The organism is Pseudomonas sp. HLS-6 TE3448 (assembly GCF_053629555.1).
In genome coordinates, this window is record NZ_JBRJIO010000001.1 from 2,516,293 (window position 1) to 2,572,488 (window position 56,196).

The window sequence follows — 56,196 nt, forward strand, 5'->3', positions numbered from 1 at the left end:
ACGGCCTTTGCCGATATCGTGGTACAGCCCGGCCAGGTAGATCAGTTCAGGCTTGGGCAGGCGGCCCATGAGCTTGCTGGCCAGCGGGAATTTTTCCGATACAGGCGTGTACTGCAATTTTCGCAGGTGCTTGATCAGGTTCAGCGTGTGCGCATCGACCGTATAGATGTGGAACAGGTCGTGCTGCATCTGCCCAATGATCAGGCCGAACTCCGGCAGGTAGCGACCGAGGATGCCGTAACGGTTCATGCGGCGCAGGTTACGGTGAATACCGATCTCACACTTGAACAGCTCGATGAACAGGCTGGTGTTGCGGATGTCGTGGCGAAATTCGCTGTCGATCAGGTGGCGATGCTGGCGCAGCAAGCGGATGGTGTCGGCGCGTACGCCCTTGATCTCCGGGTGCTGGGCCATCAGCACGAAGATTTCCAGCATGGCGAATGGTGTGCGCTTGAACACATTCGGGCGCACCGCTTCGATGTAGCCGTCGTGCAACTGGAAGCGCGGATTCAGCGGCTGAGTGCTGCTGCAGCTGTCATCGGCGAGGATCACTTCCTCGAAGTGCTGGATGATCAGATCGCTCAGCTCGGCGATGCTCATGACCACCCGGTAATACTGCTGCATGAACTGTTCGATGGCGCGCTTGGGGTTCTCGTCGGTGAAACCCAGCAGCGCGGCAATGCTGCGCTGGTGATCGAACAGCAGGCGGTCTTCGGCGCGCCCTGCAAGCATGTGCAAGGCATAGCGGACCTTCCACAGGAACTCCTGGGAAGAAGCCAGCAGCTCGTTTTCGCTTTCCAGCAGGAAGCCTTCATCTGCCAGGGCGTGCAGGTTGAGCGTGCCGTACTGGCGGCGCGCAACCCAAAGTACGGTCTGGATGTCGCGCAGGCCGCCAGGGGAGCCTTTGACATTGGGCTCCAGGTTGTACTCGGTGTCGTTGTACTTGTGGTGCCGAGCTTTCTGCTCGGCGCGCTTGGCCAGGAAGAACTCCCGGCTTGGCCACATGTGCGCCGTGCTGGTGACTTCGAGCATGCGCTGGCGCAGGCGCTCGGGGCCGGCAATGGTGCGGCTTTCCATCAGGTTGGTAATCACCGTCAGGTCGGCGCGGGCCTGTTCGGCGCACTCGTCGACCGAGCGCACGCTCTGGCCGACTTCAAGTCCGATATCCCACAGCAGGGTCAGGAAGCGCTCAATCGAGTCGCGGAACACTTCATGGTCGGCGCTGTCGAGCAAAATCAGCAGGTCGATGTCCGAGTAGGGGTGCAGTTCGCCGCGACCATAGCCGCCGACCGCAACCAGGGCGATATCGGCCTCGTCACTCCACTCGAAGTGGTTCCAGGCCTGCTGCAGGATATTGTCGACGAACCAGGCGCGGTCTTCGATCAGTCGGCGGATCTCGCGGCCATCGCGAAAGCGCTGATCCAGCACCTCTCGAGCCTGGCGGATGGCCTTCTTGAAGGCGGCGATGGGGCTTGCCTTGAGAGCCAGTTCCGCCTGGAACTGGCCTCGGTCGAACAGCTCGGGATCCACCTGGGGCATCGAATCAAGTTCCTACAGTAGGGCGGGTTCAGGCCGAAGTGCGGGGGATGGTGTCGTCTTTGCGCAGGGTGAAGATCTCATACCCGGTGGCCGTTACGACCAGGGTGTGTTCCCACTGCGCAGAGAGCTTGCGGTCCTTGGTGATGGCTGTCCAGCCGTCGCCCAGTACCTTGGTGTCGGCACGCCCCTGGTTGATCATCGGTTCAATGGTGAAGGTCATGCCTTCCTGAAGTTCCATGCCGGTGCCGGCACGCCCATAGTGCAGGATCTGTGGTTCTTCATGGAATACCTTGCCGATACCGTGGCCGCAGAATTCGCGAACCACCGAGAAACCGTTCTTCTCGGCATGCTTCTGGATCACTTCACCGATATCACCGAGGCGGCAGCCAGGCTTGACCAGCTCGATGGCCTTGTACATGCATTCCTGAGTGACCTTGGACAGCCGCTCGGCCCAGACCGGCACGGTGCCGACGTGGAACATGCGGCTGGTGTCGCCATGGTAGCCGTCCTTGATGACGGTGACGTCGATGTTCAGGGTATCGCCATCTTTCAGCGGCTTCTCATTCGGAATGCCGTGGCAGACCACGTGGTTGATCGAGGTGCAGATCGACTTCGGGTAACCCTTGTAGTTGAGCGGTGCAGGGATGGCCTGCTGGACATTGACGATGTAGTCGTGGCAGATGCGGTCCAGCTCTTCAGTGGTCACGCCGGGTTTGACGTACTCTTCGATCATCTCCAGAACGTCGGCGGCCAGGCGGCCGGCGATGCGCATCTTTTCGATGTCTTCGGCGGTTTTGATGGTGACGGTCATTGCAGGCTCTCTACAGCGCGGTGTCGCGCGAATAAACGGATAAAGGCAGGATTCTAACAGAGCGACGTAGCCAGCAGGCGCCAGCAGCGTGTTTGCTGCCACTATTAGGGCGCATAATGGCGTGATTGCGCAGGCGGTGCAAAAGTCGCCCGGTTGCGTTGGTATTTCGGGTTTCGCTGCGCGCGCTTCTGTGGTATAAAATGCGCCGCTTTCCGGGGATAGCCCCGAAAGCACTAACCCACACACGTGTCGACACGATGGCCTGGGTGCCTTCGATCTTAGGATCGCTGGTTGGTCATTGGGATGCGTGGAGGCCCAACCCGACTTATCAAGGAACTATCATGTCCCAAGTCAACATGCGCGATATGCTGAAGGCCGGTGTGCACTTCGGTCACCAAACCCGTTACTGGAACCCGAAAATGGGCAAGTACATTTTCGGCGCGCGCAACAAGATTCACATCATCAACCTTGAAAAAACCCTGCCAATGTTCAACGAAGCACTGACTTTCGTTGAGCGCCTGGCTCAGGGCAAAAACAAGATTCTGTTCGTCGGCACCAAGCGTTCCGCTGGCAAGATCGTTGCTGAACAAGCAGCTCGTTGCGGCTCGCCGTACGTCGATCACCGCTGGTTGGGCGGCATGCTGACCAACTACAAGACCATCCGTGCTTCCATCAAGCGTCTGCGCGAGCTGGAAACTCAGGCTGAAGACGGCACTTTCACCAAGCTGACCAAGAAAGAAGCCCTGATGCGCTCCCGTGATCTGGAAAAACTGGATCGCAGCCTGGGCGGTATCAAGGACATGGGCGGCCTGCCTGATGCACTGTTCGTCATCGACGTTGATCACGAGCGCATCGCGATCACCGAAGCCAACAAGCTGGGCATCCCTGTTATCGGCGTTGTCGATACCAACAGCAGCCCAGAAGGTGTTGACTACATCATCCCAGGTAACGACGACGCCATCCGCGCCATCGAACTGTACATGGCTTCCATGGCAGACGCCGTTATCCGTGGCCGTAACAACGTCGCTGGCGGTACCGAAGAGTACGTCCAAGACGCTCCAGCTGCTTCGGTAGAGGGCTGAGTCGGTAACGCTTTGCGTTGACTCAGTGCGCAAAAAGGGGGCTAGGCCCCCTTTTTGCCACCTTGAAATCCGCTTGTCAGCATTGTCGTTGCATCATCTTTGTCTGTGTGTGCAGTTGGCAGTGGATTTCCACAGAATTGAACGCCCGTTCCGATCGGGTGGAATGGTTGAAAACCTATCCAAGAGGATTTTGAAATGGCAGCAATTACTGCAGCGCTGGTAAAAGAACTGCGCGAGCGTACTGGCGAAGGCATGATGGACTGCAAGAAAGCCTTGGAAAAGGCTGGCGGCGACATCGAAAAAGCCATTGATGACATGCGTGCTTCGGGCGCCATCAAGGCTGCCAAGAAGGCTGGCAACGTTGCCGCCGAAGGCGCCATCGCCATCAAGGCTGACGACAAGTCCGCCGTCCTGCTGGAAGTGAACTCGCAGACCGACTTCCTGGCTCTGCAAGATGACTTCAAAAACTTCGTTGCCGAAAGCGTTGAACAGGCTTTCGCTGAAAAGCTGACCGATGCCGCTCCGCTGATCGCTTCGCGTGAAGCTGCTCGTGAAGCCCTGGTTGCCAAGTGCGGCGAAAACGTCAACATCCGTCGCCTGGTGCGCGTTGAGGGTGACGTTGTCGGTACCTACCTGCACGGTAACAAGATCGGTGTTGCTGTTGTCCTGAAGGGCGGCGACGTCCAGCTGGCCAAAGAAATCGCCATGCACGTTGCTGCCAGCAACCCTGAGTTCCTGCTGCCATCGCAGGTTTCTCCTGAGGCCATCGAGCGTGAGAAGAACGTCTTCATGACCCTCAACGAAGACAAGATGAAGGGCAAGCCAGCTGAAATCGTCGAGAAGATGATTGCTGGTCGTATCACCAAGTTCCTGGCTGAAGCCAGCCTGGTCGAGCAAGCCTTCGTGATGAACCCAGAAGTCACCGTTGGTGCTCTGGCCAAGAAAGCTGGCGCTGAAATCGTTTCCTTCACCTACTTCAAGGTCGGCGAAGGCATCGAGAAGCCAGTTGACAACTTCGCTGAAGAAGTTGCCGCTCAGCTGGCTGCTGCCAAGCAATAAGACGGATTCATCTGTCTGCCCCAAAGAGGCTGCCCGCTCACGCGCGCAGCCTCTTTGTCAAAGCGGGGGTGGTTTACGAGACCTGTTCCCGCAGGCGCTGTAGCAGCGCCACGCTAGAGTTAGAGCCGGCTGAAAACAGCCCGCCAAGAATTTTATACAAACGCCGCAGGAGAGATTCGCAATGGCTCAGCAGGTGAGTGGTCGTCAACCTCGCTATAAACGCATTTTGCTCAAACTTAGCGGCGAGGCCCTGATGGGCTCGGAAGAGTTCGGCATCGACCCGAAAGTCCTGGATCGCATGGCCCTTGAAGTCGGTCAGCTGGTTGGCATCGGTGTTCAGGTTGGCCTGGTCATTGGTGGCGGTAACCTGTTCCGCGGCGCCGCCCTGAGTGCTGCGGGCATGGATCGCGTTACTGGCGACCACATGGGGATGCTGGCTACCGTGATGAACGCCCTGGCCATGCGTGATGCGCTTGAGCGCTCGAACATCCCGGCAATCGTCATGTCGGCTATCTCCATGGTCGGTGTGACTGATCACTACGACCGCCGCAAAGGTGTGCGTCATCTCAATTCCGGCGATGTGGTGATCTTTGCCGCCGGTACCGGTAACCCGTTCTTTACCACCGATTCGGCCGCGTGCCTGCGCGCCATCGAAATCGATGCCGATGTGGTATTGAAGGCGACCAAGGTCGATGGCGTGTACACTGCCGATCCATTCAAGGATCCGCATGCTGAGAAGTTTGACCGTCTGACGTACGATGAAGTGTTGGATCGCAAACTCGGCGTGATGGACCTCACCGCAATCTGCCTGTGCCGTGATCACAAGATGCCATTGCGGGTATTTAACATGAACAAGCCTGGCGCTCTGCTGAATATCGTAGTGGGCGGCGCTGAAGGAACTCTGATCGAGGAAGGCGAAGAATGATCAACGAAATCAAGAAAGACGCTGAAAGCCGCATGGGCAAGTCCCTGGAATCGCTGGCTCGTAACCTGGCTTCCATTCGTACTGGCCGTGCGCACCCAAGCATTCTCGATAGCGTCAAGGTGCCGGCCTATGGCAGCGACATGCCATTGAATCAGGTCGCCGGTATCAGCGTGGAAGATGCGCGTACCCTGAAAATCGTTGCGCACGACAAGACGCTGATCGCTGCCATTGAAAAGGCGATCATGACCTCTGATCTGGGCCTGAACCCAAGCAGTGCCGGCACCACCATCCGTGTGCCAATGCCTGCCCTGACGGAAGAAACCCGTAAGGGTTACACCAAGCAGGCGCGTGGCGTTGCCGAAGATGCCAAGGTCGCCGTGCGTAACGTGCGTCGTGATGCCCTGGCAGACCTGAAGAAGCTGTCCAAGGACAAAGAGATCAGCGAAGACGAAGAACGTCGTGCGGCCGATGAGTTGCAGAAGCTGACCGACAAGTTCGTCGCGGAAGTCGACAAGGCGCTGGAAGCCAAGGAAAAGGATCTGATGGCTGTTTGAGGCCGGGACTTTTTCATGGAAAAGAGCAAGCAGGGTGTGTCCCCGTCGGTGCCGCGCCATGTCGCGATCATCATGGACGGAAACAATCGCTGGGCGAAGAAACGTCTGCTGCCCGGCGTTGCCGGGCACAAGGCTGGTGTTGATGCCGTCCGTGCGGTGATCGAGGTGTGCGCCGAAGCCAAGGTCGAGGTACTGACCCTGTTCGCGTTCTCCAGTGAGAACTGGCAGCGGCCGGCTGATGAGGTCGGTGCGTTGATGGAGCTGTTCTTCTCGGCCTTGCGCCGCGAAGCCAAGCGCCTGAACGAGAACAACATCAGCCTTCGGATCATTGGCGATCGGTCGCGCTTTCATCCGGAGCTGCAGGCTGCCATGCGTGAGGCTGAAGCGCTGACTGCGGGCAGTGGTCGCTTTATCCTGCAAATCGCTGCCAACTACGGTGGCCAGTGGGATATCGCCCAGGCTGCCCAGCGCTTGGCGCGGGAAGTTCAGGCGGGGCATTTGCGCCCGGAGGACATCACGCCGGAGCTGCTGCAACCCTGCCTGGCTACCGGTGATCTGCCGTTGCCTGATCTGTGTATTCGCACAGGGGGGGAGCACCGTATCAGCAACTTCCTGCTTTGGCAGTTGGCCTATTCCGAGTTGTATTTCTCCGACCTGTTCTGGCCGGACTTCAAACACGAAGCCATGCGCAAGGCGCTGGCCGATTTTGCTTCGCGTCAGCGCCGCTTTGGTAGAACCAGCGAGCAGGTCGAAGCAGGAGCCCGTGCTTAATGCTTAAACAACGCATCATCACTGCGCTGATCCTGTTGCCGATCGCTCTGGGTGGTTTCTTTCTGCTCGAAGGTGGCGATTTCGCCTTGTTCATTGGTGGAGTTGTGACCCTGGGCGCTTGGGAATGGGCGCGTTTGTCGGGGCTGGTCGCCCAGGCATTGCGTATCGCTTACGCCGCCGTGGTAGCCGGTTTGCTGATGCTGCTGCACCTGGTGCCGGATCTGGCCCCTTGGGTGCTCGGTGCGTCGGTGTTGTGGTGGGGGGTGGCAACCTGGCTGGTCTTGACCTATCCCGCGAGTAGCGAGTTGTGGGCCAGTGCCGCCTGCAAGCTGCTGATCGGTTTATTGATCCTTCTGCCGGCATGGCAGGGGCTTATCCTGCTCAAGCATTGGCCGCTCGGTAACGGGTTGATCATGTCGGTCATGGTGCTGGTGTGGGCTGCCGATATTGGGGCCTACTTCTCCGGTAAGGCCTTTGGCAAGCGTAAGCTGGCACCGCAGGTCAGCCCAGGCAAGAGCTGGGAAGGCGTTTATGGTGGTGTAGCGCTGAGCCTGGCCATTACCGTGGCGGTCGGCGTGAATCGTGGCTGGTCGGCCACTGAGTTGCTGTTGGGGGTGCTTGGCGCGGCATTGGTTGTTGCTGTTTCGGTCGTGGGTGACTTGACCGAGAGCATGTTCAAGCGCCGTGCAGGGATCAAGGACAGCAGCAATCTGCTGCCAGGTCATGGCGGTGTGCTGGATCGTATCGACAGCCTGACGGCTGCCATTCCGCTATTTGCTGTGCTGCTTTGGGCAGCTAACTGGGGCGCGATGTGAGCGGTCTGCAACGTATTACCGTGCTTGGGGCCACTGGCTCCATCGGCCTCAGCACGCTTGATGTAATTGCTCGTCATCCCGAGCGATACCAGGTGTTCGCATTGACCGGTTACTCGCGCTTGAGCGAGTTGCTCGCACTTTGCATTCGCCATGCCCCGTCCTATGCCGTGGTGCCAAGCGTCGAAGCCGCGCAGCAGTTGCGTGCCGACCTGCGCGCAGCCGGCTCGGCTACCGAAGTGCTGGTTGGCGAAGCGGGTTTGTGCCAGGTTGCGGCTGCCTCTGAAGTGGATACCGTCATGGCGGCCATTGTCGGTGCGGCGGGTTTGCGTCCTACCTTGGCAGCTGTCGAAGCTGGCAAGAAAGTGTTGTTGGCCAACAAGGAGGCGCTGGTCATGTCCGGCGCACTCTTCATGCAGGCTGTGCGTCAGAGTGGCGCAGTGTTGTTGCCGATCGACAGCGAGCATAATGCGATATTCCAGTGCCTGCCGGGCGATTTCTCCCGCGGCCTGCCTCAGGTTGGCGTACGGCGAATCCTGTTGACTGCGTCAGGTGGCCCGTTCCGGCAAACCCCGCAAAGCGAACTGGCTGACGTGACGCCAGAGCAGGCGTGTGCGCACCCGAACTGGTCGATGGGGCGGAAAATCTCTGTCGACTCGGCAAGCATGATGAACAAGGGGCTGGAATTGATCGAGGCCTGTTGGCTGTTCGATGCCCGGCCGGCCCAGATTGAGGTGGTCGTTCACCCACAAAGCGTAATCCACTCTCTGGTCGATTATGTGGATGGCTCTGTGCTGGCGCAGTTGGGCAATCCCGATATGCGTACACCGATTGCCAATGCGCTGGCCTGGCCTGAGCGGATTGACTCAGGGGTTGCACCACTGGATCTGTTTGCGATTGCCCGGTTGGATTTTCAGGCGCCGGATGAGCAGCGTTTCCCTTGCCTGCGCCTGTCGCGTCAGGCTGCTGACGCTGGGGGTAGTGCCCCGGCGCTGCTCAACGCAGCCAATGAGGTGGCGGTGGCTGCATTTCTTGAGCGGCGCATCCGCTTCCCGGAGATCGCGAGTATGATCGAAGATGTACTCGATCATGAGTCGGTGGTAGCGGTCGATACGCTTGAAGCCGTGTTTGCGGCTGATCACCAGGCGCGCCTTTTGGCCGGTCAGTGGTTGAGCCGTCACGGACGCTGATGCGCCGCGCTTCATGGCGCAGCGTCAGCGTCCGATGAACGTCATTCGGAGAGAGACATGAGTGCGCTCTATATGATTATCGGCACCCTGGTTGCATTGGGTGTGCTGGTCACCTTTCACGAGTTCGGTCACTTCTGGGTGGCGCGCCGCTGCGGCGTCAAGGTTTTGCGTTTTTCAGTGGGTTTCGGTCTGCCACTGTTTCGCTGGCATGATCGGCACGGCACTGAGTTTGTGGTCGCGGCGATCCCGTTGGGTGGCTACGTCAAGATGCTCGATGAGCGAGAGGGTGAGGTGCCGCCCGATCAGCTGGATCAGTCGTTCAATCGAAAGTCGGTGCGCCAGCGCATCGCTATCGTCGCAGCCGGCCCAATTGCCAATTTTTTGCTCGCCATTCTGTTTTTCTGGGTGCTGGCCATGTTGGGCAGCCAGCAGGTGCGCCCGGTCATTGGTGCAGTCGAGGCCGATAGTATTGCTGCGGCTGCCGGTCTGGGCGCCGGTCAGGAAGTCATTGCCGTAGACGGCGAGTCGATCAACGGTTGGGCTGCGGTCAATCTCCAGTTGATCCGTCGCCTTGGTGAGACCGGTTCGCTGCAGGTGACGGTCAGGGAAGAGGGCAGCAATGCTGAGAGCACCCATGTGCTCAAGCTCGATAAGTGGCTAAAGGGTGCTGATGAGCCGGACCCGATCAATTCCCTGGGGATTCGTCCGTGGCGTCCTGCGTTGCCGCCAGTGTTGGCCGAGCTCGACCCTAAAGGCCCCGCTCAGGCTGCGGGCCTGAAACCCGGTGATCGTCTGCTGGCACTCGATGGTCAGGCGGTGAATGAGTGGCAGCAGGTGGTCGACAAGGTGCGCAGTCGTGCCGGCGGTCGCGTAACGCTGAGCGTTGAGCGCGATGGTGCCACGCTGGAGTTGCCGGTGAACCTGGCCACGCGTGGCGAAGGCAAGGCTGCCAGTGGTTATCTTGGTGCTGGGGTGAAGGCAGTCGAATGGCCGCCAAGCATGCTGCGCGAGGTGCGTTACGGGCCGCTTGCAGCGGTTGGCGAAGGGCTTTCTCGCACGTGGAACATGAGTGTTCTGACCCTGGATTCGCTCAAGAAAATGCTGTTCGGCGAGCTCTCGGTAAAAAACTTGAGCGGACCGATAACCATTGCTAAAGTGGCGGGCGCTTCGGCCCAGTCCGGTGTAGGTGATTTCCTTAATTTCCTCGCCTATCTGAGCATTAGCCTGGGGGTTCTGAATTTGCTGCCTATTCCAGTGTTGGATGGGGGGCATTTGCTGTTTTACCTGATCGAGTGGGCGCGTGGTCGCCCGCTCTCTGATCGGGTGCAAGGTTGGGGAATCCAGATCGGTATCAGTTTGGTAGTCGGGGTGATGTTGCTCGCCCTGATCAACGATTTGGGTCGTCTGTAACGCTTCGCTCAATTGCGAACCCGCCGTCTTTCGCGGAGGGTCGTTTATTGCCAGTTGGAATAAGAAAGGACTTCATGAAACGTCTGCTGCTAACTGCGGTTCTCGCCGTACTGATGATCGCTGAAGTTCACGCCGAGTCCTTCACCATCTCCGATATCCGTGTCAATGGCCTGCAGCGGGTTTCCGCTGGCAGCGTGTTTGGCGCATTGCCGTTGAACGTCGGTGACGACGCCGATGACCGCCGTCTGGTGGAGTCCACCCGTGCGTTGTTCAAAACCGGCTTCTTTCAGGACATCCAACTGGGGCGTGAAGGCAACGTTTTGATCATCAATGTGGTCGAGCGTCCTTCGGTTTCGAGTATCGAGATCGATGGTAACAAGGCCATCAGTACCGAGGACCTGCTCAAGGGCTTGAAACAGTCCGGGCTGTCCGAAGGTGAAATCTTCCAGCGCGCAACCCTCGAAGGTGTGCGTAACGAGTTGCAGCGTCAGTATGTTGCCCAGGGTCGTTATTCGGCTGAGGTTGACACTGAGGTTGTACCGCAGCCGCGTAACCGCGTAGCACTGAAGATCAAGATCAACGAAGGCACCGTTGCGGCGATTCAGCACATCAACGTGGTTGGTAATACCGTCTTCTCCGATGAAGAGCTGGCCAGCCTGTTCGAGCTCAAGACCACCAACTGGCTGTCGTTCTTCAAGAACGATGACAAGTACGCTCGCGAAAAACTCTCGGGTGACCTGGAGCGTCTGCGCTCCTACTACCTGGACCGCGGCTATATCAACATGGATATTGCCTCCACCCAGGTATCCATCACCCCAGACAAGAAACACGTCTATATCACGGTGAACGTCAACGAAGGCGAGAAGTACACCGTGCGTGACGTCAAGCTGTCCGGCGACCTGAAGGTGCCGGAAGACCAGGTCAAGGCACTGCTGCTGGTGCAACCAGGGCAGGTGTTTTCGCGTAAGGTGATGACCACCACCTCCGAACTGATCACCCGTCGTCTGGGTAACGAAGGCTACACCTTCGCCAACGTTAACGGCGTACCCCAGCCGCATGACGATGACAAGACTGTCGACATCACCTTTGTAGTCGACCCGGGCAAGCGTGCTTACGTCAACCGCATCAACTTCCGTGGTAATACCAAGTCCGAGGATGAGGTACTGCGTCGTGAAATGCGCCAGATGGAAGGCGGTTGGGCATCGACCTACCTGATTGATCAATCCAAGACGCGTCTGGAACGTTTGGGCTTTTTCAAGGAAGTGAACGTTGAAACCCCGGCAGTTCCGGGTACCGATGACCAGGTAGACGTCAACTACAGTGTAGAAGAGCAGGCTTCCGGTTCGATTACCGCCAGCGTTGGTTTCGCTCAGAGTGCCGGCCTGATCCTTGGCGGTTCGATCAGCCAGAACAACTTCCTCGGTACCGGTAACAAGGTTTCCATTGGCCTGACCCGTAGTGAGTACCAGAGTCGTTACAACTTCAGCTTTGTAGACCCTTACTGGACTGCCGATGGCGTCAGCCTGGGCTACAACGCGTTCTATCGCACCACTGACTACCAGGATCTGGATGTCGACGTTGCCAGCTATGCCGTGGACAGTCTCGGTGCCGGTGTCAGCGTTGGTTACCCGATCAGTGAAACTTCGCGTTTGACCTTCGGCCTGACTGCACAGCAGGATGAGATCAAGACTGGTCGTTACACCGTTGACGAGATCTTCGATTTCGTCAAACAGGAGGGCGACAAGTACCTGAACTTCAAGGCATCCGCAGGTTGGTCCGAATCGACCCTGAACAAGGGCGTGCTGGCTACCCGTGGCCACTCACAAAGCCTGGTGCTCGAGGCGACCACGCCAGGTAGCGACCTGTCGTTCTTCAAGCTGGACTACCGTGGCCAGATGTTCAAGCCGATCACCAACGACTACACACTGCGGCTGCATACCGAGCTCGGCTACGGAGACGGCTTCGGTTCTACCGAGGGCCTGCCGTTCTACGAGAACTACTATGCAGGTGGCTTCAACTCGGTTCGTGGCTTCAAGGACAGCAGTCTTGGCCCGCGCAGTACGCCAAGTACCGGCAAGAACCCAGGCACGATTGCTGACCCGGATCAGGATCCCTTGCCGTTCGGTGGTAACGTCCTTGTACAGGGTGGTGTCGAGTTGCTGTTCCCTCTACCGTTCGTCAAGGATCAGCGCTCCCTGCGCACCTCGGTTTTCTGGGATGTGGGTAACGTGTTTGACACGCAATGCGGTTCTCAACCGGACTGTGAAAAGGTTGGCCTTTCCGGGCTGGCCAGTTCCGTTGGTTTGGGCGTGACCTGGATCACGGCGCTTGGCCCGCTGAGCTTCAGTCTGGCGATGCCGGTCAAAGAGCCGGACAGCGCCGATACCCAGGTGTTCCAATTCTCTCTGGGCCAGACCTTCTAAGGGTCTGATCCTTGTAACGACAACGGATTCTGTAGGAGTGCATCGTGCGTAAGTTGACTCAACTGGCTGTTCTGGCCGCAGCCCTGGTTGCGACCCCGGCGTTCGCCGAAATGAAAATCGCCGTGCTGAACTATCAGATGGCATTGCTGGAGTCGGATGCGGCGAAGAAGTACGCCGTTGATGCCGAGAAGAAATTCGGCCCTCAGTTGACCAAGCTGAAAAATCTGGAGAGCAGCGCCAAGGGTATCCAGGACCGCCTGGTCAAGGGTGGCGACAAGATGCCTCAAGGTGAGCGTGAGCGCCTGGAGCTTGAGTTCAAGCAGAAAGCACGTGACTTCCAGTTCCAGTCCAAGGAGTTGAACGAGGCCAAGGCAGTCGCTGATCGTGACATGCTCAAGCAACTGAAACCTAAGCTGGATGGTGCTGTTGAGGAAGTCATCAAGAAAGGTGCTTTCGACCTGGTGCTTGAGCGCGGCGCGGTAATCGATGTCAAACCTCAATACGACATCACCCGCCAAGTCATCGAGCGCATGAACCAGTCCCGCTGATATGGCATTCAGTATGAAGCTGGGGCAACTGGCAGAGTTTCTCGGGGCGACGCTCAGTGGCCCCGCTGAGCTTGAAATCGTCGGTCTGGCAACCTTGCAGGATGCCGGTCCGGGGCAGTTGAGCTTCCTGGCCAACCCTCAGTACCGCAAGTACCTGGGTGAGAGCCATGCCGCTGCGCTGTTGCTCAAGGCAAGCGATGCTGAAGGTTTTGCCGGTCACGCACTGATCGTGCCTGACCCTTATCTTGCGTATGCGCGCATTTCCCACCTGTTTGATCCCAAACCAAAGGCTGTGGCGGGAGTTCATCCCAGCGCCGTGGTGGCTGCGGACGCTCAGGTGGATGCGAGCGCCAGTATTGGAGCCTTCGCTGTTATCGAAAGCGGTGCGCAGATCGGCCCGGGTGTGACCGTTGGCGCACAGTGTTATATCGGTGCACGTTGCGTGATTGGCGAGGGTGGTTGGCTCGCACCCAAGGTGACCCTGTATCATGACGTGCGCATTGGCAAGCGTGTCGTGATTCAGTCGGGTGCCGTGTTGGGTGGCGAAGGTTTCGGCTTTGCCAACGAGAAGGGTGTCTGGCAGAAAATCGCGCAGATTGGTGGTGTGACAATCGGCGATGATGTCGAGATTGGTGTCAACACCGCTATTGATCGTGGTGCCTTGGCCGATACCTGTATTGGCAATGGCGTCAAACTCGACAACCAGATCCAGATTGCGCACAACGTTCAGATCGGCGATCACACGGCCATGGCGGCTTGTGTCGGCATTTCCGGCAGTACCAAGATCGGCAAGCATTGCACGATCGCAGGCGGCGTCGGCATGGTCGGTCATATCGATGTCTGCGATGGTGTGTTCGTTTCCGGTATGACGATGGTCACCCGCTCAATCACTGAGCCGGGCGCCTACTCCTCCGGTACGGCCATGCAGCCGTTGGCAGAGTGGCGCAAGAGCGCGGCGCGAATTCGCCAGTTGGATGAGATGGCAAAGCGCCTCGTCCAGGTGGAAAAGCGCGTCGACACCGTGACCTCGGACGGCAAAGCTTCATCAGAAGGCTGATACCATTTCCTGATCAGGCGTGCTCAACTGCTGGATAGCCGCCTTGATTTGCAAAAGGAGCGTTAAACCAAGGTTTACGCTCCCTATCTTTACTACAGGCTTCCCCCCGAAATGATGGACATCAACGAGATTCGCGAATACCTGCCTCACCGTTACCCGTTCCTGTTGGTGGACCGGGTAGTGGACTTGGACGTAGAGGCTCAGCGCATTCGTGCCTACAAGAATGTCAGCATCAACGAGCCTTTCTTCAATGGTCACTTCCCGGCGCACCCGATCATGCCGGGCGTATTGATCATCGAGGCCATGGCCCAGGCAGCCGGTATCCTCGGCTTCAAGATGCTCGACGTCAAACCTGCGGACGGTACCCTGTATTACTTCGTGGGGTCCGACAAGCTGCGCTTCCGTCAGCCGGTTCTGCCGGGCGATCAGCTGATTCTTGAAGCCAAGTTCATCAGTTGCAAGCGCCAGATCTGGAAGTTCGATTGCCAGGCTTCGGTGGACGGCAAGCCTGTCTGCTCGGCTGAGATCATCTGCGCGGAACGTAAACTATGAGTTTGATTGACCCTCGGGCAATCATCGACCCTTCGGCCAAGCTGGCCGAAGGCGTTGAGGTCGGCCCCTGGTCGATTATCGGCGCAAATGTCGAGATCGGGGAGGGGACCGTTGTCGGTCCGCATGTGATTATCAAAGGGCCAACCCGTATTGGTCGGCATAATCGCATCTATCAGTTTTCCTCTGTTGGCGAAGATACCCCTGATCTGAAATACAAGGGCGAACCTACCCGTCTGGTCATTGGCGATCACAATGTGATTCGCGAGGGTGTGACGATCCATCGCGGCACCGTACAAGACCGTTCGGAGACCACGCTGGGTGATCACAACCTGATCATGGCCTATGCTCACATCGGTCACGACAGCGTAATTGGCAACCATTGCATTCTGGTTAACAACACTGCATTGGCCGGCCATGTGCATGTCGATGATTGGGCGATACTCTCCGGCTTCACGCTGGTTCACCAGTTCTGCCATATCGGTGCTCACAGCTTCTCCGGTATGGGTACGGCAATTGGCAAGGATGTACCGGCTTTTGTGACGGTGTTTGGCAACCCTGCTGAAGCACGCAGCATGAACTTCGAGGGCATGCGCCGTCGTGGTTTCAGTGACGACGCCATCCATGCGCTACGCCGCGCTTACAAGGTGGTCTATCGTCAAGGACTGACGGTCGAGCAGGCCATCGTCGAGCTCGCCGAGTCGGCCAGCCAATTCCCTGAAGTCGACCTGTTCCTCACGTCGATCAAGAACTCCACTCGCGGCATCACCCGCTGACCATGGCGCAGCTTTGTGTAGCGCTGGTGGCCGGTGAGGCCAGTGGCGATATCCTGGGTGCGGGCCTGATGCGCGCATTGAAGACCCGTCACCCGGATATTCGCTTCATCGGCGTAGGCGGCCCATTGATGCAGGCCGAGGGCCTGGATTCGTATTTCCCGATGGAACGCTTGGCTGTCATGGGCCTGGTTGAGGTGCTTGGGCGCCTGCGCGAACTGCTCAAGCGGCGCAAGGCGCTGATCCAGACACTGATCGCCGAAAAGCCCGATGTGTTCATCGGTATCGATGCCCCGGACTTTACGCTCAATATCGAACTGAAGCTGCGCCAGGTCGGAATCAAGACGGTGCATTACGTCAGCCCGTCCGTTTGGGCCTGGCGTCAGAAGCGTGTGTTGAAGATTCGCGAAGGTTGCGACCTTATGCTCACCCTGTTGCCCTTCGAGGCGAAGTTCTACGAAGAGCAGGGCGTTCCGGTGCGTTTCGTCGGTCATCCGTTGGCCGATACTATCGATCTTGAGTGCGACCGCAGTGCTGCTCGCGCTCAGTTGGGGTTGCCGGATGGGCCGCTGGTGGCCTTGATGCCGGGTAGCCGTGGTGGTGAGGTAGGCCGTCTGGGCGCGTTGTTCCTGGATGCCGCGCAACGCCTGAGGGAGCGTGTCCCGGATGTGCGCTTCGTTTCCCCTTGCGCCAACGCGCTGCGTCGTGAACAGCTCGAGCAAATGCTGGTTGGTCGTGATCTGCCGGTAACCTTGCTCGACGGTCAGTCGCATCAGGCCTTGGCGGCCTGTGATGCCGTGTTGATTGCTTCCGGTACCGCCACCCTTGAAGCGCTACTGTTCAAGCGGCCAATGGTCGTTGCCTATCGCCTGGCGCCGTTGACCTACTGGATTCTCAAGCGTCTGGTGAAAAGCCCGTACGTCTCGCTGCCTAACTTGCTGGCCCAGCGCCTGTTGGTGCCGGAACTGTTGCAGGATGCAGCGACGCCCGAGGCGCTGGCAGAGACGTTGCTGCCGTTGCTTGCCGATGGCCGTGGACAGACCGACAGCTTTGATCAGATTCACCGTACGCTGCGCCGTGACGCCTCCAATCAGGCGGCTGAAGCGGTGCTGGCCTTGCTGGAAAAACGATAAATGCAAATGGGACTGGACTTCAATCTGGTCGAGGACCTTGTCGCCGGTGTTGACGAGGTCGGTCGTGGGCCTCTGTGTGGCGCGGTGGTCACCGCTGCGGTGATCCTGGACCCGAAGCGGCCGATTCTTGGCCTGAATGACTCGAAAAAACTCACCGAAGCTCGTCGTGAAAAGCTCTTCGACGAAATCTGTGAAAAGGCGCTCAGCTTTTGCATTGCCCGGGCCGAGGTCGAAGAAATTGATCAACTGAACATCCTGCATGCCACCATGTTGGCCATGCAGCGTGCGGTAGAGGGGTTGCATATCACCCCGAAACTGGCGTTGATCGACGGTAACCGCTGCCCCAAGCTCGATGTACCGGCGGCGCCGGTGGTCAAGGGTGATAGCCAGGTGCCTGCAATTGCGGCGGCCTCGATCCTGGCCAAGGTCACGCGCGACCGCGAGATGGCAGCCTTCGAGAAAGTCTACCCCGGCTACGGCATTGGCGGGCATAAGGGCTACCCGACACCTGTGCATCTTGAAGCACTGGCCCGGCTGGGCCCGACCCCCATTCATCGGCGCTCATTCGCGCCGGTGCGTGCCGCCTTCGAGGCCCGCGAGATACAGGCTGGCGGTTTCCCGGATATCTGACCGCTTGACCATTCATTTTTGGCCAGTGTTCTGCACTGGCTGATGTTTCGCTCAAGGCCCGGTACAATCCGGGCCTTGTTGTTTTGCGCTGCTATAGGATCATCATGTCGGCTTCCTTCGTTCATCTTCGCCTGCACACCGAATACTCGCTGGTCGATGGCCTGGTGCGCATCAAGCCGCTGGTCAAGGCGTTGGCCGGGATGAACATGCCGGCAGTCGCGGTCACTGACCAGAGCAACATGTGTTCGCTGGTCAAGTTCTACAAGGCAGCCATGGGCGCGGGCGTCAAGCCGATCTGTGGCGCCGACCTGTGGCTGGCAAGCGCGGACCCGGATGCGCCTCTGGCACGCATCTGCTTTTTGGCGATGGATGCCCAGGGTTATCGCAACCTCACCGAGTTGATTTCCCGCGGTTGGATGGACGGGCAGCGCAATGGTCTGGTTATCATCGAGCGTGACTGGATTGCCCAGGCCAGCGAAGGTCTGATTGCCCTCTCTGCGGCCCGCGAAGGCGATATCGGCATGGCATTGCTCGCGGGTAATCCCGACGAGGCAGAACGCCTGCTGCGTGACTGGATGGCAATGTTCCCGGAGCGCTTCTATGTGGAAGTGCAACGCACTAACCGCACGGGTGACGAAGAATACCTGCACGCTGCGGTGGCCCTGGCTGACAAGCTCGGCGCGCCGCTGGTGGCGACCAACGATGTACGGTTCATCAAACAGTCGGACTTCGATGCGCATGAAACGCGCGTCTGCATCGGCGAAGGTCGGGCGCTGGATGACCCGCGCCGCTCGCGTAACTACAGTGATCAGCAATACCTGAAAAGCCCGGCGGAAATGGCCGAGCTGTTCAGTGATCTGCCTGAGGCGCTGGAGAACACGGTTGAAATTGCCAAGCGCTGCAATATCCAGGTGCAGTTGGGTAAATACTTCCTGCCGGACTTCCCGACGCCCAATGGCATGTCCATCGACGACTACCTGCGTCATGTATCACATGAGGGCCTGGAAGAGCGTCTGGCGGTGTTGTGGCCCAAAGAGACCACGCCCGACTATGAGACGAAGCGCCAGACCTACCTGGACCGGCTGAAGTTCGAACTCGACATCATCATCCAGATGGGGTTCCCGGGTTACTTCCTGATCGTTATGGACTTCATCAAGTGGGCCAAGAACAACGGCGTGCCGGTAGGCCCTGGCCGTGGGTCGGGTGCGGGCTCACTGGTGGCTTACGTTCTGAAGATCACCGACCTCGATCCGCTGGCTTACGACTTGCTGTTTGAGCGGTTCCTCAACCCTGAACGGATCTCCATGCCCGACTTCGACGTCGACTTCTGCATGGACGGTCGTGACCGGGTGATTGACTATGTGGCCGAAGCCTATGGGCGCAATGCGGTAAGCCAGATCATTACCTTTGGCACCATGGCGGCAAAGGCGGTAGTGCGAGACGTGGCGCGGGTGCAGGGCAAGTCTTACGGCCTTGCCGACCGGTTGTCGAAGATGATCCCGTTCGAAGTCGGCATGACCCTGGAAAAGGCCTACGAGCAGGAGGAGATGCTGCGCGACTTCCTCAAGAGCGATGAGGAAGCCCAGGAGATCTGGGACATGGCCCTGAAGCTTGAAGGGGTTACGCGCGGCACGGGCAAGCACGCCGGTGGTGTGGTGATCGCCCCGACCAAGCTGACCGACTTCTCGCCGATTGCCTGTGACGAAGAGGGCGGCGGCCTGGTAACCCAGTTCGACAAGGACGATGTCGAGGCGGCGGGCCTGGTGAAGTTCGACTTCCTCGGCTTGCGTACCCTGACCATCATCAAATGGGCGATGGAGACGATCAACCGTGAGCAGGCCAAGAACGGCCTGGACGATCTGAACATCGATTTCATCCCGCTTGACGACAGAAAGACCTTCGAACTGCTGCAAAAAGCCGAAACGACGGCAGTGTTCCAGCTTGAATCGCGGGGTATGAAAGAGCTGATCAAAAAGCTCAAGCCCGACTGCCTGGAAGACCTCATTGCACTGGTTGCGCTGTTCCGTCCCGGCCCGCTGCAGTCGGGCATGGTGGACGACTTCATCAACCGTAAGCACGGCCGCGCCGAGCTGGCCTATCCGCACCCGGACTACCAGTACGAAGGCCTGAAGCCGGTGCTGGCGCCTACCTACGGCATCATCCTGTATCAGGAACAGGTGATGCAGATCGCTCAGGTCATGGCGGGTTACACCCTGGGTGGCGCGGACATGCTCCGTCGGGCCATGGGCAAGAAAAAGCCCGAGGAGATGGCCAAGCAGCGCGGCGGTTTCATCGAAGGGTGTGCGAACAACAATATCGATGCTGAGCTTGCCGGTAACATCTTTGACCTGGTAGAGAAGTTCGCCGGTTACGGCTTCAACAAATCTCACTCGGCGGCCTATGGCCTGGTGTCGTACCAGACCGCCTGGCTCAAGACCCACTACCCGGCACCGTTCATGGCGGCGGTGCTCTCGGCGGATATGCACAACACCGACAAGGTGGTCACGCTGATCGAGGAAGTGCGCAGCATGAAGCTGCGTCTGGACGCCCCGGACGTTAACACTTCGGACTTCAAGTTCACGGTCAATGACGACGGTCGGATTGTCTACGGCCTGGGCGCGATCAAGGGTGTTGGTGAAGGGCCGGTAGAAGCCATTGTCGAGGCTCGCGCCGATGGTCCGTTCAAGGATCTGTTCGATTTCTGCGAGCGCGTGGACCTCAAACGCATCAACAAGCGCACCCTCGATGCACTGGTTCGTAGCGGCGCGCTGGATCGCCTGGGGCCTTATTTTCATGACGAGCTCAAGGCCTACCAGGCCAACATCGACCGCAACCGTGCGGTACTGCTGGCGGCCATGGAGGAGGCAATCAAGTCGGCGGAGCAGACTGCGCGTACCCATGACAGCGGCCACGCCGATCTGTTTGGGGGGCTGTTCGTCGAGGAAGACGCCGACGTTTATGCCAATCACCGCAAGGCCCGAGAACTCACCCTCAAGGAGCGCCTGCGGGGCGAGAAAGATACCCTTGGCCTCTATCTGACCGGGCACCCGATCGATGAGTATGAAGGTGAGATTCGTCGTTTCGCGCGCCAGCGGATCATTGATCTGAAGCCTGCCCGTGACACCCAGACCGTCGCGGGCATGATCATCGCCCTGCGGGTGATGAAGAACAAGAAAGGCGACAAGATGGGCTTTGTGACCCTTGACGACCGTTCCGGACGGATCGAGGCGTCCTTGTTCGCCGATGCATTCCATTCTGCTCAGGCATTGTTGCAGACCGACGCAATGGTCGTGGTTGAAGGTGAGGTCAGTAACGATGACTTCTCCGGCGGCTTGCGCCTGCGGGTCAAGCGCGTCATGAGCATGGAAGATGCGCGTACCAACCTGGCTGAAAGCCTGCGCCTGAAGGTGCGTAGTGATGCGCTCAAAGGTGATCGGTTGACCTGGTTGGGTGAGCTGTTCAAGCGTCATCGTGGCGCCTGCCCGATCACATTGGAGTACACCGGAACCGATGCCAAGGCCTTGCTGCAGTTCGGCGAGGGCTGGCGTATCGATCCGGCCGATGGCTTGATCCAGGCACTGCGTGACCAGTTCGGACGTGAGAACGTCTTTTTGCAATATCGATGAATTTTTAATCTCGACCTGAATGCGCCCGATCCCTTAAGGTAGGGCGCCAAACGGATCAACCGGCCGGCCGCCTGGCCGTCGACCCAAGACGGAAGCCTATGAACCCGAATTTTCTGGATTTCGAACAGCCGATTGCTGACCTGCAAGCCAAGATCGAAGAGCTGCGCCTGGTTGGTAACGACAACTCGCTGAACATTGGCGAAGAAATTTCGCGCCTGCAGGACAAGAGTAGCGCCCTGACTGCCAGCATCTTCAACAATCTGACCAGTTGGCAGATTGCACGAATGGCTCGTCATCCGCGTCGTCCTTACACCCTGGACTACATCGAGCACATCTTCACCGAGTTCGACGAACTGCACGGTGACCGTCACTTCTCCGACGATGCCGCCATTGTTGGTGGTGTCGCCCGCCTGGACGGTCGGCCAGTCATGGTCATCGGTCATCAGAAAGGCCGCGAAGTGCGCGAGAAAGTTCGCCGCAACTTCGGTATGCCGCGCCCTGAAGGCTACCGCAAGGCGTGCCGCCTGATGGAAATGGCCGAGCGGTTCAAGATGCCGATCCTCACCTTCATCGACACGCCAGGTGCTTACCCGGGTATCGACGCTGAAGAGCGCAACCAAAGCGAAGCCATTGCCTGGAACCTGCGCGTCATGGCACGTCTTAAAACCCCGATCATCGCCACCGTTATCGGTGAAGGTGGTTCCGGTGGTGCGTTGGCCATTGGTGTCTGCGACCAACTGAACATGTTGCAATACTCCACCTATTCGGTGATCTCGCCAGAAGGCTGCGCGTCGATTCTCTGGAAAACCTCCGAGAAGGCCGCTGATGCTGCCGAGGCCATGGGCATTACCGCCGAGCGCCTGAAAGGCCTGGGTATTGTCGACAAGGTCATTGCCGAGCCACTGGGTGGTGCTCACCGTGATCCAGCGGCGGCGGCGGCTTCGATCCGTGGCGAGTTGCTTGAGCAACTGGACATGCTGAAGAAGTTCGATAACGACGCGCTGCTCAAGCGTCGTTACGATCGTCTGATGAGCTACGGGCTCTGATCTGAAGGCATCGGTGCCCCGCTTGCAGGTATGCCAGGCTTCTTTCAGGGGCTGGCATGCCGGTGAACGCGTGCAGAGCGCTCGCTGACGAGGTGCCCCGATGACTGATCTCCCTACCAGGCTGCTTGCCAGCCTGGCACCCTGGCGCAACGCACCGTCCTGGTGTGTTGCGCTATCCGGTGGGCTGGACTCCAGTGTCCTGCTTCATCTGCTGGCGCTGTTGTCCCGCCAGCATGCCTTGCCCCCTCTACGTGCCATCCACATCCATCACGGCCTTCAGGCCGCTGCTGACGCGTGGCCGCAGCTTTGCCAGCAACGCTGCGACGCGCTCGGTATTGAGCTTCAGGTCATTCATGTCACGGTAGCGCCGGGTGCGAGCCTGGAGCAGGGCGCAAGGGATGCACGCTACCGGGCGTTTGCTGAAGCATTGCGCCCTGCTGAGGTGTTGTTGACGGCTCAACACCGTGAGGATCAGGCTGAAACCGTACTGTTTCGGTTGCTGCGTGGCGCTGGTGTGCGAGGGTTGGCGGCGATGCCGGTGCAGCGCCCATTGGGTGCGGGGCGCTTGGTGCGTCCACTTTTGGCGGTTGGGCGCGAAGAACTGGAGCGTTATGCGGCGCAGCAGGGGCTGGAGTGGATCGACGATCCCTCCAACACCGATTGTCGCTTCTCACGTAATTACTTGCGCCATGACGTGTTTCCGGTGTTGACCCGGCGCTGGCCTCAGGCGGCACAAAGCCTTGCACGCAGCGCTGCTCACCTCGAGGAAGCCCGCGTATTGCTTGAGGAACTGGCGCAGCAGGATCTGCTACAGGCCCGAACGGCTAGTGGTTTTGAATGGCTGGCATTGCCTTCGTTGGATTTGCCGACACTCCGGGCGCTTTCCCCGGCGCGCCAGCGCAACGCGTTGCAGTCCTGGCTGGCTGAGTACACTCGTTTACCCGACAGCCGGCACTGGGCTGGGTGGGAGAGCGTGCGGGATGCGGCCGACGGCAGTCGTGCCCTTTGGCGTCTCACCGATGGTGAGTTGCACCGTTGCGGCGATCGGATCTGGTGGTTGGCAGGTGACTGGCTTAAACCGCAGCCACCGACTCAGCCCTGGCGTGATCCTGGTCGACCACTGGCGTTGATCGATAACGGCTGTGTCCGTATAAGTGGTGGAGTGCCGCAGGGCTTAGTGCAGATTCGCTATCGTCAGGGCGGTGAAATGCTTCAGGTGCCAGGCCGAGGCCAGCGCGATCTCAAGCGTTTGCTCAACGAGCAGCATTTGCCGCTGTTCGTGCGCGCTCGGCTACCCTTACTGTTCGAGGGTGAGCGTCTGTTGGCAGTAGCGAACCTGCCTTCGCTGGCGCAGGACCAGTGGCAATTGCACTGGTCAGCACCGACGAACGCGCAAGGTTTGAGATGAAGGGCAGTTTCGGGTAGACTACGCTCCCTTCTTGATACAGCTTCTGTGACTTCATCGAAATCACGGGAGTTGCCGATTACCAAGCAGTTTTTTGCTGGGCGATTCTAAAAATGTTTAGCGAGCTCCTTACCGGGTTTTTTACCCCCGGTCTGTCCAGACGCGGCAGTTTTTTAAGATGCACTGTGATTGACGCAGGTGATCGGGGGCTTCGGCCTTCCTTCGCTTTCCCCGGCGGCGCAGACCGCTTTAACGCAGACTTCTAGGGTTTTTCATGACGCGCTACATATTCGTCACGGGCGGTGTTGTTTCTTCATTGGGGAAAGGCATTGCCTCGGCTTCATTGGCGGCCATCCTGGAGGCGCGGGGGCTCAAGGTCACCATGCTCAAGCTGGACCCGTACATCAACGTCGACCCGGGCACCATGAGCCCGTTCCAGCACGGTGAGGTGTTCGTCACCCACGACGGCGCCGAGACCGACCTGGACCTGGGCCACTATGAGCGGTTCATCCGCACGACCATGACCCAGAACAACAACTTCACCACCGGGCGTGTCTACGAGCACGTGCTGCGCAAGGAGCGCCGTGGTGATTATCTGGGCGCGACCATCCAGGTCATTCCGCACATCACCGACGAGATCAAGCGTCGCATCATCAAGGGCGCCGGCGATGCCGACGTGGCCCTGGTGGAAATCGGCGGTACTGTGGGTGACATTGAGTCGCAACCGTTCCTCGAAGCGATCCGTCAGCTGCGTGTTGAAGTAGGCTCCAAGCGCGCCATGCTGATGCACCTGACGCTGGTTCCGTACATTGCCACTGCCGGTGAGACCAAAACCAAGCCGACTCAGCATTCGGTCAAGGAGCTGCGCTCCATTGGTCTGCAGCCAGACGTACTGATTTGCCGCTCCGACCACCCGGTCGATGTGTCTTCTCGTCGCAAGATTGCCCTGTTCACCAACGTTGAAGAGCGTGCGGTGATCTCCCTGGAAGACGTCGACACCATCTACAAGATCCCGGCCGTACTGCACGCCCAGGGTCTGGATGATTTCGTCGTCGAGCGTTTCGGCCTGCAATGCAACGGTGCCGACCTGTCCGAGTGGGAAAAGGTTGTCGACGCCAAGCTCAACCCCGAGCATGAAGTCACCATCGCCATGGTCGGTAAGTACATGGAACTGCTGGACGCGTACAAGTCGCTGATCGAAGCGATGAGCCACGCCGGCATCCAGAACCGCACCAAGGTCAACCTGCGCTACATCGACTCCGAAGACATCGAGAACCAGGGCACAGGCCTGCTCGAAGGTGCTGACGCCATCCTGGTACCCGGTGGTTTCGGTCTGCGCGGTGTCGAAGGCAAGATCACTGCCGTTCAGTACGCCCGTGAGAACAAGGTGCCTTACCTGGGCATCTGCCTGGGCATGCAGGTTGCCGTGATCGAATTCGCGCGTAACGTCATGGGCTGGAAAGACGCCAACTCCACCGAGTTCGATCGCAACAGCGGTCACCCGGTTGTCGGTTTGATCACCGAGTGGGCTGACGCTACCGGCGCCGTCGAAACCCGTACCGAAACTTCCGACCTGGGCGGCACCATGCGCCTTGGCGCTCAAGAGTGCCAGTTGGAGGGCGGTTCCAAGGTTCATGACTGCTATGGCAAGGACGTCATTGTCGAGCGTCATCGCCACCGCTATGAAGTGAACAACAACCTGTTGCCGCAGTTGATCGAAGCTGGCCTGAAAGTGTCCGGTCGTTCCGGCGACGGCGCACTGGTTGAAGTTGTCGAGGCCAAGGATCATCCATGGTTCGTCGCTTGCCAGTTCCACCCGGAGTTCACCTCCACGCCACGTGATGGCCACCCACTGTTCAGTGGTTTCGTGAAGGCGGCACTGGCACAACGGAACAAAGGCTGATCCATGACCCAGAAGATCATTCGCGTCGGTAACATCGAGATCGCCAACGACAAGCCAATGGTGCTGTTCGGTGGTATGAACGTGCTGGAAAGTCGTGACCTGGCGCTCAAGGTCTGCGAAGAGTACGTGCGGGTGACCGAGAAGCTCGGTATCCCTTACGTGTTCAAGGCCAGCTTCGACAAGGCCAACCGTTCTTCGATCAATTCGTATCGTGGGCCGGGCCTGGAAGAGGGCATGCGGATTTTCGAGGACGTGAAGAAAGCGTTCGGCGTGCCCGTTATCACTGACGTGCATGAGCCGGACCAGGCTGCCACGGTGGCCAAGGTCTGCGACATCATCCAGTTGCCGGCCTTTCTGTCGCGTCAAACCGATCTGGTCGTGGCCATGGCCAAGACCGGCGCTGTGATCAATATCAAGAAAGCCCAGTTCCTCGCACCGCAGGAGATGAAGCACATCCTGACCAAGTGCGAGGAGGCCGGTAACGACCAGTTGATCCTCTGCGAGCGTGGTTCCAGCTTCGGCTATAACAACCTGGTGGTGGACATGCTGGGCTTCGGTATCATGAAGCAGTTTGAATACCCGGTGTTCTTCGACGTCACCCACGCCCTGCAAATGCCGGGCGGCCGCGCCGATTCGGCCGGTGGTCGTCGTGCCCAGGTCACCGACCTCGCCAAGGCTGGCATCAGCCAAGGCCTGGCAGGTCTGTTCCTGGAGGCCCATCCGGATCCGGACAACGCCAAGTGCGATGGTCCATGCGCCCTGCGCCTGGACAAACTGGAGCCATTCCTGGCCCAGCTTAAGCAGCTGGATGATCTGGTTAAGAGTTTTCCGACGGTAGAAACCGCGTAATCCTCATTTCTCCGGTAAAGTACCGCACGCTCAACCCCTGACCAACCGGTCAGGGTTCTCTCCCCGCCAGGCTTGCCTTGCCTGTTTTTCCTTGTCTGGCGGCGGGCAAAGATTTTTCTCAGCTGCGTTGTTTTCGTCAATTTTGGAGTGCTTACAACAATGGCAAAGATCGTCGACATCAAAGGTCGTGAAGTTCTCGATTCGCGTGGTAACCCCACCGTCGAAGCGGACGTACTGCTCGACAACGGCATCATCGGCAGTGCCTGTGCGCCGTCCGGTGCTTCCACTGGCTCGCGTGAAGCGCTCGAGCTGCGTGATGGCGACAAGAGCCGTTACATGGGCAAGGGCGTGCTGAAAGCCGTTGCCAACATCAATGGCCCGATCCGCGACCTGCTGCTGGGCAAAGACCCAAGCGACCAGAAAGCCCTCGACCACGCGATGATCGAGCTGGACGGTACCGAGAACAAGGCCAAGCTGGGCGCCAACGCCATCCTGGCTGTCTCCCTGGCTGCCGCCAAGGCGGCTGCTCAGGACCAGGATCTGCCGCTGTACGCGCACATCGCCAACCTGAACGGTACCCCAGGCCAGTACTCCATGCCTGTGCCAATGATGAACATCATCAACGGTGGCGAGCACGCGGATAACAACGTCGACATCCAGGAGTTCATGGTTCAGCCGGTTGGCGCCAAGACCTTCTCCGACGCACTGCGCATGGGCACCGAGATCTTCCACCACCTCAAAGCCGTGCTGAAGGCCCGTGGCCTGAACACTGCGGTAGGTGACGAAGGCGGTTTCGCACCAAACCTGGCGTCCAACGAAGATGCACTGTCGGCTATCGCCGAAGCTGTGGCCAATGCAGGCTACAAACTGGGCACCGACGTGACCCTGGCACTGGACTGCGCTTCCAGCGAATTCTTCGAAGACGGCAAGTACAACCTGTCGGGTGAAGGCAAGTCGTTCGACGCCAACGGTTTCGCCGACTACCTGAAAGGCCTGACCGAGCGCTTCCCGATCATCTCCATCGAAGACGGCATGGACGAGTCCGACTGGGCTGGCTGGAAAGCCCTGACCGACAAGATTGGTGAGAAGGTACAACTGGTCGGTGACGATCTGTTCGTTACCAACACCAAGATCCTGAAGGAAGGCATCGACAAGAAGATCGCCAACTCCATCCTGATCAAGTTCAACCAGATCGGCACGCTGACCGAGACCCTGGAAGCCATCCAGATGGCCAAGGCTGCAGGCTACACCGCCGTGATTTCGCACCGCTCCGGTGAAACTGAAGACTCGACCATTGCCGACCTGGCTGTGGGTACTGCTGCGGGTCAGATCAAGACCGGTTCGCTGTGCCGTTCCGATCGCGTCTCCAAGTACAACCAACTGCTGCGTATCGAAGAGCAACTGGGCGCCAAAGCGGTATACCGCGGCCGTGCCGAGTTTCGTGGCTAAGCAAGAAATGGTAAAAAGACAGCAGTGTGCCGCCGATCGGTCATACTGATCGACAGCAACATGCTTGTTGCAGGCAATTGCCCACAAAGCCTGGCTTCGGCCAGGCTTCGTGCCATCAGCAACCTGCATTAAGCAGCGGTCTTTTCCACTGGATACCTCGATGCGCAGTCCCTATTGGTTGTTCCTCGTTCTGCTCTTGTTGCTTGCCGGCCTGCAGTATCGTCTGTGGGTGGGTAATGGCAGCCTGGCGCAGGTCACTGAGCTCAAGCAGCAGATCGCTGATCAGCACGCCGAGAATGAACGGTTGCTGGAGCGTAATCGCGTGCTCGATGCTGAAGTGCTGGAGTTGAAAAAAGGTATGGAGACCGTCGAAGAACGGGCGCGCCACGAACTGGGTATGGTCAAAGAGGGCGAAACCCTCTACCAGTTACCGCAATGAGCCAGTCCCTGCCTGCCTTCTGGGCAGTGATACCTGCTGCGGGCGTTGGTGCCCGAATGGCAGCCGATCGCCCCAAGCAGTACTTGCAGTTGGGCGGCCGGACAATCCTCGAGCATAGCCTCGACTGTTTTCTAGACCACCCCTGCCTCAAGGGCGTGGTTGTCAGCCTCGCCGCTGACGATCCTTATTGGCCAGGTCTTCGCTGCGCCGTTGATGCTCGTATCCAGCGTGCAGCCGGTGGTCGTGAGCGGGCCGACTCGGTGCTCAATGCGTTGCTGTTGTTGCATGCTCAGGGGGCTGACGACGCCGACTGGGTGCTGGTGCATGACGCTGCGCGACCGAACCTGGCACGTACCGACCTGGATCGGCTACTGGCCGAACTTGCCGATGATCCTGTGGGTGGATTGCTGGCCGTACCTGCGCGAGACACGCTTAAGCGTGCAGATGCTCAGGGCCGGGTGGCCGCAACCATCGACCGCAGTACGGTCTGGCAGGCCTATACACCGCAGATGTTTCGCCTGGGTGCCCTGCACCGTGCGCTGGCCGACAGCCTGGTGGCGGACGTGGCGATCACTGATGAAGCCTCTGCTATCGAATGGTCGGGGCAGGCACCGCGACTGATCGAAGGACGTAGTGACAATATCAAGGTCACTCGCCCAGAAGACCTTGAGTGGCTGCGTCAGCGCTGGGCGCTGCGCGGCTGACTGCCAACCGCCAACCAGGCTGGCTTCTACGGGGTGCGGTACTCCGGCAGATTTGCCAATCCTTCTCGTAAGTAATCCACCAATTGACGCACCTTGGGCGACAGATGCCGTTGCTGTGGATACAGCGCCCACACGGCGGTGTTGGGGGGTTGGTGCGCTTCAAGCAGCGAAACCAGCGCACCGCTGCGCAGGTGCTCTTGCACGTAGTAGTCCGGTAGTTGGCACAAGCCTACGCCTTGCAGTGCTGCATCGAGCACCGCCTGGCCGCTGTTGCAGCGCCAGTTGCCCTGTACGCGCTGTGCGATTTCACGCCCATCCTGCTGCAAAGGCCAGCTGTCCGTACTGCCGATCAAGCAGTTGTGTCGCGCCAGTTCCGAAAGGCTGTGCGGGCGACCATAGCGCTCCAGATACGCGGGCGAGGCGCAGAGGTACATGCGCCGGGGCGCCAGGCGGCTGGCCACCAGTCGCGAGTCCTGCAGGCGCCCCAGTCGAATGGCCATGTCCATGCCTTCATGCAGCAGGTCCAGTGTACGGTTGGTCAGTTCGATATCCACCCGCAATTGCGGGTAAAGGGCCATGAAGCGGGTCACCAGCGGCACAATGAAACGCTCGCCATAGGCCACTGCGCAGGTCATGCGCAGCAGCCCCTTGGGTTCGCTGCCAAGGTCGCCCATGGCTCGCAGCGCTTCGTCCCGGCCATCTTGCAAACGCTGGCAATGTTGCAGGAACGTCTGTCCTGCCTCCGTCAGGCTGACCCTTCGGGTGCTGCGATACAACAGGCGGGTCTGCAGGCGCTCTTCGAGGCGGGCAATTTGGCGGCTGATATGGGAAGACGAAACCCCAAGGCGCTCTGCTGCTGCGGTGAACTGTCCTGATTCGGCGACGGCGACGAACTCATCGAAGCCTTCCCAGTGACTGCTTGCCATCGATTATCCCCGCTCAGCATTAATGTTTTGCGTTTGCCTGGATTATTCATCAAATGTTGATGAATTACACTTCAAGGCTGGAAACCGAACCTTTGTTGGAGAAGATTCATGATCAAGTCCCGTGCCGCCGTCGCCTTCGAGGCCAAGAAACCGCTGGAGATCGTTGAGGTCGATGTGGCCATGCCCAAGGCGGGCGAAGTGCTGCTGCGTGTAGTGGCGAGCGGTGTCTGTCACACCGATGCCTACACCCTGTCCGGCGCCGATCCGGAAGGTATCTTCCCCTCGATTCTTGGCCATGAAGGCGGTGCTATCGTCGAAGCCATTGGTGAGGGTGTCACCTCGGTCGCTGTAGGTGACCACGTGATCCCGCTGTACACCCCGGAGTGTGGCAAGTGCAAATTCTGCCTCTCTGGCAAGACCAACCTGTGCCAGGCCATTCGTGCCACTCAGGGCAAGGGCCTGATGCCTGACGGCACCACGCGCTTCTCCTACAAGGGCCAGCAACTGTTCCACTACATGGGCACCTCGACGTTCTCCGAGTACACCGTACTGCCGGAAATCTCCGTGGCCAAAATCCAGAAGGAAGCGCCGCTGGAAAAAGTCTGCCTGCTGGGCTGTGGTGTCACTACTGGTATTGGTGCAGTGCTCAATACTGCCAAGGTCAAGCCGGGCGACACCGTCGCGATTTTCGGCCTCGGTGGCATCGGCCTGTCGGCGATTATTGGTGCAGTCAAGGCCAAGGCTTCGCGCATCATTGCAGTGGACATCAACCCGGCCAAGTTCGAGATCGCCCGTCAGTTGGGTGCGACCGATTGCATCAACCCGAAAGACTATGACCGCCCGATTCAGGAGGTCATCGTTGACCTGACCGATGGTGGTGTGGACTTCTCCTTCGAGTGCATTGGCAACGTGCAACTGATGCGTGCAGCGCTGGAGTGTTGCCACAAGGGTTGGGGCGAATCCGTGATCATCGGTGTTGCTGGTGCGGGTCAGGAAATCTCGACGCGTCCGTTCCAACTGGTCACCGGTCGCGTGTGGCGCGGCTCGGCCTTCGGTGGTGTGCGTGGCCGTAGCGAACTGCCAAGCTATGTCGAGATGGCTGAAAAGGGCGAAATCCCGCTCGATACCTTCATCACCCATACCATGGGGCTTGAAGACATCAACAAGGCTTTCGACCTGATGCATGAAGGCAAGAGCATTCGCAGCGTCATCCATTTCTGAGGTCAGCCATGAGCCTGGAAAACCTATCCTGCCAAAAGAGCTTTGGTGGCTGGCACAAGCGTTATCGGCACCGCTCTGAGGTGCTGGGGTGTGACATGGTCTTTGCGGTCTACCTGCCGCCACAAGCGGAGCAGGGCGGCAAGCTGCCAGTGTTGTACTGGCTGAGCGGCTTGACCTGCACGGACGAGAATTTCATGCAGAAAGCCGGTGCGCACAAGCTGGCTGCGGAACTGGGGCTGATTATCGTTGCCCCAGACACCAGCCCGCGAGGGCCGAAGGTACCGGGTGATCCGGACGGCGCCTGGGACTTCGGTCTTGGCGCGGGCTTCTACCTCAACGCCACCGAGCAGCCGTGGGCGGAGCACTACCGCATGCACGACTATGTGGTCGAGGAGCTGCCCGCACTGGTCGAAGCGCATTTTCCCGCCTCCGACAAGCGCGGTGTCAGCGGTCACTCCATGGGAGGGCACGGGGCATTGGTTTGCGCCTTGCGCAATCCGGGTCGTTATCGCTCGGTCTCGGCGTTTGCCCCGATCAGCAACCCGATGGATTGCCCTTGGGGGCAGAAGGCGTTTTCCCGTTACCTGGGAGAGGAGCGCGCGCGTTGGCGTGAGTGGGATGCCAGCGTCTTGATTGCCGAGGCGAGCGAGCGGCTGCCATTGCTGGTCGATCAGGGTGATCGTGACGATTTCCTGGTCACTCAGCTCAAGCCGGAAGTCTTGGCCCAGGCTGCGCGTGCTGCGGATCATCCCCTGACGTTGCGCCTGCAGCCGGGGTATGACCACAGCTACTACTTCATCGCCAGCTTCATCGATGACCATCTGCGTCATCATGCCGCTGCGTTGCGCTAGGGGCTGCGGACAAATCAAGCCCAAGCCCGGGTAAAGCAGGTAGAATCACGCCCTGACTCAATCAGGGCGTTTTTCTATGCGTATTGGCCACGGCTACGATGTACATCGCTTCGCACAGGGCGATTTTATTACCTTGGGCGGTGTGCGCATTGCCCACTCTTCCGGGCTGTTGGCTCACTCCGACGGCGACGTGCTGCTGCATGCCCTGAGCGACGCCTTGCTTGGTGCGGCAGCATTGGGCGATATCGGCCGGCACTTTCCCGATACGGACCCGCAGTTCAAGGGCGCAGACAGCCGCGTGCTGTTGCGTCATGTGCTGGCCAAGGTCCAGGCCAAGGGGTGGAAAGTCGGGAATGTCGACGCAACCATCGTTGCCCAGGCTCCGAAAATGGCGCCCCATATCGAAACCATGCGCGCCCTGATTGCTGAAGACCTGCAGGTCGATATCGACCAGGTCAACGTCAAGGCCACCACCACCGAGAAGCTCGGTTTCACCGGGCGTGAAGAAGGCATTGCCGTTCACGCTGTTGCCTTGTTGCTGTCAGCATGACCGAACTTGAATTGCTTGGCCCGTGCGCATCGGGTCCATCCTTGGGGCATGCCGTGCTCAAGGCGACCGCGGAAGATTTTCAGGTCGACGAAGTACTCGATATCCCGCTCTCCGGTGACGGCGAGCACCTGTGGCTGTGGGTCGAGAAACGCGACCTCAACACCGAGGAAGCTGCCCGCCGTCTGGCTCGTGCAGCCGGCGTGCCGGTGCGTAACATCAGTTATGCCGGCCTCAAGGATCGTCAGGCCCTGACGCGCCAATGGTTCAGCCTGCACCTGCCGGGCAAGGCCGATCCGGACCTGTCTGGCGCAGAAAACGAAACCCTGCGAATCCTCAAGCGTGCCCGGCATAAGCGCAAACTGCAGCGCGGTGCGCACTCTGCCAACGGCTTCACCTTGCGCCTGACTCAACTGTCTGCAGACCCCGCTGCTCTCCAGGCTCGCCTGGAGCAGTTGCGCAGTGAGGGTGTTCCCAACTACTTCGGCACGCAGCGCTTCGGTCATAACGGCGGGAACATTGTTGATGCCCGTGACTGGGCGGCCCGCCAGGCCTTGCCGGAGCAACGCAATGTGCGGTCGCGGCTGCTTTCGGCTGCGCGCAGCTACCTGTTCAACCGGGTGCTGGCGGCCCGCGTTGCCAATGGCACCTGGAACCAGGCGCAGGTCGGTGACTTGCTGGCCTTCACCGACAGCCGCAGTTTTTTCCCGGCAGGGGAGGCTGAGTGCCAAGATCCTCGTCTTTCGATACTTGACCTGCATCCAACCGGTCCACTGTGGGGTGAGGGGCACTCTGCCACAGGTGGTGCTGTTGCTGAGTTGGAGCAGCGCATCGGCGAAGAAGAGGCGGCGTTGTGCCAATGGTTGAGCAAGGCCGGCATGAGTCACGAGCGACGCATTCTGCGGCTGCCCATTGGCGGTCTGACGTGGCATTATCCCGAGCCTGATATCCTGCAACTGGAATTCGTCCTTCCGGCCGGATGCTTCGCCACCGTTGTGGTGCGTGAACTCATCGACCTGGCGCCGGCAGGGCAGACGGACAGCCCATGCGTATTCTGATTTCAAACGATGATGGGGTTACTGCCCCCGGACTTGCCGCACTGCACGCTGCGTTGGCGGATTATGCCGAGTGTGTGGTTATTGCCCCGGATCAAGACAAAAGCGGCGCGAGCAGCTCGCTGACCCTTGACCGGCCGCTGCACCCGCAGACCCTGGCCAACGGTTACATCAGCCTCAATGGCACACCCACCGACTGCGTGCACCTGGGCCTTAATGGTCTGTTGCCGTATACCCCCGACATGGTGGTTTCGGGCATCAACCTGGGCGCCAACCTGGGCGATGATGTGTTGTATTCGGGTACGGTCGCTGCCGCACTGGAAGGGCGCTTCCTCGGTGGAACCTCGTTTGCGTTTTCGCTGTTGTCGCGTCTTCCCGACAATCTGCCAGCGGCTGCCTATATTGCCCGCAGGCTGGTCGAGGCGCAGAGCCGCCTGACATTGCCCCCGCGCACAGTGCTTAACGTCAATATTCCGAACCTCCCGCTGGAGCACATCCGTGGTATCCAGCTGACGCGTCTCGGTCACCGTGCGCGTGCAGCTGCGCCGACCAAGGTGGTTAACCCGCGCGGCAAGGAAGGCTATTGGATCGCGGTGGCTGGCGATGCTGAGGACGGCGGCCCGGGCACCGATTTTCACGCGGTGATGCAGGGCTATGTATCGATTACCCCGCTGCAGCTCGATCGCACCTTCAATGAGGCGTTTGAACAACTCGATGGTTGGTTGGAGGGTGTGCTCTGATGCGTGAGGACGATCTGGTGCGCCGCGGTATTGGCATGACCTCTCAGCGAACCCGTGAGCGACTGATCCAGCGGTTGTGTGAAGAGGGGATCTCCAATCCGCAGGTGTTGGAGGTCATTCGCCGCACGCCACGCCATCTGTTCGTCGACGAAGCGCTGGCGCACCGCGCCTACGAGGATACAGCGCTGCCGATTGGTAACAACCAGACCATCTCCCAGCCCTTTATTGTGGCGCACATGAGTGAGTTGTTGCTCGAAGCGGGTCCGTTGGACAAAGTGCTGGAGATTGGCACGGGTTCTGGTTACCAGACCGCGATTCTGTCGCAGTTGGTTGAGCGAGTGTTTTCGGTTGAACGCATCAAGGTGCTGCAAGACCGGGCCAAGGAGCGTTTGCTCGAACTCAATCTGCGTAACGTGGTGTTCCGTTGGGGCGATGGCTGTGAAGGTTGGCCAGCCCTGGCCCCTTACAATGGGATCATCGTCACTGCGGTTGCTCCCGAGGTTCCGCAAGCCTTGCTTGATCAGCTTGCGCCCGGTGGGCGCATGGTCATTCCGGTGGGCGCTACAGGAGAGTTGCAGCAGTTGATGTTGATCGTTCGTGAGGAGAACGGTTTCTCCCAGCGCGCGATGGGGGCGGTGCGTTTTGTGCCATTGCTCAACGGCCCGGTGTGCTTGAGCCAGGCTTTTTTCTGCGTGAGCGAATTCTGCTGCAGGCTGCAGGTCTATTTGCCAGGCCTGAGCAAACATCCTGAGTAAATTTGTGCTGCGTGAGCCCGCCGCAATAGGCGCACGCTCAGTTATAATTGCAACATTATTTCATTTTTCTTATCGGTCACCATTAGAGGGAGCGGCGGGTGAGTCACACAGTCATTCGGCAGCGTATGGGTCTATCGAGCTTCAGGCTTCTGGTGATTGCACTTGCCTTTGGTACGCTGGTTACGGGTTGTTCCAGCACTTCTTCGAGCAGCGTTGGCGTGGTGGACCGCAATAATGCGGCGCCCAAGCGTCCTGCCGTGACCACAGGGCAGTACGTCGTACGTCCAGGTGACACCCTGTTCTCCATCGCTTTCCGATACGGTTGGGACTACAAGGCGTTGGCTGCGCGCAACAATATTGCGCCGCCCTATACCATTCGTCCTGGGCAGGCTATTCGTTTCGATGGCCGTTCCGGTGGTGCGTCGGGTACTGCCTCACAGACCGTGGTCAGCAGCTCCTCGTCGTCAAGCAAGACCACGGTTACCCGGCGCCCGGTGGGTACCCCAGCGCCTTCCACAAGCACCTCGTCGAGTGCCGCCAGCAGCGCGCCTGCGCCCGTTCAGGTGCCGGCATCGGAGCGTGCAGTGGGGGGCTGGGCGTGGCCTGCGAGTGGTGTGTTAATTGGTAAATTTGCTTCAAACGGTAGTTTGAATAAAGGCATTGATATCGCCGGTGATTTGGGACAGCCTGTTTTTGCTGCGTCTGATGGTTCAGTGGTGTACGCCGGAAGTGGCTTGCGGGGCTACGGCGAGTTGGTAATTATCAAGCACAGCGACACCTACGTCAGTGCTTACGGTCATAACCGTAGGCTGTTGGTTCGGGAGGGGCAGCAGGTCAAGGCAGGGCAGACAATTGCCGAGATGGGGTCCACGGGTACTGACCGGGTGAAGCTTCATTTTGAGATTCGCCGTCAGGGGAAACCCGTAGATCCGTTGCAATTCCTGCCGCGTCGTTGACCGCTTGTGCCTTGCCTGTTCCTTCGCGTAGTGGGGACAGGCTCCAGCGCTACCAAGGATCAGGTGACGCTCGAGTCTGAGTTCGAACTCAGCAAAGGACTATAACAATGGCTCTCAGTAAAGAAGTGCCGGAGTTTGACATCGACGATGAGGTTCTCCTGATGGAGACCGGTATCGTTTTGGAAACGGATGTGGTGTCAGACGAACCTGCTGTATCTTCGGTTCGGACCAAAGCCAAACACGGCTCGTCACTCAAACAGCACAAGTACATCGACTACACCCGAGCACTTGATGCTACTCAGCTTTACCTGAATGAAATCGGATTCTCACCCCTGCTTTCGCCTGAGGAAGAAGTTCATTTTGCGCGGCTGTCGCAAAGTGGTGATCCTGCTGGGCGTAAGCGCATGATCGAGAGCAACTTGCGTCTGGTGGTAAAAATTGCCCGGCGCTATGTGAATCGGGGGCTTTCGCTGCTTGACCTCATCGAGGAAGGCAACCTGGGGTTGATCCGTGCTGTCGAGAAGTTCGATCCTGAACGTGGTTTCCGTTTCTCTACCTATGCCACCTGGTGGATCCGGCAGACCATCGAACGGGCGATCATGAACCAGACCCGTACCATCCGCTTGCCGATCCATGTGGTCAAGGAGCTGAACGTTTACCTGCGTGCTGCTCGGGAACTGACCCAGAAGCTCGATCACGAGCCGTCGCCGGAAGAGATTGCCAGCTTGCTGGAGAAGCCTGTTGGTGAGGTCAAGCGCATGCTGGGCCTTAACGAGCGCGTGTCTTCAGTCGATGTTTCGCTGGGGCCTGATTCTGACAAGACCCTGCTTGATACCCTCACTGACGATCGACCGACTGACCCCTGCGAGTTGCTTCAGGACGATGATCTGTCCCAGAGCATCGACCAGTGGCTCAGTGAGTTGACTGACAAGCAACGTGAGGTTGTGATTCGCCGTTTTGGCTTGCGCGGCCACGAGAGCAGTACCCTTGAGGATGTTGGCCTGGAGATCGGTCTGACCCGGGAGCGGGTTCGCCAGATCCAGGTTGAGGGGCTAAAGCGCCTGCGCGAGATTCTGGAGAAGAACGGTCTGTCCAGCGAGTCGCTGTTCCAGTAACGCCGATGCAGTGAAAAACACCCCGACTGGTTCGGGGTGTTTTTGTTTGTGTTGAGCTAGCGCCGGGTCGCCCGGGGCTGAAACATGTTGGTATGAGCCAAAGACTACCCGTGTGTTGTTACTGTGCATGCTGTTGTAAGTGATCACTTACAGTGTGCGTAAGCCAAAGCTGTAGGCGCGAGTAAATCGTTGCCGCTTTCACAGTCGGTATTTGTTTATCTGTTTGATAAATAAGGATTTTTATTTTTGCTTGGGTAACCCTCAGGTCTTTTTTTGAGAGGTTTTGCCAGTTGCTCCAGGCGCTCCAGCGATTACTATCTGCCCTGTGTCCACGGATTTGGACACAGGCCTTCAAGGATGAGGGTCAAGGACATCGCAGGATGCGATTCATCAGGATGATGAAAGGGAATAAAGGGACTACGGAAAAAATGTGGGCGGGTCAAACCGCCCCTTTTTTTTGTCCGCAAAAAAGAAAAGGCCCCTGTAGGGGCCTTTTGCGTAGAACGAGAGCGTTTAGCGCTCCAGATCCTTGATCTTGCCTTTGACACCGTCGAATTCCTCGGCATCGGGCAGTGCATCTTTCTTCTCGGTGATGTTTGGCCAGATCTCAGCCAGCTCAACGTTCAGCTGGATGAACTCCTGCATATCCTCAGGCACTTCGTCCTCAGAGAAAATGGCTTGTGCCGGGCATTCAGGCTCGCACAGCGCACAGTCGATGCACTCATCCGGGTGAATGACCAGGAAGTTCGGGCCTTCGTAGAAGCAGTCCACCGGACAGACTTCTACGCAGTCGGTGTACTTGCACTTGATGCAGTTGTCGGTGACGACGAAGGTCATTTCTAATTTTCTCCTCAGGCGACGGCAGCACAGCCCTTCCAGACAGGGCCGCGGGGTTTGGTAGATGGCTGCAGACCAGGCTAGTAATCTGCAGTGTCGCCAAACCGCGCGGGATTCTATCAGCTTGTGGGACGGTGCGTTAGATCAGAGTCTTTAGTGTATAGAGCATTTCGAGCGCCTGACGAGGTGTCAGGTTATCAATATCGGTTTTGCTGATTTCCTCCAGCACCGGGTGCGGCAGGCTGGCGAACAGATCGCTCTGGTGCGGCACCGCTGGCGCGCCTCTGTCGGCTACAGGCGCTGCGTCATGCGGCAGGCTCGCGGTTTCCAGGCGGCCTAGATGTTCGCGGGCACGCTGAATAACCGGGCCAGGTACGCCGGCCAGTTGGGCAACCGCGAGGCCGTAGCTCTGGCTGGCCGGGCCAGGTAGTACATGGTGCAGGAACACGATACGTTCGTTGTGTTCGGTGGCATTGAGGTGCACGTTGGCTACCAGCGGTTCGCTCTCGGGTAGTACGGTCAACTCGAAGTAGTGCGTGGCGAACAGCGTATAGGCGCGCAGTTGCGCCAAGCGCTCGGCTGCGGCCCAGGCCAGCGACAGGCCATCGAAGGTACTGGTGCCGCGCCCCACTTCATCCATCAGCACCAGGCTGCGTTCCGTAGCGTTATGCAGGATGTTGGCGGTTTCGCTCATCTCGACCATGAAGGTCGAGCGGCCGCCGGCCAGGTCATCGCTGGAGCCGATCCGGGTGAAGATGCGGTCAACCAGCGACAGCTCGCAACTGGCCGCCGGTACGAAGCTGCCGATGTGTGCCATGAGCACGATCAATGCGGTCTGGCGCATGTAGGTGGATTTACCGCCCATGTTCGGACCGGTTATCACCAGCATGCGGGTGTTGTCATCGAGTGCCAGGTCGTTGGCCACGAACGGGGTGGTCAGTACCTGCTCGACCACCGGGTGGCGGCCTTGGTTGATCCGCATGCACGGCTCGTCGACGAACGTTGGGCAGTTCAGATCGAGGTTCAGCGCGCGCTCTGCCAGGTTGCTCAGGACGTCCAGCTCTGCCAGTGCCGCGGCAGTGTCCTGCAAGGGCGGCAGATGGCTGATCAGGTTTTCCAGCAGCGCTTCATAGAGCATTTTCTCCCGCGCCAATGCGCGGCTTTTAGCCGACAGCGCCTTGTCTTCGAAGGTTTTCAGCTCAGGCGTGATAAAGCGCTCGGCACCTTTGAGGGTCTGGCGACGGATGTAGTCGGCAGGTGCCTGCTCAGCCTGCTTGCTGGGCAGTTCGATAAAGTAGCCGTGGACACGGTTGTAGCCGACCTTGAGGTTGGCCAGGCCGGTACGAGCTTTCTCGCGAGCCTCCAGGTCAATCAGGAACTGGCCGGCGTTTTCGCTCATCGACAGCAGCTCGTCCAGCTCGCTGTCATAGCCCGTCTTGAGGACGCCGCCGTCGCGGATCACCGCAGGCGGATTGTCGATGATCGCTTTTTGCAGCAGGTCAGCCAGTTCCGGGTAGGTGCCGGCGATAGCCGCCAGGCGTGCCAGGTGCGGTGCCTCCAGCTCGGCCATTGCGTTTTGCAGCTCAGGCAATGCACCCAGTGCATCGCGCAGGCGAGCCAGGTCGCGAGGGCGGGCATTACGCAGGCCAATCCGGGCCAGGATCCGTTCGATGTCGCCAATTTCCTTCAGCTGTGGCTGCAGCTTTTCAAAGCGGTAGCCATCGAGGAGGCAGCGAATGGAGCTCTGGCGTGCCAGCAGCACCTTCAGGTCGCGCAGGGGGCGGTTCAGCCAACGGGTCAGCAAACGGCTGCCCATGGCGGTCTGGCAGCGGTCGATGACCGATTGCAGGGTATTGTCGCGACCGCCTGCGAGGTTGACGTCCAGCTCAAGGTTGCGGCGGCTGGCACCGTCGAGTACGACAGTATCGTCAAGCCGTTCGTGTTTGAGGCTGCGAAGATGGGGCAGGGCGGTACGCTGGGTTTCCTTGGCGTAGCCCAGCAGGCAACCGGCAGCACCGATGGCCAGGGTCAGCTTCTCGCAGCCAAAACCTTTAAGGTCTTGGGTTGCGAACTGCTGGCACAGGCTCTTGCGGGCTGAGTCACGGTCGAAGTCCCAGGGTGCCCGGCGTCTGGCGCCACGACGCTTCTCGGCTGGCAAGCCTTGTGGCCAATCATCCGGGATCAGCAGTTCCACCGGGTTGATTCGCTCCAGCTCGGCCAGCAGGTTCTCCCAGCCCTTGAGCTCCTGAACGGTGAAGTTGCCGCTGGTGATGTCCAGTACTGCAAGGCCAAAGAGGCGTTCATCGCCCAGTACGGCAGCGATCAGGTTGTCACGGCGTTCATCAAGCAACGCCTCATCGCTGACCGTGCCTGGGGTGATAATACGTACGACCTGGCGCTCGACCGGCCCTTTGCTGGTTGCCGGATCGCCGATCTGCTCGCAGATCACCACCGACTCTCCCAGTTTCACCAGCTTGGCCAGGTAGCCTTCAGCTGCATGGAAGGGGATACCGCACATGGGGATCGACTGGCCCGCGGACTGCCCACGGGCAGTCAGGGTAATGTCCAGGAGTTTTGCGGCTTTCTTCGCATCTTCGTAGAAGATTTCGTAGAAATCGCCCATGCGGTAGAACATCAGCTGATCTGGGTGCTGGTTCTTCAGCTTCCAGTATTGCTGCATCATCGGAGTGTGTGCGGAGAAATCTGAAATTGCTTTATTCATCAATGCTTTGCGTGATTTTGCAAAAGGTGATGGGGCAAAAATGGGGCTTTACCACCAGACCATTAGATCTTCCAGCCTACTGCATCTACTACAGAGGCTGGGACCCCGTTTAGGGAGGGGAGCGTATCACGGATGGGCCTTAGCAGCATCCGGGGAGTACGCTCATGGTGTGATGGGGTAAGTTCAAGCCTTGGGGAGGGCGGGTTTGCCGCACTCAAGGTTTCCAATTTCTGTGCGTTCGGCTTCGCTGAACAGGCCCTTGAGATCTATCTCTCCATCATCCTTGATCTTATTTTTAAGTCGCAGCTGCTTCTGCTTGAGGTTTTCGTCAACGGTCTCCAGCGTGATGGCTTGGCGTATCAAAGACTTGATTTGCTCAACGCTGTTTGCATTGTCTTTTTCGAGCAGGTATAGGTAACACGCTTTATTATAAAGAGTGATGGGCGTTATCTGTCCTGCCTGGATCTGCTCGTTTACGATCTCAAGTGCTTCTTGGATCCTTCCAAGACGTTTTAAAATATAGCCTTTGAATACTCTTGCCTTGTCATACTCGGGTGAAGACTTATCTTCGCTGTAAACCGAAATGGCTTCATTAATGCACTTTAGTGCATCTTCCAGTAGATTTCTGGAGCCTGTTTTTTCAGCTGATTCAGTACTCGTCACAGCTTTCAGGTACTGAATTTCTGCGCGTAACCTATTGTTTTGAATCAGAATATTTTCATCTTGCTGCTTGCGCTCTTGCGATTCTTTCTTGATTTCTTGCTGCAAAACTTTTTCGGCGATACCGTCCAGCAAGGCGTATCCGAGATATGATGCAATACCGGAAACTGAGACAAGGAGCAAAGCCTTTTCGATAAATTTAGCTGTGGTTCCGTCTGTGATTGGCAGCACTATTTGCTGGTAATCGATTTGAATAACTGATGAGAAAAATGGAACGCACATAAAGGAGGCGGCGGCCCCAAAAAGCACATTCTTTAACGGGATGCTTTCATCGTCTTTTGCTGTTCTAGACCATTGAGCATAGCCGCCAAGAAAAGACCCAAAGAGTATCAAGGCGATAACAAATAGTAGGTTTAGCATTGTTGGCACTACAGTCACTAGAGACTGTAGGTAGGGGAGCAGGGGCGTCAACCAGTTTGAATTTTCCATTTTTCAACACATGCTAAATTTGGTCGAAAAAAAAGCAGGCACAATGCCTGCTCTTTTACAGATGAGTAATACTTAGATGTCAGGACGCTCGTCCTTATAGACATTCGCTACGTAACCTTTCATGTATTTTCCTCCATAAGAGAGCACTGTGCTTCACGGGATGCTCGCTGTGCTGCTTCGGCGACGCACCCTATCATAATAGACAGCGTAGGATGCTAAAGATTCCTTGCAGATGGGCTTCTAGGCACTCCTACAAGGTCTCACAAGCGACCTACGTAGGCGCATCTTGAAGCGAATCGCTTAGAGAGTAAAGCCATAATTTATTCTTAAAGGTAAGCAATCGCTACGCGTCACCTATCTGCGCGGTACGCAACCATTGTACCAAAAAGTGCTTGACATGGCTGCTTGACATGGATTTACATTGTAGTTATGCTCGCGCCAAGCGGTTTTCCTCTGCTACTAGGACGCCAGTGTCTCGTAGAGACACTGGCGTCCTAGTAGCAGAGTCCCACCATCACCCGAAATCTACTGGTTTTCCTTTGTCAATAGATTTTTTTGCATATTTTTCCATATCCGACTGAGTTCGTCTGCCGACTCAGTATCCATCCATTTAGCGTAGACCTCTACGAGCATCGTAAAATCCTTGTGTCCCATCTGTTTGGCGATGAATGCCAAGTTGCCTCGCGCCGTCAGGCACCAGCATGCGTAGGTATGGCGGGTTTGGTAGGGGCGGCGTGGCCTGGTGCCTGCTCGACGCTGGATTGCCGCCCATTTGGTGTTCCAAGCTGTGGATACGAACCACTCGTTGATGCCCCGCTTCCGTGCTTGCGTACTCGGTGATAGGAGTGGGGTGACAGATATCTCTCTCCATTCATGACGGTTCTGGTAGACCTTGATGTCCCGCTTGGGGTGGTCTTTGACGATTTCGAGCAGAGTGCGGCACGCCTCCAAGGCTGGCTTCATCAAAAGGACAGTGCGAGGCTTTCCCGTTTTTGGTGTCTTGAATGAGCCGTTGGCTGTGATCGCCCGGGTGATCTCGATTTTGCCAGCGGTTAGGTCGATGTCTTCAACTGCCAGTGCGCAAAGCTCACCGGGGCGAATCCCGGTGTAAACGGCTAAGGTGACTGCTGCAACATCCTGTGGGTGTAGGCACCCCTTACTGATCAGCTGTTCAAACTCATCCTGTGTTAGCGGATCTGGATCTTTGTCGCTCATAGCGAAGCGAGTGCAGGCAGCGGCTAGGCCTGCTTTGCAGTAGCGGTTGCTCTCGCACCAGGCGAGGAACCCGGAGAAAGTTGCGAGGTAGTGGTTGGCCGTTGACGGTGCGCGGTCAGCGATCAGCTTCGTTCGCAGCAACTGGATGTCCTCGGGTAACAGTACTCCGGCGAGGCGGTCTGCGCCGATTAGGTCCACGCAGATGTCCAGTGCATAGCCGTACTTTTCTTCTGTCATGGGTGTGATATCCACGGCTTTCAGCGGCTTGTATCGGGCCACGAGTGCGGAGAGGCGTTCATCCTTGGCCGTGCTGTAGTTGTTGGCGTGCTTGGAGTTTGGGAAGTGCCGGCCATAGTCGAACGTCCCTATTTTGATTTCATGAAGAATCGCCGCCCTGAGTAGGGCGGCATGCTTGATGTTGGCTTTGGTGATAGGGAGCCCCAAGGACTCCCGGCAACGAATGCGGCGCCACATAAACACGACGCGTAAATTGCCGCCGTGTATCTCGATGCCCTTATGCTTTGCCAGCTCGATCTCTAAGCCGCTTCCTGCGGTGCGCTCTCGGCCCACTTGTCGTACTCCGTCATGTTGATTGCAATGCGTCCATCGGGGGCTTTGCGCCAGATCCTGCCCTGTGCCCAGGTGCCATCCTTGACCTTGTGCCTGATGGCATCCTCGCTGTACCCGGTGAGTTCGGCTGCTCGTTTGATCATTACCCAACGCGGAAGGCTCATGCGCGTCTCCCCAATGCTTGTTTCGCGGCCACGTTGGCCATGTAGGCTGCCCATTTGTCGCTCTCCCGCTGTTGGCGGATTCGACTGCATTTGGTGTGTCGACGGGTCGACCTACCCTTGCCACACACATCACAGATCGCGGGCAGATCAAGGCTGTGCGAGGCCATTGGTGGTCGGGTGCGTATGGTTGCTTGGATAGATTCAGCCACGGCAAAGTCCTACCCAGCCGGTTGCTAGCCACCACAGATCTTGGGAGGCCATGAATCCGATGCCGGCAGAGAAACCAAATACACAGGCTTTGATGATCATTGCATTAGTCATTGGCTGTTCTCCGGTGCTCTTCGGCACGATTCAGGCGCACCTGTGTGATGACGAAGCCCGCCGCCTGGCGGATCTTGGAGCATTTGTCGTGGCCGCCCTTGCGAGTCCGTGCTTTGCCGCACACGTCGCAGATGATGGACATGGCTGGTCGGACCAGCGGCTGCATTCCTTTTGCTGTCCGGACTGCCGGTTGATAGGTCGTCGTGGTGTTCACAGCGAATACCTCTCATGGGGGCGGCGAGCTGTAGGGCTCAGCACAAGAGTCGGTGCATCGTTCAGGCTATTAACAGTCGGTAACTTGCCAGTTGTGCGCTGGCCGGTTTTCACGTGCTGATGCAGGGCCATGAGGGCGGCGGCAAGTGCAACAACAGCCAACAGCAGGCTGATCAGTTGCCAGGTGCGTACCGGGTTGGTCATGCTGCCTCCCCTGCATTGGCGGCGCTCGTAGGCGTGTTGCGCAGTTGTGTGTGGACGCGCATGGCGAGAGCCTGAATACCCTGCAGTTGTTGGGTGGCCCGTTTGCGCCACGGCTCGGTGCCCGGGGCGACTTTCCACGTTTTCTCGGCCAGTGCCAGCGTCTCGGCTGCGTTGGTCAAGAGGTTGTAATCGGCCTTGGTCACGGCCAGCCCGGTGTAAGACATGATCCGGGCTTCCAGCTCGGAGATCACATCGCGGCGGGCGTTCATGGCCTGGGTGAAATTCTTCTTCGCGTCCTCAAGCTCGGTGACTTTGTCGGCCAGGGCCTTTTCTAGCGTTTTGATGTGGTGATTGCTCACTGCTTGCCCTGAGGTCTTTCCAGCTATCAGGCCATTCTCGAAAGCGCGGCGTCGGGCGACGCTGAACAGGAACGGCAGGATCGCCAGCGTGAAGAGCCACAGGGTGGCCAGTGCGAGGATGTAATGTTGTTGCATGTGCTGTGCTCCAAAGATTGCCCGACACCGAATTGGGTACTGTGGTGAGAGGGTGGCGGCGGGTTGTTGCCCCTGTTGGCCGGGGTCGCCTTATCACGCTGCGGTTTTGGCTTGCTCGTCCAGATACGCAGCAAGGTCGTGCAGGTAGACCACAGGCTTTGCCCGGTTGGAGCCGTGCAGCTTGCTCAGCTTGAGTCCAATGCGGCCTTTCCTGATTTCTTTTCGCAAATGCTCGTCTGTGCGAATGTGTGGAAAGTAGTGCTCTCGTACTGCGGTGAGAGTTGGGCAAGGGGTCGCCCATTGCCGACGAAGTTGTGCAAGCGTTTCGCTCATAGATGCTCCCCGTGCCCCTCGGGGTGGGGCCGCAGCTTCAGGCGTACCAGTTCGGCCAGCGATTCTTTGGTTTTCCCTTGTACTGCTGCGCAGATTTGTCCCTCTGCGTCAGTGACCACTGCGCCAAGTGGGCGCTCGGTTGATGTGGTAGGGGTAACGTAGGCAACCTGGCCCTCATGAATCACCTGCGCCAGGCTGTCGAATGCTTCCATCAAGGCAATGGCTTGATCGGTTGGCCGTGCGGACTCAATGCGTCCGTTGGCGACGTCTTGAATGAAGTCCCGCAGGTGCAGGTGGTTGGCCCGGTCGCGGCGTTTGAGGGTCAGTGATCCGGTTACGTCGCCGAGAGCGATTTTGATATGGGTTGACTCGTCGCAGAGCTCAACGTCGATATCCGCGTTGATGGACGTTTCTGGACGGTAGAGCGGGCAGGTTGCGCTGCCGCCAACCTGGAGAATGTGATGCAGCAGTTCTTGTTTGGCGAATGGAACGGAGTACTGGCTCATGCTGCGGCGCCTCCGAACGGGTTCGGCAAGGCGCTAGCAGATACGGCCTGTGCGTGGCCTTTCGGGGTGCTGATGACCAGCAGTCCAGTGCGGCGTTGGATTGCGTCAACCGCGGAACGGCTGCTGCAGATCGATGGGTGCAGAAAGACTTGGCATTGCGAGTGAGAGTGTGTGGATCGCATGGCTCGTACTCTGTGGTGAGAAGATTACGAGCCAAACAATACCTAAACGAATTTTCATGGTCAATACTAAAACGAATTGATCAATTCGTTTTAGAAAATCTCAAGCTTGGAAATTACGATGCCGCAAATGATCGCGTCCTCGGGCAGTTCGATTATGGGATCAGGCCACGAGGGGTTTAGTGGCTTCAGGAACAGCCGTTTTCCCTCAATGACTAACTGTTTAAAGGTGGCCTCCTGGCTATCTGCAAGCTTTGCGATGACAAGCGAGCCATTTTCATAGTCCTTTGCAGGGTCTACAAAAATGATGTCTCCATCTCTAAACGAACGGCGCTCGTGCGGATTGAACATCGATAGACCGCGAACGCGAAGGGCATAAGTCGTCCGGCTATGAGATACCGCGCATGGCAGCCAAACCTCGGCATCCTGCAGTTCACGAACGTCGCCGATTTCACACCAAGACCCGGCCTGAACCCAAGAAATCAATGGAACAAAGCCTCGGATGCGTGGACCAGGTTCAACGTTAGAGTTGGGGGCAATTTCTTGCATTTTGCTGGCTTGGGCTTTTGTACCGTGCCAAAGCCAGTCCGAAGTGACTCCCAGTGCCTTGGCAATCCGCTCCACGTTTTGTTGTCTCGGGCTTGCGGATACCCCGGTGAGAATTCTATGGACAGTGGGCTGGGGGACGTTGGCTCTTCGGCCTAACTCGCCTTCTGACCATCCCAGTTCCTTCATGCGCTGAGCAACACGTTCTCCGATCACTTAGGGCTACTCTGATTCATAAACGTATCAAAAGTGTATTGCCACAAGTAATACGTATGGGTATTATCTGGTCAATTCGATAGCGCATTAGGTGGCGCAATGACCGTTCAAAAAATGCTTCAAGAGTTGATTGCGCTTGGTTTTTCGCAGCGCGCCATTGCAGACAAGGTCGGTACTACACAGCCCACGATCTATCGGGCTACGAAAGGTGCTGCCGTTCGCTATGAAACAGGGAAGGCAATTGAACTGTTTTATGCGGAGCAGAAGAGCGGCGCAGCTTAAAGCCGCAAAGGAATGCCGGGCTGGGGAGCTCTCACCACAAGAATTACCCCCAGCCCAGCGATGACGGCGCATAGCGCCGCCACAACCCGCCATCTGGATCCTCTCACCACAAGATACGTCCAGATGGCTCGAACGACGAACAGTGCCGCACAGCACGTTTAGCAAGGCCATCGGTCGTGGTCGTAGGATAGGTCTTGCCTGCTCCTATGGCTACACCGTAAACGGGGGTTTTACGGTTATGAGTCGCACAGATCTGCTGCCGGGCGCTGGTCCGGTCCTTTCTTTACGCCAAGCGCTTTATCGCGCCGGGCGTGACTATTCGGGCGGTATCACTCGCCTTGCCTTTGAAATGGTGCTCGACAACGACGCCTTGCAGAAGAAGCTGAAGCTTGATGAAGAGCGTCGCTGGCTAACTCCAGACGAGTTGGAGGAGGTCATTCGGCTGACGGCTGATCCGCGTTTGTTGGATGCCTTGGTGCGTCCTGCGGGCGCGGTTTGGTACAAGCCAACGCCGGTGCCTGCAACCCATGAGGCGCTAAAGGCGGTAGGCAAGCTGTTGAATGAGGCGAGCGAGTTCGTCACCAAAATGCACGACGGTGTAGCCGACAAGAAGTGGGAGCAGCATGAGGTTCTCGATCTTGAAAAGCACGGCATGGACGTTATCCGTGAGGTGCTGGGCATCATGGCCGGCGCCCGGCAAGCGATGGAGGACCGCAACGATGGCTGATCAGATCGATATGGCCAACGAGCAGGCCGAGTATCACCTGCAGGTTGCCCTACAGCGTCGTGTGCATCAGGTATTCAAGCCTAGCGCCGAGTTTTGCGTTGATTGCGATGACGCCATTCCGCTACAACGGCAACAAGCGGTTGTGGGTTGCCAGACCTGCATCAGTTGCCAAGATCTGCGGGAGCGGCGCGGATGATTGAGCGCAACGGAGTGCCGATTGCTGCATGGGCGCGGCGTTACATTGAGATGTTTGGCCTCGCCTTGGTGCCGATTGAGCCAAGAGAGAAGGGGCCGAAGGGCTTGGGCTGGAATAGGCCCGGCGGTTACTTCATTGAGGCTGATGCCGCTGACGACTTCTGGCAGAAAAACCCATCGCATAACCTCGGCGTGGTTCTTGGCCCGAGTCGGATCTGTTCATTGGACGTCGACGATCTTGAATGGACCCGGTTCGTGCTGCGCGAGAAGCTTGGCATGGATCTGGATGCGTTATCCGAAGCTCATCCGACTGTGGTGGGCAATCCGGCGCGCTGCCGTATTCTATTTCGTGTGCCTGATGGCGTAGAGCTGAGCCGACATTCATTGGTCTGGCCCAACCAGAACGACCCCGACGGTTCGATCTTCAATGCGTTGATGGGGCAGGCCAATGCCGCGAAAGAGGCGGGCGACCTTGATCGGGAAGGCGCTATGCGGATGGCTGCTGAGCCGTTTAAGAAAATTACGGTGTTGGAGCTGCGTGGGGGGCTTGTGCAAGACGTTTTGCCGCCGTCCATTCACCCCGATACCGGCATGCCGTATACCTGGCGCAACCCGCCCAAAGTTCATGGTCTACCGGATCTGCCGCCTGAGCTATTGGCAATCTGGCAGGGATGGGATGAGTTCAAGCGCGGTGCGGAGGCGATTTGCCCGTGGCAGCCCAAGTCGGCACCATTGGCGAAGCCTGTTCAAATAGCGCCTCGTCGGCCTGCTACTCAAAACTCCCGAGATTTGCCCGAGGTGATCCCTGAGTTCAATCGCTGTCATGACCTCGCCACACTGATCGAGGCGCACGGATACAAGCGGATCGGCAACAAGTGGCTGTGCCCCCAGAGCAGTAGTGGTCTGCCAGGGGTGACAATCACAGATGACAAGCTCTATTCCCATCACAGTTCCGACCCGCTGAACAACGGACATCAGAATGATGCGTTCGATGTGTTCTGCATTCTGGAGCATGGTGGGGATGTCCGGGCTGCCACGAGAGAGGCAGCCCGCATGCTCAAGATCGATGCGAAGTCTCGCCCTCCGTCACCGCCACCGCTGGGCGAGCTTCCCCGCGCCCCCTCAGTGGAGGGCGAGTCGCGACAACTAGAGCCAGCTGCGCCAGATGAGCAGGCCGTGGATCTTCCCCATGCCCCATCGGAAGGTAGCGCGCCTAGTGAGGCCAGCGCATCCGACACCGGGGGTGCGGGGGGCGGCGAAGGCATCGATATCGGTGGCGTTTTCCGGCGTTTCGCCCTAATCGAAGGCACCACGCACGTGTGGGATCTCGACAAGGCCAAGACCATGAAAAAGTCCGGGTTTGAAGCATTGGTCGGCAAAGCTTTGGCGAAAGAATGGATGGAGCTCGCCGACAAGAAGCTGACCTCGGCGGAGCAAGTGCAGGAGATCGAGCAGGCCCGGCGCATGTCGTCCAAGAAAGGCGGTGCCCTACAGTTGTCGCCCATCGAGCGCTACGTCTATATCGATGGCACCAAGGATGTATGGGATCGAGAGAAGAAGCGGCGCATTGCTGAGGGCGCCGTCAAGATGGCCCTTGGTGATGCCTATGCACTTTGGCTCAATAGCCCCAGCAGGCGAGTGGTGGATGTTGATCACATTGTGTTCGACCCGACCATGACCAAGGATCCGAGTCTGTACATCAATACGTTTGAAGGTTTGCCTCTTGAACCGGTGCGTGATGACGCTGCCTGCGAGAATCTGCGTTGGTTGATTTCCTTCCTGTGCAACCATGATGAAAAAGCGCTGGACTGGCTGACCAAGTGGCTGGCTTACCCCTTGCAACACTTGGGCGCCAAGATGGATACCGCTGTACTGATGCACTCGATCATGGAGGGCTCGGGCAAGAGCCTGTTGTTCGCCGATGTGTTCGGTGCTCTTTACGGGCAGTACGCGGCGACGGTGGGGCAGACTCAGTTGGAGGGTAGTTTCAACGCCTGGCAGAGCCGCAAGCTTTGGGCCGTATTTGAAGAGGTTGTAAGCCGCGATCAGCGCTACAACCAAGTCGGCAAGATCAAGCACATGATCACCGGGAAGACGGTTCGGATGGAGTCGAAGTTCATCAACGGGTGGGAGGAATCCAACCACATGAACGCCGTGTTCCTGAGCAACGAGATCCTGCCCTGGCCGATCAGCGACAGTGACCGGCGGATGCTAGTGATGTGGCCCACGGAGACGCTACCCGTCGAGCGGCAGAAAGCAATTGGGTACGAACTGGCGAATGGCGGCGTGGCAGCGCTCTATGGGTGGTTGTTGGGTATCGATATCGGGGACTTCGACCAGCGCACTCGACCGCCCAAGACAGAAGCGCGGGAGCGTCTCGTTGCACTGAGTCGGGCCGCGTGGCAGACCTTCTTGCACCTCTGGCGCTGTGGCGACCTTGGGTCTGGCTTATGGGGTTGTTGTCAGTCTTCGGACTTGTACGCGCTGTTTCTGGAATGGTGCCACCGTAACAAGGAGCACGCTATGAGCCAGACGAAGTTCTCTTTGTTCATCAGCTCGGTAGTGGAGAAGACCCGCCCGATACCCTGGACAGACGGGAACACGCGGCGGTTTGCGGCGTTTTTCTTCCCCGATGATCCCGAGGCTTCCCTGCCCCCATCATTGAAAGCGGCCGAACTGGGCGAGGCGGTCGTTAAGTGGCGCGCCAAGGCAAGACTGGCTGGGTGGAATGTCGACGGCTGGGACCATGTTAAGGGGCTGGCAGCATGATCACGACTGCGTGTGTGGTGGGTGTGTTGGGTTTGTGTTGGGTGGATTTTCTATGGTCAACACAGGCCAAGGCCGCATTTTATGAGGGTTGTCGTGGTGGTGTTGTTGGTGTGTTGGGTTTGTCGTCGCGCACGCGCATGCGCGTTCTTTTTGAGCGTAATAAACGGGTGAAAAAGAATCCCCATGCGAGCCAAGAAAAACCCAACAAACCCAACACAGTAAACACACAGGTTCTAACGATATTGAATTTATTGGGTTTTATGTGTGTTGGGTTTGTGTTGGGTATCTCTGTTTTGTGTTGGGTGCGTGATTTTCGGGGGATTCAGGGATGATCGATGATATCGAGAGCCTTATGCGGCATTGGGGCGAGCAGCAAGCCCGGTTCGGCCATGAGGCCAGCTTGGGCAGCCAGATGGGCACCATCATGGAGTGGAAGGGCAGCGCGCCTCGGGGCACGCCCGGTACGCGGCTTCCCGCCGGAGCAGGTGCTGGGATGGATTACGCTGCTGCTGAAGTTGATGCGGCCATTGCGGAGCTGGAGCGTCGCAATGATCGGGGCCAAGTGCTGGCGAAGCTGGCCCGGTTCAGATACCACTACGGTGCGCCAGTGCGCGAGCAGATGCGTGAGGTTGGCCTGGCTGAAGGGGCTGATCGTACTTACCGCAATTGGGTGCAGGCGCTGCATCTGCAGGTAATGACAATCCTGATGGCGCGCATGGGCGCCGTTCATGGCTATACCGTTCGTCGGGACAAAGTGTGTCAAAGCGGTGCCAAAGTGGTGTCAAAGTCGGGTCGAAGCGGATAACCGAAAACTGCCTCTTTTCGGTTTTTCCGGTCGGGGGTAAAACGTTGCCACGATATGCAAATTGCGCTTAGGCGCTCCCCAAAGCACTGTGCTGTGCAAGCCCGCTCCGAGTCGTCGGCGCATTGAGAACCCTGCCATCTGGCGGGGTTTTCTTTTTCCGGCGCCGTGCATTCGACCTATGAGGCTCTCATGACCAATGAGCAACAAGCGTTAATCGAAATGCCGCTGTGGCTGGTAATTGTTCTGTCCTTGGTGGGCGGCGTGTCCGGCGAGATGTGGAGGGCGGATAAGGCAGGCGCTCGTGGTTGGGGGTTGGCGCGGCGCATTGTGCTGCGGTCAGGTGCCTGCATCGTGTGCGGGTTGTCGACCAACATGCTGCTTTATTCCATGGGCGTTTCCGTCTGGGCGTCGGCGGCGTTCGGTTGCCTCACTGCGATGGCGGGTGCAGACGTTGCGATTGGCTTGTATGAGCGGTGGGCGGCAAAGCGCCTGGGTGTCTGTGATGTGCCCGACCAGCAATGAGTAAGCTCAATGACCGTCGTGGCAGCAGCGCATCCCGTGGTTATGGCCACCGCTGGCGGCAATCTCGGGATGCGTTCCTGGCACTGAACCCGTTCTGCTCGATGTGCTCTACCGGTCACCGCCCTGTTGCGGCATCGGTGGTTGACCACAAGATCCCGCCCCGTCTGAAAGACGCCAAGGAATCGGGCGACCCTGAGCGGATCAAGGCTGCGTGGAAGTTGTTCTGGGATCAGGGCAACTGGCAGCCGCTGTGCAAGCTCTGCCATGACTCGGCCAAGCAACGGCTTGAACGAAGTGGCCGTGTGGCGGGTTGCACGGCAACAGGCATTCCGCTCGACCCGAATCACCACTGGCACCGGCGCTGATCGCTGCGCCCCGGCCAGTGGGCGCCCCGGCCCAGCCGGGCAGGCTGGCAGGGGTAGGGGGGGGAAAGACTTTTTCCCCCTTTGTTCCTTGACCGCATGCCCCCCTCTGCGTGCAAAACCGGGAAAAATGAGGGAGGGGGGGTATCAGAATTGGAGGTTTCCCATGGCTGGAAACGGTAACTCCGGGCGGCCTAGTCTGCCCGCGTCGGTGCATCTGCTCAGCGGCAACCGCAGTAAGCGTTCGCCGGCTGATCTGTTGAACGAAATCAAAGATCCGGCAGTGCCGGCTGCTGTGCCGCCGATGCCTGATTTCCTTGACGGTGACGCAGCAGCCGAGTGGACCCGGATCACTGAGGCGCTGCTGGCACTGGGTTGGGTGTCGCGTCTCGACCAGATGGCGCTCGCCACATACTGCCAGGCTTATGGCGACTGGTTGCGCTTCCAACGCTTGATCGCTGAGCGCAACGCACAGTCGGTAGATGGCCTGGGCGGCGAAGTTCAGACCTTCAAGACCGGCGCGCAGCAGACCCACGTACTACGGCAGTTGGCCAACGACGCCGAGAAGCGTGCCAACGCCGCCGGCGCTCAGTTCGGGTTGTCTCCTTTGGCGCGCCGGAATATGAGAGCCGCACCGGCGGCACAAGGAGATTTGTTCCCCAATGAAGGACGAGACGCTGCCGCAAAGTATTTCAACTGACTGCCGGGTAAAGCGCTTCGCTGACTGTGTGCTGGCTGGCTCGATCATCGCTGGCCCAGACGTTCGCAACGCTGCGCGGCGTCATTTGCTGGATCTGGAAAAAGGACATGAGCGCGGGCTGATCTGGAATGCCGAAGCGGCGCTGCGCGCCATCGGCTTTTTTGAGGACGTGCTGTGTCTGAACGGCGGTGACTTCGAGGGACTGCCATTCCGCCTTGCCCCTTGGCAGGCATTCATTATCGGTAGCCTGTTCGGCTGGTACACCGATGATGGCTATCGTCGGTTTCGCCAGGCGTATATCGAGACGGCCAAGGGTTCGGGCAAGTCGCCCCTGGTCGGCGGGATCGGGCTGTATGGACTGGTCGCTGACGGTGAGCAACGGGCTGAGATCTACGCTGCTGCAACGAAAAAAGACCAGGCGCAGATCCTGTTCCGCGATGCGGTCAGCATGGTGAACATGGCGCCACACCTCTCGGCGCGCCTGGTGCAATCGGGTCGCGATGAGAAGGTCTGGAACCTGTTCTATCCCGGCACCCATAGTTTTTTCCGCCCGATCAGCTCCGACGAAGGCCAGTCCGGCCCTCGGCCTCACATCGCGCTGATCGATGAACTGCATGAGCACAAGACGGCCAGCGCGGTGAACATGATGCGGGCCGGTACCAAGTTCCGGCGCCGCGCCTTGATTGTGATGATTACTAACAGCGGTTCCGACAAGGGCTCGGTGTGCGGTCAGTATCACGACCTGGGCGTGCGAATCTGCGAGGGCAAAGAGGACAACGATGCGTTCTTTGCTTTCATCTGCTCGCTGGATAAGGGTGATGACCCGTTCAAGGACGAGTCATGCTGGCCGAAGGTGAACCCCTCGCTGGACTTCATTCTGGAGGGCCAGACCGACGGCATCCCGGGCCGCAAGTACCTGCGGGAGCAGGTGGCCGAAGCGAAGGGACTCCCAGCGAAAGAGGCCGTTGTCAGGCGCTTGAACTTCTGCGAATGGACCCAGGCGACATCGCCTTGGCTGTCTTGGGAGATCTGGCGCGGTGCTGCTGAGCGGGTGCCGATGCGCGTCCTGCGCAACCGGCCATGCGTTGGCGGGTTGGACCTTTCCAGTACAACGGACCTGACCGCATTCGTGCTGATGTTCAGCCCGATGCCACATGATCCGCACTGGCGCTCGCTGTCGTATTTCTGGATCCCCGACGACGATCTGTCTGGCCGGGAGAAGCGCGACCGCGTGCCGTATCTGCAATGGGTCAAGGAGCGCCATCTGGAGACCACACCGGGGAGGGCTATCAGCAAGCTGCATGTGCTGCGGCGTCTGCAAACTATCTGCGATTACTTCGACGTGCGGCGGATCGCTTACGACCGGTGGCGGATCGAGGACTTGCTGTCATTGATGAACGACAACGGCATCACGTTGCCCGAGCTCAAGCCTTTCGGCCAAGGCTTCAAGGATATGGGGCCGGCCGTCGATGAGTTCGAGCGGCGCCTGTTGGGCCGCAAAGCAGAGCCGTCGGCGGTGATTGAGCTGGAACCGGAGGACTATGAGGTTGTGTCTGAAGTCGACTCATCCACTGAGGTGGTCGAGACCCTCCTGCACGATGACAACCCGGTGATGACTTGGAACGCGGGCAACGCGGTGATCGTGTTCGATCCGGCCAACAATCGGAAGGTCGACAAATCCAAAGCCACAGGTCGCATCGACGGCATCGTTGCTGCCGTGATGGCGGTTGGCATCAGCGGTGACATTTCCGAGGCATCAGGCACGTCGGTTTATGACGAAGGGGTAGGTATATGAGGTTGGAAATTTTGTCCTGGCTGGCAGGCCTGCTGGGGTTTGCACTGCTGGTTGGGGGCGTCTGGATGGTGTACCGGCCTGCTGCATTTATCGTCGCCGGAGTCGGGCTGTTGGCCTGGGCAAGGCTGGCTGATCAGGCATCGGCGCGTCAGGTGGCTGGGGGAGGGGGCTGAGCATGTTCTTTTCAAGCTTGCGCGCCTCGGGCGCGGGCACCCTGACAAACCCGGAAAGCGGTTTCTGGCGTGGCTTGATCGGTCGAGGTCGAAGCTCTGCAGGTGTGGCGGTAACCCCGGATACTGCGCTGGCCCTACCGATCCTGCAGAACTGCTTGACCTTGCTGGCTGAGACGGTGGCCCAGTTACCGCTGGAGCTTTACCAGCGCAAGGAAAAAGGGCAGCGGGAATCGGCTATCAACCATCCGCTGTACGACGTGCTGCGCTATCAGCCGAACCCTTTCCAGACACCGTGCGAGTATCTGGAGCGGCATCAGGGGGCGGCCAGCCTGCGGGGCAACGCCTACAGCTTCATTGACCGGCGTGAGGACGGCAACGTCACCGCGCTGTGGTCGCTCAAGAATGATCAGGTGCAGGTGCTCAAGGGCGCTGACCTGTTGCCGTATTATCGGATCGGCAGTGGCGAGGCGCTGCCGATGCGTATGGTTCACCACGTCCGTTGGTTCGGAACCAATCCCTACATCGGCATGTCGCCCATCGAGCTGCACGCTGACGCGATTGGCTTGGCCCAGGCTGTTCGCCAATACACGGGCAAAAGTTTCGCCAACGGCGTGGCGGTGTCCGGCGTGATCGAGCGTCCCCGCGAGGCTCCCGCGATCAAGGATCAGGGGATCATCGACAAGATCGTTGACCAGTGGGGCCAGAAGTTCGGTGGCATGGACAATGCCAAGAAGGTCGCCCTGCTGCAGGAAGGGATGACCTTCAAGCCGGTGTCGATGACCAACGTCGACGCCGAGATCGTCGGCATCATGAAGCTGACCGGGCTGGACATTGCGCGGATCTACAAGATACCGCTGCCCATGGTGAACGACCTGGATAAGTCCAATTACAACACCCTTGAGCAACTGATGATTCAGTTCGTGGTGTTCGCCCTGTTGCCGTGGGTGAAGCGTCATGAACAGGCAATGATGCGCGATTTCCTGCTGCCGAAGGATCGGCGGGATTACTTCATCGAGTTCAACTTGTCCGGCCTGCTGCGCGGCGACCAGAAAAGCCGCTATGAGGCCTACGCCATTGGTCGGCAGTGGGGCTGGTTGAGTGTCAACGACATTCGGCGCCTGGAGAACATGCCGCCGGTGCAAGGCGGCGAGATCTACCTGCAGCCCCTAAACATGGTCGACGCTGGTAAACAGCCCGACCTGAGCAACCCCACCGTGCGTGCCCAGTTGGAAATGCAGCACGCCGAGATCGGGAGGATTCTTGCCCAATGAGTAAATCTTACCTGCGGGCGTCCAGCCTGCTGTTCAATCAACCCCTGTTGGTTACGCCCGATATGCTCGACCT

General features: G+C 58.5%; 57 protein-coding genes and 1 pseudogene (2 of these 58 cut by a window edge). 44 read left to right on the forward strand and 14 right to left on the reverse strand.

Going from position 1 to position 56,196, the window contains the following annotated elements; genetic code table 11:
• On the reverse strand, positions 1-1,539 hold the 5' portion of the coding sequence (locus AB7M23_RS11590; RefSeq protein WP_099773712.1) for a [protein-PII] uridylyltransferase. Its footprint begins 1,161 nt before the window's first position; the window shows 1,539 of its 2,700 coding nt (coding positions 1-1,539); its start codon is at positions 1,537-1,539; its stop codon lies beyond the left edge, outside the window.
• A gap of 28 nt (positions 1,540-1,567) precedes the next feature.
• Positions 1,568-2,350 (reverse strand): type I methionyl aminopeptidase, encoded by a 783-nt coding sequence (gene map / locus AB7M23_RS11595; protein WP_102052870.1) that lies wholly within the window; start codon positions 2,348-2,350, stop codon positions 1,568-1,570.
• A gap of 341 nt (positions 2,351-2,691) precedes the next feature.
• Between map and rpsB the strand changes: the two genes are divergently transcribed.
• The 23 genes from rpsB to ispD all read left to right on the forward strand — a co-directional run bounded on the left by rpsB (position 2,692) and on the right by ispD (position 28,687).
• Positions 2,692-3,432 (forward strand): 30S ribosomal protein S2, encoded by a 741-nt coding sequence (rpsB, locus tag AB7M23_RS11600; RefSeq protein WP_099773714.1) that lies wholly within the window; start codon positions 2,692-2,694, stop codon positions 3,430-3,432.
• Between the two features lie 195 nt (positions 3,433-3,627).
• A complete protein-coding gene (gene tsf, locus AB7M23_RS11605; protein ID WP_099773715.1) occupies positions 3,628-4,491 on the forward strand; it encodes a translation elongation factor Ts in 864 nt (287 codons plus the stop codon).
• A gap of 181 nt (positions 4,492-4,672) precedes the next feature.
• Positions 4,673-5,416: a UMP kinase gene (pyrH, locus tag AB7M23_RS11610; RefSeq protein ID WP_099773716.1), complete on the forward strand. Its 744-nt coding sequence runs from the start codon at positions 4,673-4,675 to the stop codon at positions 5,414-5,416.
• Complete coding sequence (frr, locus tag AB7M23_RS11615) at positions 5,413-5,970, forward strand: ribosome recycling factor (protein ID WP_099773717.1); 558 nt, start codon at positions 5,413-5,415, stop codon at positions 5,968-5,970. The genes pyrH and frr overlap by 4 nt, the downstream gene beginning before the upstream one ends.
• A 15-nt stretch (positions 5,971-5,985) precedes the next feature.
• A complete protein-coding gene (gene uppS / locus AB7M23_RS11620) occupies positions 5,986-6,741 on the forward strand; it encodes a polyprenyl diphosphate synthase (RefSeq protein WP_099773718.1) in 756 nt (251 codons plus the stop codon).
• Positions 6,741-7,556, forward strand: a complete 816-nt coding sequence (locus AB7M23_RS11625) for a phosphatidate cytidylyltransferase (protein ID WP_454240876.1) — start codon at positions 6,741-6,743, stop codon at positions 7,554-7,556. Before uppS ends, AB7M23_RS11625 begins: the two co-directional genes overlap by 1 nt.
• Complete coding sequence (gene ispC / locus AB7M23_RS11630) at positions 7,553-8,743, forward strand: 1-deoxy-D-xylulose-5-phosphate reductoisomerase (RefSeq protein WP_099773720.1); 1,191 nt, start codon at positions 7,553-7,555, stop codon at positions 8,741-8,743. The genes AB7M23_RS11625 and ispC overlap by 4 nt, the downstream gene beginning before the upstream one ends.
• Before the next feature lie 57 nt (positions 8,744-8,800).
• The gene (gene rseP, locus AB7M23_RS11635) at positions 8,801-10,153 is read left to right on the forward strand and encodes a sigma E protease regulator RseP (protein WP_330522083.1); all 1,353 of its coding nucleotides are present in this window, start codon (positions 8,801-8,803) and stop codon (positions 10,151-10,153) included.
• 74 nt (positions 10,154-10,227) lie between these two features.
• A complete protein-coding gene (gene bamA / locus AB7M23_RS11640; RefSeq protein ID WP_102052869.1) occupies positions 10,228-12,576 on the forward strand; it encodes an outer membrane protein assembly factor BamA in 2,349 nt (782 codons plus the stop codon).
• Between the two features lie 44 nt (positions 12,577-12,620).
• Positions 12,621-13,124 carry an OmpH family outer membrane protein gene (locus tag AB7M23_RS11645; RefSeq protein ID WP_099773723.1) on the forward strand — a complete coding sequence of 168 codons (504 nt, stop codon included), beginning with the start codon at positions 12,621-12,623 and terminating at the stop codon, positions 13,122-13,124.
• A gap of 1 nt (position 13,125) precedes the next feature.
• Entirely contained in the window at positions 13,126-14,181 is a 1,056-nt protein-coding gene (lpxD, locus tag AB7M23_RS11650; RefSeq protein WP_454240877.1) for a UDP-3-O-(3-hydroxymyristoyl)glucosamine N-acyltransferase, read from the forward strand.
• Positions 14,182-14,292: 111 nt separating this feature from the next.
• Positions 14,293-14,733 carry a 3-hydroxyacyl-ACP dehydratase FabZ gene (fabZ, locus tag AB7M23_RS11655; protein ID WP_099773725.1) on the forward strand — a complete coding sequence of 147 codons (441 nt, stop codon included), beginning with the start codon at positions 14,293-14,295 and terminating at the stop codon, positions 14,731-14,733.
• Entirely contained in the window at positions 14,730-15,506 is a 777-nt protein-coding gene (lpxA, locus tag AB7M23_RS11660) for an acyl-ACP--UDP-N-acetylglucosamine O-acyltransferase (protein ID WP_409276514.1), read from the forward strand. Before fabZ ends, lpxA begins: the two co-directional genes overlap by 4 nt.
• A gap of 2 nt (positions 15,507-15,508) precedes the next feature.
• A complete protein-coding gene (gene lpxB, locus AB7M23_RS11665) occupies positions 15,509-16,636 on the forward strand; it encodes a lipid-A-disaccharide synthase (protein WP_330522086.1) in 1,128 nt (375 codons plus the stop codon).
• The gene (rnhB, locus tag AB7M23_RS11670) at positions 16,637-17,266 is read left to right on the forward strand and encodes a ribonuclease HII (RefSeq protein WP_099773728.1); all 630 of its coding nucleotides are present in this window, start codon (positions 16,637-16,639) and stop codon (positions 17,264-17,266) included.
• A gap of 104 nt (positions 17,267-17,370) precedes the next feature.
• Positions 17,371-20,892, forward strand: coding sequence for a DNA polymerase III subunit alpha (dnaE, locus tag AB7M23_RS11675; RefSeq protein WP_454240878.1), 3,522 nt, complete (start codon positions 17,371-17,373; stop codon positions 20,890-20,892).
• 98 nt (positions 20,893-20,990) lie between these two features.
• Positions 20,991-21,938 carry an acetyl-CoA carboxylase carboxyl transferase subunit alpha gene (gene accA / locus AB7M23_RS11680; RefSeq protein WP_099773730.1) on the forward strand — a complete coding sequence of 316 codons (948 nt, stop codon included), beginning with the start codon at positions 20,991-20,993 and terminating at the stop codon, positions 21,936-21,938.
• Positions 21,939-22,038: 100 nt separating this feature from the next.
• Positions 22,039-23,346 (forward strand): tRNA lysidine(34) synthetase TilS, encoded by a 1,308-nt coding sequence (gene tilS, locus AB7M23_RS11685; protein WP_099773731.1) that lies wholly within the window; start codon positions 22,039-22,041, stop codon positions 23,344-23,346.
• Positions 23,347-23,617: 271 nt separating this feature from the next.
• Positions 23,618-25,246, forward strand: coding sequence for a CTP synthase (locus AB7M23_RS11690; RefSeq protein WP_099773732.1), 1,629 nt, complete (start codon positions 23,618-23,620; stop codon positions 25,244-25,246).
• Between the two features lie 3 nt (positions 25,247-25,249).
• Positions 25,250-26,095, forward strand: a complete 846-nt coding sequence (kdsA, locus tag AB7M23_RS11695) for a 3-deoxy-8-phosphooctulonate synthase (RefSeq protein ID WP_099773733.1) — start codon at positions 25,250-25,252, stop codon at positions 26,093-26,095.
• Positions 26,096-26,254: 159 nt separating this feature from the next.
• Entirely contained in the window at positions 26,255-27,544 is a 1,290-nt protein-coding gene (gene eno / locus AB7M23_RS11700) for a phosphopyruvate hydratase (protein ID WP_099773734.1), read from the forward strand.
• A gap of 160 nt (positions 27,545-27,704) precedes the next feature.
• Positions 27,705-27,983 (forward strand): cell division protein FtsB, encoded by a 279-nt coding sequence (gene ftsB / locus AB7M23_RS11705; protein WP_099773735.1) that lies wholly within the window; start codon positions 27,705-27,707, stop codon positions 27,981-27,983.
• Complete coding sequence (ispD, locus tag AB7M23_RS11710; RefSeq protein ID WP_099773736.1) at positions 27,980-28,687, forward strand: 2-C-methyl-D-erythritol 4-phosphate cytidylyltransferase; 708 nt, start codon at positions 27,980-27,982, stop codon at positions 28,685-28,687. Before ftsB ends, ispD begins: the two co-directional genes overlap by 4 nt.
• Before the next feature lie 26 nt (positions 28,688-28,713).
• Here ispD and AB7M23_RS11715 read toward each other — a convergent pair whose 3' ends face one another.
• Positions 28,714-29,613, reverse strand: coding sequence for a LysR substrate-binding domain-containing protein (locus AB7M23_RS11715; RefSeq protein WP_099773737.1), 900 nt, complete (start codon positions 29,611-29,613; stop codon positions 28,714-28,716).
• A 108-nt stretch (positions 29,614-29,721) separates the two neighbouring features.
• Between AB7M23_RS11715 and AB7M23_RS11720 the strand changes: the two genes are divergently transcribed.
• The 8 genes and pseudogenes from AB7M23_RS11720 to rpoS all read left to right on the forward strand — a co-directional run bounded on the left by AB7M23_RS11720 (position 29,722) and on the right by rpoS (position 36,853).
• Complete coding sequence (locus tag AB7M23_RS11720; RefSeq protein ID WP_454240879.1) at positions 29,722-30,834, forward strand: S-(hydroxymethyl)glutathione dehydrogenase/class III alcohol dehydrogenase; 1,113 nt, start codon at positions 29,722-29,724, stop codon at positions 30,832-30,834.
• A gap of 8 nt (positions 30,835-30,842) precedes the next feature.
• Positions 30,843-31,685, forward strand: a complete 843-nt coding sequence (fghA, locus tag AB7M23_RS11725; RefSeq protein ID WP_099773739.1) for an S-formylglutathione hydrolase — start codon at positions 30,843-30,845, stop codon at positions 31,683-31,685.
• Between the two features lie 76 nt (positions 31,686-31,761).
• The gene (gene ispF / locus AB7M23_RS11730; RefSeq protein ID WP_099773740.1) at positions 31,762-32,235 is read left to right on the forward strand and encodes a 2-C-methyl-D-erythritol 2,4-cyclodiphosphate synthase; all 474 of its coding nucleotides are present in this window, start codon (positions 31,762-31,764) and stop codon (positions 32,233-32,235) included.
• The gene (gene truD, locus AB7M23_RS11735) at positions 32,232-33,290 is read left to right on the forward strand and encodes a tRNA pseudouridine(13) synthase TruD (protein ID WP_102052862.1); all 1,059 of its coding nucleotides are present in this window, start codon (positions 32,232-32,234) and stop codon (positions 33,288-33,290) included. Before ispF ends, truD begins: the two co-directional genes overlap by 4 nt.
• Positions 33,278-34,027 carry a 5'/3'-nucleotidase SurE gene (gene surE / locus AB7M23_RS11740; RefSeq protein WP_099773742.1) on the forward strand — a complete coding sequence of 250 codons (750 nt, stop codon included), beginning with the start codon at positions 33,278-33,280 and terminating at the stop codon, positions 34,025-34,027. Before truD ends, surE begins: the two co-directional genes overlap by 13 nt.
• 35 nt (positions 34,028-34,062) lie before the next feature.
• Positions 34,063-34,695, forward strand: a pseudogene (locus AB7M23_RS11745) (protein-L-isoaspartate(D-aspartate) O-methyltransferase); the annotation flags it as partial.
• A 185-nt stretch (positions 34,696-34,880) separates the two neighbouring features.
• Entirely contained in the window at positions 34,881-35,738 is an 858-nt protein-coding gene (locus AB7M23_RS11750; protein ID WP_454240880.1) for a peptidoglycan DD-metalloendopeptidase family protein, read from the forward strand.
• A 107-nt stretch (positions 35,739-35,845) separates the two neighbouring features.
• Positions 35,846-36,853, forward strand: a complete 1,008-nt coding sequence (rpoS, locus tag AB7M23_RS11755; protein WP_099773745.1) for an RNA polymerase sigma factor RpoS — start codon at positions 35,846-35,848, stop codon at positions 36,851-36,853.
• 513 nt (positions 36,854-37,366) lie between these two features.
• On the opposite strand, the gene fdxA is transcribed toward rpoS, so the two are convergent.
• The 11 genes from fdxA to AB7M23_RS11810 form a co-directional block, all read right to left on the reverse strand.
• Positions 37,367-37,690: a ferredoxin FdxA gene (fdxA, locus tag AB7M23_RS11760; RefSeq protein WP_065760817.1), complete on the reverse strand. Its 324-nt coding sequence runs from the start codon at positions 37,688-37,690 to the stop codon at positions 37,367-37,369.
• A gap of 139 nt (positions 37,691-37,829) precedes the next feature.
• Entirely contained in the window at positions 37,830-40,400 is a 2,571-nt protein-coding gene (gene mutS / locus AB7M23_RS11765) for a DNA mismatch repair protein MutS (RefSeq protein WP_454242170.1), read from the reverse strand.
• Between the two features lie 195 nt (positions 40,401-40,595).
• Positions 40,596-41,561: a hypothetical protein gene (locus tag AB7M23_RS11770; RefSeq protein ID WP_454240881.1), complete on the reverse strand. Its 966-nt coding sequence runs from the start codon at positions 41,559-41,561 to the stop codon at positions 40,596-40,598.
• 525 nt (positions 41,562-42,086) lie between these two features.
• The gene (locus AB7M23_RS11775) at positions 42,087-43,346 is read right to left on the reverse strand and encodes an Arm DNA-binding domain-containing protein (RefSeq protein WP_454240882.1); all 1,260 of its coding nucleotides are present in this window, start codon (positions 43,344-43,346) and stop codon (positions 42,087-42,089) included.
• Positions 43,313-43,510 carry an excisionase gene (locus tag AB7M23_RS11780; protein WP_099773751.1) on the reverse strand — a complete coding sequence of 66 codons (198 nt, stop codon included), beginning with the start codon at positions 43,508-43,510 and terminating at the stop codon, positions 43,313-43,315. Before AB7M23_RS11780 ends, AB7M23_RS11775 begins: the two co-directional genes overlap by 34 nt.
• Before the next feature lie 313 nt (positions 43,511-43,823).
• Positions 43,824-44,045 (reverse strand): hypothetical protein, encoded by a 222-nt coding sequence (locus AB7M23_RS11785; protein ID WP_454240883.1) that lies wholly within the window; start codon positions 44,043-44,045, stop codon positions 43,824-43,826.
• The gene (locus AB7M23_RS11790; RefSeq protein ID WP_454240884.1) at positions 44,042-44,248 is read right to left on the reverse strand and encodes a hypothetical protein; all 207 of its coding nucleotides are present in this window, start codon (positions 44,246-44,248) and stop codon (positions 44,042-44,044) included. The genes AB7M23_RS11785 and AB7M23_RS11790 overlap by 4 nt, the downstream gene beginning before the upstream one ends.
• Complete coding sequence (locus AB7M23_RS11795; RefSeq protein ID WP_454240885.1) at positions 44,245-44,742, reverse strand: hypothetical protein; 498 nt, start codon at positions 44,740-44,742, stop codon at positions 44,245-44,247. Before AB7M23_RS11795 ends, AB7M23_RS11790 begins: the two co-directional genes overlap by 4 nt.
• Before the next feature lie 93 nt (positions 44,743-44,835).
• Positions 44,836-45,075, reverse strand: a complete 240-nt coding sequence (locus tag AB7M23_RS11800; protein WP_454240886.1) for a pyocin activator PrtN family protein — start codon at positions 45,073-45,075, stop codon at positions 44,836-44,838.
• Complete coding sequence (locus tag AB7M23_RS11805) at positions 45,072-45,581, reverse strand: hypothetical protein (RefSeq protein WP_454240887.1); 510 nt, start codon at positions 45,579-45,581, stop codon at positions 45,072-45,074. The genes AB7M23_RS11800 and AB7M23_RS11805 overlap by 4 nt, the downstream gene beginning before the upstream one ends.
• Positions 45,582-45,853: 272 nt before the next feature.
• On the reverse strand, positions 45,854-46,522 hold the full coding sequence (locus AB7M23_RS11810) for a S24 family peptidase (protein WP_454240888.1): 669 nt from the start codon (positions 46,520-46,522) through the stop codon (positions 45,854-45,856).
• Positions 46,523-46,621: 99 nt separating this feature from the next.
• Here AB7M23_RS11810 and AB7M23_RS11815 point away from each other — a divergent pair, with 99 nt between their 5' ends.
• From AB7M23_RS11815 to AB7M23_RS11875, 13 genes are all read left to right on the forward strand, one after another.
• The gene (locus AB7M23_RS11815; protein WP_454240889.1) at positions 46,622-46,804 is read left to right on the forward strand and encodes a hypothetical protein; all 183 of its coding nucleotides are present in this window, start codon (positions 46,622-46,624) and stop codon (positions 46,802-46,804) included.
• 238 nt (positions 46,805-47,042) lie between these two features.
• The gene (locus AB7M23_RS11820) at positions 47,043-47,531 is read left to right on the forward strand and encodes a phage regulatory CII family protein (RefSeq protein WP_099773761.1); all 489 of its coding nucleotides are present in this window, start codon (positions 47,043-47,045) and stop codon (positions 47,529-47,531) included.
• Complete coding sequence (locus AB7M23_RS11825) at positions 47,524-47,727, forward strand: TraR/DksA C4-type zinc finger protein (RefSeq protein WP_454240890.1); 204 nt, start codon at positions 47,524-47,526, stop codon at positions 47,725-47,727. The genes AB7M23_RS11820 and AB7M23_RS11825 overlap by 8 nt, the downstream gene beginning before the upstream one ends.
• The gene (locus AB7M23_RS11830; protein ID WP_454240891.1) at positions 47,724-50,495 is read left to right on the forward strand and encodes a DUF5906 domain-containing protein; all 2,772 of its coding nucleotides are present in this window, start codon (positions 47,724-47,726) and stop codon (positions 50,493-50,495) included. Before AB7M23_RS11825 ends, AB7M23_RS11830 begins: the two co-directional genes overlap by 4 nt.
• The gene (locus AB7M23_RS11835; protein ID WP_454240892.1) at positions 50,492-50,827 is read left to right on the forward strand and encodes a hypothetical protein; all 336 of its coding nucleotides are present in this window, start codon (positions 50,492-50,494) and stop codon (positions 50,825-50,827) included. Before AB7M23_RS11830 ends, AB7M23_RS11835 begins: the two co-directional genes overlap by 4 nt.
• Positions 50,824-51,300, forward strand: coding sequence for a hypothetical protein (locus AB7M23_RS11840; RefSeq protein ID WP_454240893.1), 477 nt, complete (start codon positions 50,824-50,826; stop codon positions 51,298-51,300). Before AB7M23_RS11835 ends, AB7M23_RS11840 begins: the two co-directional genes overlap by 4 nt.
• 189 nt (positions 51,301-51,489) lie before the next feature.
• A complete protein-coding gene (locus AB7M23_RS11845) occupies positions 51,490-51,822 on the forward strand; it encodes a phage holin family protein (protein WP_099773764.1) in 333 nt (110 codons plus the stop codon).
• A complete protein-coding gene (locus AB7M23_RS11850; RefSeq protein ID WP_454240894.1) occupies positions 51,819-52,187 on the forward strand; it encodes an HNH endonuclease in 369 nt (122 codons plus the stop codon). Before AB7M23_RS11845 ends, AB7M23_RS11850 begins: the two co-directional genes overlap by 4 nt.
• Positions 52,188-52,350: 163 nt before the next feature.
• Complete coding sequence (locus AB7M23_RS11855) at positions 52,351-52,884, forward strand: phage terminase small subunit P27 family (protein WP_099773766.1); 534 nt, start codon at positions 52,351-52,353, stop codon at positions 52,882-52,884.
• A gap of 85 nt (positions 52,885-52,969) precedes the next feature.
• Positions 52,970-54,679: a terminase large subunit gene (locus AB7M23_RS11860; protein WP_454240895.1), complete on the forward strand. Its 1,710-nt coding sequence runs from the start codon at positions 52,970-52,972 to the stop codon at positions 54,677-54,679.
• Positions 54,676-54,852 (forward strand): hypothetical protein, encoded by a 177-nt coding sequence (locus tag AB7M23_RS11865; protein ID WP_454240896.1) that lies wholly within the window; start codon positions 54,676-54,678, stop codon positions 54,850-54,852. Before AB7M23_RS11860 ends, AB7M23_RS11865 begins: the two co-directional genes overlap by 4 nt.
• A gap of 2 nt (positions 54,853-54,854) precedes the next feature.
• Complete coding sequence (locus AB7M23_RS11870) at positions 54,855-56,123, forward strand: phage portal protein (protein ID WP_454240897.1); 1,269 nt, start codon at positions 54,855-54,857, stop codon at positions 56,121-56,123.
• Positions 56,120-56,196, forward strand: the start of a protein-coding gene (locus tag AB7M23_RS11875; protein WP_454240898.1) for a S49 family peptidase. The gene runs 871 nt beyond the window's last position; 77 of the gene's 948 nt are visible here — the first part of the coding sequence; its start codon is at positions 56,120-56,122; its stop codon lies beyond the right edge, outside the window. Before AB7M23_RS11870 ends, AB7M23_RS11875 begins: the two co-directional genes overlap by 4 nt.

What these genes read in the sequence shown, in the direction of transcription:
- map (WP_102052870.1), bottom strand. Translation starts at nt 2,350, where the DNA reads ATGACCGTCACCATCAAAACCGCCGAAGACATCGAAAAGATGCGCATC.
- rpsB (WP_099773714.1), top strand. Translation starts at nt 2,692, where the DNA reads ATGTCCCAAGTCAACATGCGCGATATGCTGAAGGCCGGTGTGCACTTC.
- tsf (WP_099773715.1), top strand. Translation starts at nt 3,628, where the DNA reads ATGGCAGCAATTACTGCAGCGCTGGTAAAAGAACTGCGCGAGCGTACT.
- pyrH (WP_099773716.1), top strand. Translation starts at nt 4,673, where the DNA reads ATGGCTCAGCAGGTGAGTGGTCGTCAACCTCGCTATAAACGCATTTTG.
- frr (WP_099773717.1), top strand. Translation starts at nt 5,413, where the DNA reads ATGATCAACGAAATCAAGAAAGACGCTGAAAGCCGCATGGGCAAGTCC.
- uppS (WP_099773718.1), top strand. Translation starts at nt 5,986, where the DNA reads ATGGAAAAGAGCAAGCAGGGTGTGTCCCCGTCGGTGCCGCGCCATGTC.
- AB7M23_RS11625 (WP_454240876.1), top strand. Translation starts at nt 6,741, where the DNA reads ATGCTTAAACAACGCATCATCACTGCGCTGATCCTGTTGCCGATCGCT.
- rseP (WP_330522083.1), top strand. Translation starts at nt 8,801, where the DNA reads ATGAGTGCGCTCTATATGATTATCGGCACCCTGGTTGCATTGGGTGTG.
- bamA (WP_102052869.1), top strand. Translation starts at nt 10,228, where the DNA reads ATGAAACGTCTGCTGCTAACTGCGGTTCTCGCCGTACTGATGATCGCT.
- lpxD (WP_454240877.1), top strand. Translation starts at nt 13,126, where the DNA reads ATGGCATTCAGTATGAAGCTGGGGCAACTGGCAGAGTTTCTCGGGGCG.
- fabZ (WP_099773725.1), top strand. Translation starts at nt 14,293, where the DNA reads ATGATGGACATCAACGAGATTCGCGAATACCTGCCTCACCGTTACCCG.
- lpxA (WP_409276514.1), top strand. Translation starts at nt 14,730, where the DNA reads ATGAGTTTGATTGACCCTCGGGCAATCATCGACCCTTCGGCCAAGCTG.
- lpxB (WP_330522086.1), top strand. Translation starts at nt 15,509, where the DNA reads ATGGCGCAGCTTTGTGTAGCGCTGGTGGCCGGTGAGGCCAGTGGCGAT.
- rnhB (WP_099773728.1), top strand. Translation starts at nt 16,637, where the DNA reads ATGCAAATGGGACTGGACTTCAATCTGGTCGAGGACCTTGTCGCCGGT.
- dnaE (WP_454240878.1), top strand. Translation starts at nt 17,371, where the DNA reads ATGTCGGCTTCCTTCGTTCATCTTCGCCTGCACACCGAATACTCGCTG.
- accA (WP_099773730.1), top strand. Translation starts at nt 20,991, where the DNA reads ATGAACCCGAATTTTCTGGATTTCGAACAGCCGATTGCTGACCTGCAA.
- tilS (WP_099773731.1), top strand. Translation starts at nt 22,039, where the DNA reads ATGACTGATCTCCCTACCAGGCTGCTTGCCAGCCTGGCACCCTGGCGC.
- AB7M23_RS11690 (WP_099773732.1), top strand. Translation starts at nt 23,618, where the DNA reads ATGACGCGCTACATATTCGTCACGGGCGGTGTTGTTTCTTCATTGGGG.
- kdsA (WP_099773733.1), top strand. Translation starts at nt 25,250, where the DNA reads ATGACCCAGAAGATCATTCGCGTCGGTAACATCGAGATCGCCAACGAC.
- eno (WP_099773734.1), top strand. Translation starts at nt 26,255, where the DNA reads ATGGCAAAGATCGTCGACATCAAAGGTCGTGAAGTTCTCGATTCGCGT.
- ftsB (WP_099773735.1), top strand. Translation starts at nt 27,705, where the DNA reads ATGCGCAGTCCCTATTGGTTGTTCCTCGTTCTGCTCTTGTTGCTTGCC.
- ispD (WP_099773736.1), top strand. Translation starts at nt 27,980, where the DNA reads ATGAGCCAGTCCCTGCCTGCCTTCTGGGCAGTGATACCTGCTGCGGGC.
- AB7M23_RS11715 (WP_099773737.1), bottom strand. Translation starts at nt 29,613, where the DNA reads ATGGCAAGCAGTCACTGGGAAGGCTTCGATGAGTTCGTCGCCGTCGCC.
- AB7M23_RS11720 (WP_454240879.1), top strand. Translation starts at nt 29,722, where the DNA reads ATGATCAAGTCCCGTGCCGCCGTCGCCTTCGAGGCCAAGAAACCGCTG.
- fghA (WP_099773739.1), top strand. Translation starts at nt 30,843, where the DNA reads ATGAGCCTGGAAAACCTATCCTGCCAAAAGAGCTTTGGTGGCTGGCAC.
- ispF (WP_099773740.1), top strand. Translation starts at nt 31,762, where the DNA reads ATGCGTATTGGCCACGGCTACGATGTACATCGCTTCGCACAGGGCGAT.
- truD (WP_102052862.1), top strand. Translation starts at nt 32,232, where the DNA reads ATGACCGAACTTGAATTGCTTGGCCCGTGCGCATCGGGTCCATCCTTG.
- surE (WP_099773742.1), top strand. Translation starts at nt 33,278, where the DNA reads ATGCGTATTCTGATTTCAAACGATGATGGGGTTACTGCCCCCGGACTT.
- rpoS (WP_099773745.1), top strand. Translation starts at nt 35,846, where the DNA reads ATGGCTCTCAGTAAAGAAGTGCCGGAGTTTGACATCGACGATGAGGTT.
- fdxA (WP_065760817.1), bottom strand. Translation starts at nt 37,690, where the DNA reads ATGACCTTCGTCGTCACCGACAACTGCATCAAGTGCAAGTACACCGAC.
- AB7M23_RS11770 (WP_454240881.1), bottom strand. Translation starts at nt 41,561, where the DNA reads ATGGAAAATTCAAACTGGTTGACGCCCCTGCTCCCCTACCTACAGTCT.
- AB7M23_RS11780 (WP_099773751.1), bottom strand. Translation starts at nt 43,510, where the DNA reads ATGAGCCTTCCGCGTTGGGTAATGATCAAACGAGCAGCCGAACTCACC.
- AB7M23_RS11790 (WP_454240884.1), bottom strand. Translation starts at nt 44,248, where the DNA reads ATGACCAACCCGGTACGCACCTGGCAACTGATCAGCCTGCTGTTGGCT.
- AB7M23_RS11795 (WP_454240885.1), bottom strand. Translation starts at nt 44,742, where the DNA reads ATGCAACAACATTACATCCTCGCACTGGCCACCCTGTGGCTCTTCACG.
- AB7M23_RS11800 (WP_454240886.1), bottom strand. Translation starts at nt 45,075, where the DNA reads ATGAGCGAAACGCTTGCACAACTTCGTCGGCAATGGGCGACCCCTTGC.
- AB7M23_RS11805 (WP_454240887.1), bottom strand. Translation starts at nt 45,581, where the DNA reads ATGAGCCAGTACTCCGTTCCATTCGCCAAACAAGAACTGCTGCATCAC.
- AB7M23_RS11815 (WP_454240889.1), top strand. Translation starts at nt 46,622, where the DNA reads ATGACCGTTCAAAAAATGCTTCAAGAGTTGATTGCGCTTGGTTTTTCG.
- AB7M23_RS11820 (WP_099773761.1), top strand. Translation starts at nt 47,043, where the DNA reads ATGAGTCGCACAGATCTGCTGCCGGGCGCTGGTCCGGTCCTTTCTTTA.
- AB7M23_RS11825 (WP_454240890.1), top strand. Translation starts at nt 47,524, where the DNA reads ATGGCTGATCAGATCGATATGGCCAACGAGCAGGCCGAGTATCACCTG.
- AB7M23_RS11830 (WP_454240891.1), top strand. Translation starts at nt 47,724, where the DNA reads ATGATTGAGCGCAACGGAGTGCCGATTGCTGCATGGGCGCGGCGTTAC.
- AB7M23_RS11835 (WP_454240892.1), top strand. Translation starts at nt 50,492, where the DNA reads ATGATCACGACTGCGTGTGTGGTGGGTGTGTTGGGTTTGTGTTGGGTG.
- AB7M23_RS11840 (WP_454240893.1), top strand. Translation starts at nt 50,824, where the DNA reads ATGATCGATGATATCGAGAGCCTTATGCGGCATTGGGGCGAGCAGCAA.
- AB7M23_RS11845 (WP_099773764.1), top strand. Translation starts at nt 51,490, where the DNA reads ATGACCAATGAGCAACAAGCGTTAATCGAAATGCCGCTGTGGCTGGTA.
- AB7M23_RS11850 (WP_454240894.1), top strand. Translation starts at nt 51,819, where the DNA reads ATGAGTAAGCTCAATGACCGTCGTGGCAGCAGCGCATCCCGTGGTTAT.
- AB7M23_RS11855 (WP_099773766.1), top strand. Translation starts at nt 52,351, where the DNA reads ATGGCTGGAAACGGTAACTCCGGGCGGCCTAGTCTGCCCGCGTCGGTG.
- AB7M23_RS11865 (WP_454240896.1), top strand. Translation starts at nt 54,676, where the DNA reads ATGAGGTTGGAAATTTTGTCCTGGCTGGCAGGCCTGCTGGGGTTTGCA.
- AB7M23_RS11870 (WP_454240897.1), top strand. Translation starts at nt 54,855, where the DNA reads ATGTTCTTTTCAAGCTTGCGCGCCTCGGGCGCGGGCACCCTGACAAAC.